Source organism: Allomesorhizobium aridi, from assembly GCF_043769475.1.
Classification (GTDB): domain Bacteria; phylum Pseudomonadota; class Alphaproteobacteria; order Rhizobiales; family Rhizobiaceae; genus Allomesorhizobium.
The window spans coordinates 630,434-685,144 of the sequence record NZ_CP171729.1; the positions used below are offsets into that span (position 1 = coordinate 630,434).

Here is a 54,711-nt window from a genome sequence, read left to right on the forward strand (position 1 = left end):
TCATCTCAAGGCGCTGCTCGATTCGGACCCCGACGATATGCGCGCCTACCTGGCGCTGGGCGGCGTCTACGCCTCCAAGGAGGATTATCGCTCGGCCGCGGAGGTTTACGATCGCGCGGTCGTGCGCCTCAAGGAGCCGACGAACGCCAACTGGAACATCTTCTACCAGCGCGGCATCGCCTATGAGCGGCTGAAGGAATGGCCCAAGGCCGAGCCGAACTTCCGCAAGGCGCTGGAGCTGTTCCCCGACCAGCCTCAGGTCATGAATTATCTCGGCTATTCCTGGGTCGACATGAACATGAACCTGGAGGAAGGCCTGGACCTGATCCGCAAGGCCGTCGATCTGCGGCCGAGCGACGGCTACATCGTCGATTCGCTCGGCTGGGCTTATTACCGTCTCGGCCGGTTCGAGGAAGCCGTCGTCGAACTCGAGCGCGCCGTGTCGCTGAAGCCCGACGATCCGGTGCTGAACGACCATCTCGGCGATGCCTACTGGCGGGTCGGGCGCAAGCTGGAAGCCACGTTCCAGTGGAGCCATGCGCGCGACATGAAACCCGAGCCCGACGTGCTGGCGAGCGTCCAGAAAAAACTCGCCGAGGGCATGGTGCCCGTGGAAAACAAGGCGACGGCGCAGACGCCCGTCAAGCCTGCTCCCGTGGAGGCAAAGCCTGCGCCGGTCGTCGACCCGGACAAGAAGAGCGAAGCGCCGGCGCCGGTCGAGGAAGCCGCCGCGACCCCGGCCTCCTACAAGGTGCTGCCGGGCCAATCGCTGTGGTCGATCGCCAATGACGTGCTCGGCAATGGCGGACGCTACCAGGAGATCCTCAACCTGAACCCGCAGCTCCAGGGCGATCCCGGCCGCATCGTGCCCGGGCAGGAACTGGTGCTGCCGGGACAATAGGGTCCTCCCTTCTCCCCTTGTGGGAGAAGGTGGATCGGCGCGTAGCGCCGAGACGGATGAGGGGTGTTGCGAGGATCGCCACCTCCTCATCCCCAACCTAAGCACTCCGTCCAACACGCCTCATCCGACCTCCCCTTCGACAAGCTCAGGGTCGGCCACCTTCTCCCACAAGGGGAGAAGGGAGGGACAGCCCTCGCCTTGACCCATCGCAACCGCCGCACTAGAGCCTTGGCGGTTCCGATCACAGAGGCCAGCCCGTGACCTTGCCCGCCCACATGCATCCCAGCCGCTCGTTCCAGGGGCTGATCCTGACGCTCCACAATTACTGGGCGGATTATGGCTGCGTGGTGCTGCAGCCCTACGACATGGAGGTCGGCGCGGGCACGTTCCACCCGGCCACCACGCTGCGCGCGCTCGGCCCCAAACCGTGGCGCGCCGCCTATGTGCAGCCGTCGCGCCGGCCCAAGGATGGACGCTACGGCGAGAACCCCAACCGGCTGCAGCATTATTACCAATACCAGGTGATCCTGAAGCCGAACCCGCCAGACCTGCAGGAACGCTATCTCGGCTCGCTGGCCGCAATCGGCATCGACCCGCTGCTGCACGACATCCGCTTCGTCGAGGACGATTGGGAAAGCCCGACGCTGGGCGCCTGGGGTCTCGGCTGGGAGTGCTGGTGTGACGGCATGGAGGTGTCGCAGTTCACTTATTTCCAGCAGGTCTGCGGCATCGAATGTGCGCCTGTCGCCGGCGAGCTCACCTACGGGCTGGAACGGCTGGCCATGTATGTGCAGGGCGTCGACAATGTCTACGACCTGAACTTCAACGGCCGCGAGGGCGCTGAAAAGGTCAGTTATGGCGACGTCTTCCTGCAGGCCGAGCGGGAATATTCCAGGCACAATTTCGAGCATGCCGACACGGCGATCCTGCTTCGGCATTTCGACGACGCCGAGGCGGAATGTATTGCGCTGTTGAAGGCGGGCGCGGCGACCGACACACAGACGGTGCACCGCATGGTCTTCCCCGCCTACGACCAGTGCATCAAGGCAAGCCACGTCTTCAACCTGCTCGACGCGCGCGGCGTGATCTCGGTGACCGAGCGGCAGAGCTACATTCTGAGGGTCCGCGATCTGGCCAAGGCCTGCGGGGTGGCGTTCCTGCAGACGGAGGCCGGCGGGCTGGTTGCCTGATTCAAGCGGCGGCTATCCCGGCCAGGTTCGTGCCGATCACTGTGAATTCCGGCAGGCTGGTCTGGCTGGCGGATCCCGCCATCGTCTGCAGCGCCTTGCGCACGCCGGGCATGCGAGCTTCATCCGAGCCGCCGAGACATGCCGCCAGGCAGGCGCTGAGCGCGAGAAGCTGGAGAAGGGATGACGCCGTTTTCATGTTCATTGTCCGAGACGTTCAGTGTTGATCGTTCTGTGTTCCGGGTCGGCGAAATGGTTCACACACAGGCCGCAGATTTCGCGGTCTGAGCGTTGGTCGCTTCAGCGCAGCATTCGGTTCATGGAAATCTGCCCCAAGGACGAACGGGCCCGCAGCGGCCCGACAGGCCGGCGGATGATTTTTGCTGAGTGCTGCGAAGGGTGACAGCGCGCGGCCGACTTGCTATGCCCGCGCGAACCTTTTCCTAGAGACCAGACGATGCCAGACCTGCTGTTAGAATTACGCTCGGAAGAAATCCCTGCCCCGCCGCGCGCCCGCAGCGCCGAAGGCGCGTGCAAACAAGAAACCGGCATGCGGCTGGAACGGAACTGATGCCCGATCTTTTGCTCGAACTACGATCCGAAGAGATTCCGGCCCGCATGCAGCGCAAGGCGGCCGGCGATCTCAGGAAGATGGTGACCGACGGTCTGGTCGAGGCCGGGCTGACCTATGACGCCGCCCGCGAATATTTTACGCCGCGCCGGCTGACGCTCGACGTGCGCGGCCTGACCGCGCGCTCGAAGGATGTGCGCGAGGAGAAGAAGGGCCCGAGCACCAAGGCGCCGGAGCAGGCGATCGCCGGCTTCCTGCGCTCGGCGGGGCTCGACGACATCAGCCAGGCGCATGTGCATTCCGAGCCGAAGAAGGGCGACTTCTACGTCGCCCATATCGTCAAGCCGGGCAGGGCGGCGGAGGAGATCATCGCCGAGCTGATCCCGGAAATCATCCGCGACTTCCCGTGGCCGAAATCGATGCGCTGGGGTGCTGCTTCGGCAAAGCCCGGCTCGCTGCGCTGGGTGCGGCCGCTGCAGTCGATCGTCTGCACCTTCGGCCCCGAAACCGAGGAGCCGGTGGTTGTCGATTTCGAGGTCGACGGCATCCGCGCCGGCAACGTCACCTACGGCCACCGTTTTCACGCGCCCGATGCGATCGTGGTGCGCCGCTTCGCGGATTATGCGGCCAAGCTCGAAGCGGCGAAGGTCGTGCTCGACGCCGACCGCCGCAAGGAGATCATCCTTTCCGACGCCAGGAACCTCGCCTTCGCCAACGGACTGGAGCTTGTCGAGGATGACGGGCTGCTGGAAGAGGTGGCCGGGCTGGTCGAATGGCCGGTGGTGCTGATGGGCGAGTTCGAGGCGGATTTCCTCGACATTCCGGCCGAGGTGATCCGACTGACGATCCGGGCGAACCAGAAGTGTTTTGTGGTGCGCAGTCTTTCCTCCCCCTTGCGGGGGAGGTGTCCGCGGAGCGGACGGAGGGGGGTGGTTCCGCTTTGCCGTCGGTTCATTCGTCACCACCCCCACCCGGCCTCCCGAGTGGAAATCGAGGGGCGGGCCACCCTCCCCGCAAGGGGGAGGGAGAGGGTGCCGCTGCACTCTCCAACCGCTTCATCCTCACCGCCAATATCGAGGCGAAGGACGGCGGGGCCGAGATCGCCTACGGCAACGGCAAGGTGGTGCGCGCCAGGCTGTCGGACGCGCTGTATTTCTGGAAGACCGACCAGTCGGACCTGCCCGACCTCGACCAGTTGAAAGGGTCGGTGGAAAAATTCGGACTCGACCTGGCAAAGCCGCTCGACCAGCGCATGGCGAGGCTCGATCATCTCGGTGTGACCTTCCACGCCAAGCTGGGTACGCAGGGCGAGCGGGTGGAGCGCATCGCCCGGCTGGCGGGAGAGATAGCGGATCATCTGTCTAGGCAGCCGAATTTCTTCAACGGCAAGCTATTGTCGGGCGACGATCTGACCGCGGAGCAATCGGCCTTTCGTGAACGGGCCGAACGCGCGGCCGTGTTAGCCAAGGCCGACCTGACGACCGAGGTGGTGGGTGAGTTTCCCGAGCTGCAGGGCGCGATGGGGCGGAAGTATGCGCTGCTGCAGGGCGAGCATGCGAGCGTCGCCGCGGCGATTGAGGAGCACTACAAGCCGCAGGGGCCGAGCGATTTCGTGCCGACCGACCTGGTCTCTGTGGCGGTGGCGCTGGCCGACAAGCTCGACACGCTGGTGGGTTTCTGGGCGAGCGACGAGAAGCCGACGGGGAGCAAGGATCCATATGCGTTGAGACGCGCGGCGCTGGGGGTGGTACGGATTCTGGTCGAGAATGGGGTGAAGTTGGGGCTTCACACGATCATCGCTAAGTCTCTCTGGCTAATGTTCGATCAAATCGATGCGCGAGAAGCCGTTTCGAGAGTGGAGCGTATTGGTGAGGCTGCCGAGGGCATTCCAATCACCGTGCGGGGCGAAGATCTTCTCCGGATGAAATATTCCGAGAGAACTGAACGAAATTGGCAGCGGAATAGTTTGGTTGCTGCCGACCTCCTCTCCTTCTTCCACGATCGCCTGAAGGTCTATCTCCGCGACCAGGGTGCGCGGCATGATCTGATCGATGCGGTGCTGGCGGGTGGCGCGGCCGGCCCCTCACCCTTACCCTCTCCCCGTGAAGAACGGGGAGAGGGAGTCGCCGACGCTGACGCCCCCTCTCCCCGTCCTTACGGGGAGAGGGTAAGGGTGAGGGGCAATCTTCCAACGACGACCTCCTCATGATCGTCCGCCGCGTCGAAGCGCTGTCCACCTTCCTCGAAACCGAGGACGGCAAGAACCTGCTCGCCGGAACCAAGCGCGCCGCGAATATACTGGCAGCGGAGGAGAAGAAGAAAACCATCATCGCCGATGCGGTCGATCCGGCGCTTTTCCGCGAGGAAGCGGAGAAATCGCTCTTCGCCGCGGTGAATCAAGCCGAGAGCCAGGCCGCCCAAGCGATTCAGAATGAAGACTTTTCCGCCGCCATGCGCGCGCTTAGCGCGTTGCGTGAACCGGTTGATTCATTCTTTGAACGCGTTCTCGTGAATGATGAGGATGTTGCCATCCGCGCCAACCGGCTGGCGCTGCTCGCCCGCATCCGCGCCGCCACAGGTCAGGTCGCGGATTTCTCCAAGATCGCGGGATGACCGGCTATTCCGGTTCGGGCAGCATCGCGCCGGGAGGCGGGGCGGCGGCCTGCCTGTCCTGCACGGGCGGCTGAAGGGTCTGATCGTCGCCTTCGGGGGCCTTGGCCTCCAGGGGCTTTGCCGGCTGGACAGCCGGTTCGGGGTTTGAGGGCGAAGGGAACGCTCCGCCGGCGATGCCGCCGCGCAGCACCATCGGCGCAAAGCCGCGCCGCGGCTTTGCCGGCTTCTCGCCGACCGAGGCGACGTTTTCATAGGCGACATTGGGCGGACCGAAGGCGAGGATGGAGCGGCTGACCATGCGGCGGTCCTCGGCTTCCTCGCTCGCCGGGGCCGCATCGGGAGCGCCGGCCACGATCATGGACGGGCCGAGCGGCTGGCCCATCGGCTCAAGCGCGATGATCGACGAGGCGTGCGCCGACCCTGCGCATGCCGTCGCGGCGGCAAGGACAAAAACTTCCAGAACGATCGCACCGGCATGCTCCATTGCATTTCCTCGCCGGTCCCTTATCAGTCCCGGGTTGATGCCGGCTTGAAGCGATGAATGGCATTTTAGCGATCGGGCATGTCTAAAGGATTGCGGGACGTGGCGGAAATTCGTGAGGCAGCCGAGGCGATGGAGCCGGCGCTGGCCCTGCTGAGGGCAGGCGAGATCGTCGCGATTCCGACCGAAACCGTCTATGGACTGGCCGGCGACGCGACCAATGGCGCGGCCGTGGCGAAGATATTCGAGGCCAAGGGACGCCCCCGCTTCAACCCGCTGATCGCCCATGTCGCGACGATGGCGATGGCCGAGGAGATCGCCGAATTCGATCCTCTGTCGCGAACGCTGGCGGAAAAATTCTGGCCCGGGCCGCTGACGCTTGTGCTGCCGTTGAAGGCCGGCAGCGCGATCCATCCACTGGTCACGGCCGGGCTCGACACGATAGCGCTCCGGATGCCGCGCGGTTTCGGCGCCAGGCTGATCGAGCGCCTCGGCCGGCCGCTCGCGGCGCCCAGCGCCAATTCGTCGGGCAGGATCAGCCCCACCACGGCCGAAGCGGTGGCGGACGACCTCGGCGACAGGATCCAGCTGGTGGTCGACGGCGGGGCGACGCCGGTCGGGCTGGAATCGACCATCGTCAAGGTCGAGGACGGAAGACTGCGGCTGCTGCGGCCGGGCGGCATAGCCGCCGGGGAATTGGAGGCGGCAGCGGGCGCGGCGCTGGTGCGCGGCGCGAAAAACGGCGTCGAGGCGCCGGGCATGCTGGCGTCGCACTATGCGCCGGGCGCCATGGTGCGGCTCGACGCGACTGAGGTGGAGGCCGGCGAGGCGCTGCTGGCCTTCGGGCCGCGCCGGGCGCGAAATGCGGGAGCGGCGGTGGCGATGCGCAATCTTTCGGAAGCAGGCGATATGCGCGAGGCTGCGAGCAACCTTTTCTCGCATCTCCAGGCGCTCGACCGCAGCGGCGCGAAAATGATCGTGGTGGAGCCGATACCGCATGACGGACTTGGTGAGGCGATAAACGACCGGCTGGCGCGCGCGGCAGCGCCGCGTGACAGCGGCGCTTCGTATAAGTAGGAAACGGCCATGGAAGCATCCGGGCAAGGCATAGACGCAGCGCTCCTCGACCGCTTTGCGGAAATCGTCGGGCAAGCCCATGCGCTGCGAAGCGAAGCCGACATCGCGCCCTACGTCAGCGAGCGGCGCGGCCTCTACCCCGGCCGGACCCCGCTGGTGCTGCGGCCGGGCAGCGTCGACGAGATCAGCCGCATCCTGCGGCTCGCTACCGAGACCGGGACACCAATCGTGCCGCAGGGCGGCAATACCGGCCTCGTCGGCGGGCAGATGCCCGACCATTCCGGCCGCGAGATCGTGCTGTCCCTGTCGCGGCTGAACCGCATCCGCGAGATCGACGTCCAGTCGAACACGGTGACCGCAGAGGCCGGTGTTGTGCTGCAGACGCTGCGCGATGCGGCGGATGCGGCCGACCGGCTGTTTCCTCTGTCGCTCGGGTCGCAGGGCTCGTGCCAGATCGGCGGCAATCTGTCGTCGAATGCCGGCGGCACCGGCGTGCTCGCCTATGGCAATGCGCGCGAGCTTTGCCTAGGCGTCGAGGTGGTGCTGTCGACCGGCGAGGTGTTCGACGACCTGCGCAAGCTGAAGAAGGACAATACCGGCTACGACCTGAAAAACCTGTTCATCGGCGCAGAGGGCACGCTCGGCATTATCACGGCGGCGGTGCTGAAGCTTTATCCCAAGCCGAAGGGCAGGGAGGTAGCATGGGTCGGGCTCGAGTCGCCGGAAGCGGCGCTGGCGCTGTTCGGCAAGGCGACCGACCGGGCAGGCAGCGGCCTGACCGCGTTCGAGCTGATCGCCGACAGGCCGCTGGAATTCGCCGTCCGGCATATATCGGGAACGGTGCGCCCGCTGGCGGGAGAATGGCCGTGGCACGTGCTGATGGAGGTCTCTTCGGGCCGCTCCGCCGAGGACGCGCGGCAACTCGTGGAGGACATATTGACCGCCGGGCTGGAGGAGGGGCTTGCCGGCGATGCAGTGATCGCCGCCAGCCTCGCGCAGTCCGACGCCTTCTGGCGCATCCGGGAGACGCTTTCCGACGGCCAGCGCCCGGAAGGCGCCTCGATCAAGCACGACATCTCGGTACCGGTCGCCTCGATACCGGAGTTCATCGAACGCGCCGTGATCGCCGTGGAGGCGGTCAGCCCCGGCGCCCGCGTGGTCTGCTTCGGCCACATGGGCGACGGCAATCTGCACTACAACATCTCGCAGCCGGTGGGTGCGGACGGGGCGGCGTTCCTCGGCCTCTACCGCACGATGAACAAGGCCGTGCACGACATAGTGCACGACCTCGGCGGCTCGTTCTCTGCCGAGCACGGCATCGGCCGGCTGAAGCGCGACGAACTGCTCGCCACCGCCCCGACGGTCGCGATCGACCTGATGCGCCGCATCAAGGCGGCGTTCGATCCCGCTGGGATCATGAATCCGGGCAAGGTGATTTAACTAGCCCGCAATCGTTGCGCTGCCCCTCACCTGCCTGCCGGCATCCTCTCCCCGTAAGGACGGGGAGAGGAGAGACGGCCGCGACGCTGGCGACCCCTCTCCCCGTTCTGACGGGGAGAGGGTAAGGGTGAGGGGCGGCGCAAGCGCCAAAGGCAGACGCGTCACATTCACCCCTTCTTCACATCCCTTTCCAACACCTTGCAGCCGGTCGCAAAGCGATAACCATGCTCCGGATCAGCAAAATTTAACCGACTTTCTTAAGCGCGGCGGTAAGGTCCGCGGCGTAGGCTTCTTCCCATAACGAGACCGGGAAAAACCGGTTCGGAGAGACCGGAAACCGGCTCTCAGGAGTAACAGGAAGAAGGCGCACTCAATGAGCATCGGACTGAAGCCAGTCTGGGCGGGACGCAACATGCGTCTCGACCCGTTTCGTCTGCCGCAAATGGTCAGCTACGCAACCCGCGACGCCTATGGCGATGTGACCTTCACCATCGATCATCGCGGCGCAGTGCTGCGGCGCATCCTCGAAATGAGCGGCCTGCCGGTGACGGTGGCGCTGCCGGCCAACGCGTTCCGCGGCGTCGCCGCACGGGCGCTGGAGGACGAGCACGGCACGGTGACCGTGACGCTGGAACTGCTGCACAACGATCCGATGCTATCGGTGCCGCTGCTGGTCGCCGACGATCTCGACGACGTCGCCGCCGACTGGCGCGCCTGGGCCGAAGCCTACCGCCTGCCAATGCTTTTGATCGAGGCCGACGGCATCGCTCGGACGCTGGAGGAATCGCTCGGCGCGGCAATCAAGGCGCTGCCGCCGCAGGAGCGCCGCAAGGGGCGCGTCACGCCGATGCGCCGGCCGCGCTTCCTCGCCAGGCGCAAGGCCGGCAATCTTGGTCTAAGGCTGGTTGTCGACGGCGCGGAGATCATCGCGCGCGACGATCTATAGAAGCGGCTTCAACGCCATCCAGGCGCCGCCGCCGACGAGCCCGAGGAAGATCAGCCAGCCAACCATCGTGTTCGACTTGAACAGTTTCAGGCACTGGTCGGAATTGTCGATGTCGAGCACGTAGATCTGGCGCGCCATATGCGCGCCGGCGGCGACGAGGCCGGCCAGCGCCGGCATCGGCGCTTCCGCCGCGGCGAAGGCGACAGCGAAGAACATCAGCGCGAAGCCGTAGAGGCCGGTAAGCCAGATCTTGGTGTTTTCGCCGAAAAGCCGCGCAGTGGAGTGCACGCCGACAATGGCGTCGTCCTCCTTGTCCTGATGCGCGTAGATAGTGTCGTAACCGATCACCCACAGGATCGAGCCGAGATAGAGCATGATGGCCGGGCCGTCGAGATCGCCGAACTCGACCGCCCAGCCCATCAGCGCGCCCCAGGAAAACGCAAGCCCAAGAACGAGTTGCGGCCAGTTGGTGATTTGCTTCATGAACGGATAGATGGCGACGACTGCGAGCGAGCAAAGGCCGAGTACGATGGCGAAGCCGTTGAACTGCAGCAGCACCGCGAGCCCGGCGAGCGCCTGGACAATGAGAAAAATCCAGGCCTGCCGGCGCGTGACCTGGCCGGAAGGCAGCGGACGCGAGCGGGTGCGCTCGACCTCCGCGTCGATCCGCTCGTCGACGATGTCGTTATAGGTGCAGCCGGCGCCGCGCATTGCGACCGCCCCGATGAGGAACAGGACGAGGGTGACCGGCGAGGGCAGCAGCGTCAGCAACGGGTCGCCCGGCCGGGCAAAGGCGGTCGCGGCCAGCGCCGTCGACCACCAGCATGGCCACAACAACAACCACCAGCCGATCGGCCGATCCCATCTGGCAAGCTGCGCATAGGGCCACATGCCGCGCGGCAGCGCACGGTAGACCCAATGCCCGCTCGGCGCGTCGGCGACGCGGCCCTGGCCGGTTCGCGATTGAATGGTTTCCATTGAGATGGAGTGGCAGGCAAGGGCGCAGGCGTCAAGCGATGGCATTGTCGCTGTTGGCGCGTCGCTCAGCCAACCGTTCGCGCCCAGTCGCAGATTTGTCTGGCGCTTTGCTCCGCCGGAACAAGTGTGGTGTCCAGCCGCAGCAGGAAATCAGCGCCCTCCGCGATCATTCTCTGCCCCGCAGACTCCATCCCTTCGGATCGTTGAGCTTGCCAAGGTAACGGCGTTCGGGAGATGCGATCCGTTTAGCCTGTTCGGCCTCCTCGCAGGACAGGACGACTGCGAGGAGGCGCCGGTTGCTTCGCCGCGCCAATGCCTTGATGGCGTTCCAGTTCTCCTCTCCCCAGTCGCTCTTACTGACGGCGTTGGTCATGATGATCGGCACATGCGGGGGGACGGAGGAGGCGCAGTCGAAGGCCGCGTCCCGAACAATCCGCGCCGCAGCGTAGAATTCCGGCGAACGAAATTCCGTTAGTGCGAAGGCAACGTTGAAAACGGTGTGATTGTCGAGCAACCGTGCGCCCAGACTATCGCGCAGCAGCCTTGCAATCGTCAGTTTGCCCACGCCGGGCCAACCGTTCAAATGAATGATGACAGACGCCATTGTTCTTACCGGCACCCGGAGTGCACGAAATATCGAAGCGGTGGCGGCTTGACCTAATAAGCGGCCAAAGTCTAGCGAAGATTGTCGATCGCAAAACTGGAGTCAGTCCATGAATGTCCTTCTCATCGGCTCGGGCGGGCGCGAGCACGCGCTGGCCTGGAAACTGGCCGCCTCGCCGATGCTGACGAAGCTCTATGCCGCCCCCGCCAACCCCGGCATTGCTAAGGCGGCCGAACTCGTGGCGCTGGATATTGCCGACCATGCGGCCATCGCGAGTTTCTGCCGCGAGCAGGCGATCGATCTCGTCGTTGTCGGGCCGGAGGGGCCGCTGGTGGCGGGGTTGGGCGACGACCTGCGCGCCGCCGGCATTCGCGTCTTCGGCCCGTCGAAAGTCGCCGCGCAGCTCGAGGGCTCGAAAGGTTTCACTAAGGATCTCTGCGCAAGATACGGCATCCCCACCGCCGCCTATGGCCGCTTCGGCAGCGCCGCCGACGCCAAGGCCTACGTCCGCAAGATGGGCGCGCCGATCGTGGTCAAGGCCGACGGCCTGGCGGCGGGCAAGGGCGTCACCGTCGCGATGACGCTGGACGAGGCGCTGGAAGCGGTCGATTCCTGCTTCGACGGCGCGTTCGGCGGTGCCGGCGCGGAGGTCGTCGTCGAGGAATTTTTGACCGGCGAGGAGGCGAGCTTCTTCTGCCTGTGCGACGGCGCGACCGCGCTGCCCTTCGGCACGGCGCAGGATCACAAGCGCGTCGGCGAGGGCGACACGGGCCCCAACACCGGCGGCATGGGCGCGTATTCGCCGGCGCCGGTGATGACGCCCGAACTGGTCGAGCGGACGATGCGCGAGATCGTCGAGCCGACCATGCGCGGCATGGCCGAGATGGGCGCGCCGTTTTCCGGCGTGCTGTTCGTCGGCCTGATGATCACTGCCGACGGGCCGAAACTGATCGAATACAATGTCCGCTTCGGCGACCCCGAAACCCAGGTGCTGATGATGCGGCTGAAGGACGACCTGCTGGTGCTGCTCAGCGCGGCCGCCGACGCGCAGCTGGCGCATATGTCGGTGCGCTGGCGCGACGAGGCCGCGCTGACCGTGGTGATGGCCGCCGAAGGTTATCCCGGCACGCCGAAAAAGGGCTCGGTCATTCGCGGGCTGGAGAGAGCAGGCGAGGGCGCCGAGATATTCCATGCCGGCACGGCCGAGCGGGACGGCGAGATCATCGCCAATGGCGGGCGCGTGCTGAACGTGACGGCGACGGGCGCGACGGTCACTGAAGCGCAGCAGAAGGCCTATGCCGCGGTCGACCTGATCGACTGGCCGGAGGGATTTTGCCGGCGTGATATCGGGTTCAGGGCGGTGGAGAGGGAAGGCGGTCTATTGTCGCGCGACTGGCGCCAGCACTGAGCCGGGATTCTGCTCAGGGTGGAAAGCTGCCGTATTACATTCCTGGACCCCGGACCAGAGAGCCGCTGCGGGCGTGACCCCGCAGTCGGCGTCTCGCTCATACGTTTCCCGACCGAAGCAGCCCGGTGCGCCCCGGGTATTGCGCCTTGGGGTTCTGCCGCCACCAAAACTCTACCGTGACAGGTATGCGCCACTTTTTGGCGAGACGGTCCACTTCCTTCCACACGTCAGACGCCGACTGGCCCTGCACCGAAATGCCAAGTTTAGCGTGATATTTGAACCCGTCTTCCTCGTACTGCTCTGGCTTCGCAGGGACGTGCAGTTCGCGGACCAGTTTGTCACCCTCGTATCCCTTGGCTTTAATCTGCGCAATCATTGTCAACAGGATTTTAGACCAGCGGGGGCTCTGGATGGCCTTGCCGTTCACGGAGGCAGAGAGTGGTTTAGTGAATGTGAGTCCCGGCGCGGTATCAAACTCCATTGCGCCATCGCTTGTCACGGTCACAGCCTCCTGCGGCTCTTCATCACGCTCCATACCGAGCTCATCCATTGCATCCCGCACCATCCTATCGATAGTTTCACTAGGTGTTTTAGTGCCGAACCAAGTCGCGATGGACTTCAGGTCGGCAAAGGTGGCGTCGTTGATCCTAATTACTGGCATCATGGTTTCTCCCCTCGATTGCACGGCAGGATATGTAACATATTATAAATATCCGCGAAAGAAGGATATGTTACATAAATGGCTAGCGATCGGATCATTGAAGTGAACTCGGCTGATAGCGAGCGAACCTCAACTTCGCGGTCGGAAGTAGGTTTTCCACCCAGGGCACCAGTCAGATTCAACGCTAACGCGGTCGAGCCATCATCCCGCGCTGATGTCCGCCAGCACCTCCCCGATCACCCGCCGCGCCCATGGTCCAAGCGGTTCGGCGTCGCGGTGCTCGGCGTAGGTGATCAGCGCCTTCCACAGCGTCCAGCCGCGGCCGCGCGCCCAGGTCGCCTCGTCGGCGGGCATTGCGGCGCGGAACGCCTCGCGGCTTTCCCCTTCGAGAAACGTCCAGGCAATGTAGAGGTCGCAGGCGGGATCGCCGACGGCCGACGAGCCGAAGTCGATGACGGCGCTCAGCCGTCCGTCCCTGACCAGCAGGTTGCCGACCGCCACGTCTCCGTGCACCCACACCGGCTCGCCGCACCAAGTCGCGGCAAGCGCGGTTTCCCAGATCTCCGTCGCCGCACCGGTGTCGATCGCGCCGTCGAGTGCTGCGATCGCGCGCCGGGTTTCGCCGTCATAGACGGTCAGCGATCCTCCGCGAAAGAAATTGTGCTTGCCGGGCGTCGGCCCGCCGGTGGCGCCGGCCCGCTGCAGGGCGACGAGGAATTCGGCCAGCGCGGTCGCGAACCGCGTCATGTCGTCGATGCGTGCGACCGAAGCGGTCTCGCCGTCGAGCCACCGGTAGACCGACCACGGCCAGGGGTAGAAGTCGGTCGGCTCGCCCTTCGCCAGCGGCGTGGGGATCGGAAGCGGCAGGAGCGGCGCGAGCTTCGGCAGCCAGCGCTGTTCCTTCTCCACTTGTGCCGCATAGGAGGCGGCGCTCGGCAGCCGCACCGTCATGCTGTCGCCGAGATGGAAAGTCCGGTTGTCCCAGCCGCCGAACTCGACCGGCCTGACCGGCAGGCCGGCCCATTTGGGGAATTGCTCAGCGATCAGCCGGCTGACGAGCGCTGCGTCGATATCTTTCCGGTCGATCGTCATGCTGGCGGGAAAGGCTCTCTGCTGCGGTCGCCTTCCAATAACGCCATCCGCCGCTGATCTCTAGTTCCGCGATTCCGGAACCGTGGCGGTGACGATCGGGTCGATGCCGGCGGGCGGCGCGTCTCCGATGCCGGCCCAAGCGACCATGCCGTTCCTGATCGACGCCAAATAACTTGCGATCGCCTGGAGCCAGCCCGTTTCGTATCTGTCGGGATAGTGCTGGCCGCGCACCTGGAATGCGGAGGCTAGCGCGACGGCGGCGCTTGCCTGCTCGACCGGCGCGTAGGACAGCGCGACATGGCCGTCGAGCGCCTGCTGCCGCGCGACGGGCACTGGAACGCTGGCGATCATCTCGACGGGAACGTCGAGCAGGCCGCCGAACGGCCAGGCCTGGCGCAGTTTTTCCACGCTCATCGAGGCGACGTTGACGTCGATGTCGAGCGGCGTGCCGGGAACGCGGTAGGGGCACTGGCGCTCATTGCAGTTCGCCTGCGCCGAGAACTGCCAGAGCGTGTAGGTCGGCCAATTGCCTTTCGGGAAATGCATGCCGATTTCCGGCTTGTAGCGGGCGTACCAGAGCGGCAGGCGCGACAGCAGCGGGTACTTTTCGCGGTTGTCGGCGATGTGCTGCGCCGTCGTGCCGTTGGTGTAGAGGATCGGGAAGCGCCCGACGCGGCGATGGACGTGGCGCGCGAATTCCTCGGCGTCCTCCAGCGACATCCATTTTTCCGGGTCGTTCTCCTCGATATCGAGCGCCAGGAGATCGTCCGGGCTGGGTTCGGCGAAATCGATAAAATTGTTTGCCTGGTCGATCGGGTTGCCGGGGCGAGCGAGATGGTAGGCGCCCCATTCGAGGCCGAGCGCACGGGCGACGGTCCGGCGGGTGTGGAACAGTTCGCGCGTCACCGCATGGCGCTTGAACAGCGCCTTGCAGAGCGCGATTTCCGTCTCGTTGCCCGAGCAGGCATAGGGCGGCGGCAGGCCGTCGGAGGCCTTGCTGATGAAGCCGGCGATGCGCTTGTCGGTGGCGAGTTTTTCCCAGTCGATCGAATTGTATTCGTAGGCGTCGATCACCAGCGCGCGGTCGCTCTTCTTCCACGGCTCGGAAAACTCCGACGCGAGTGCGGCCGGCGCAAATTGCGTCGCCATTGCCGCGCCTAGCGTCAGCGAGATCAGAGAATGGCGAACCGTCTTGCCGAACAAGGCGCAGAATCCCCGCGGGTGAACGGTCATTCTTGCCTGTCGTGGTTAATGAAATGCTGCTGGCGTGCCGTCCCGAGCTTTTATCTGCCTGGAATGAAGGTGAAAGGATCGGGCGCCGGCCTGTCGGGCAGGCTGCCTTCCGCCTCGCGCTTGCGGAAATGGGCGAGCGAGCATTTCGGCGAGCAGAGAATGCCGCGGTCGCTCCAATAGGCGGGACCGTTGTCGATATCGCCGTGATAACACCAGAAGCCGGTGGCGCCATAGGGCAGGCTGCATTCGATGCAGCGGCGGGTTTCGGGTCTTGCCAGCATTTTTTGCCTGTTGTTTGCAGCATTTTTAACGCCAGCAATTCGATGCGCAATACGCACGCCATTTTTTGACGTTTACGTCAAAAGGAACTAGCCCTTGCGACCGACAATTGGCTAGTGTGGACGCTACGGCGGATAGCGGCCGCCTGCGAGTTGTCGATTGGACGCATGATCTTTCCCGAAAAGTCTGCAACTTTTCGGGATCACGCTTGAGGAGGAGGGGCAGGAATGTATCGCGCGCCGGTCGAAGAAATCGCCTTCACGCTGAAGCACGTCGCCGGCCTGAAGCCGGCGCTGGACAATGGCGCGCTCGGCGATCTCACCGAAGACCTGGTCGACGCCATCCTTTCCGAGGCGGGGCGCTTCGCCTCGGAAGAAATCGCGCCGCTGGCAAAAATCGGCGACGAGAAAGGCGCGGTGCTGAAGGACGCGGCTGTGACGACGCCGGCCGGCTGGAAGGAGCTTTACCGGCGCTGGGTTGAGGGCGGCTGGAACGGCCTGTCGGCGCCGGAAGAATATGGCGGGCAGGCGCTGCCCATGATGCTCGGCGTCGCGGCGCTCGAAATGTGGAATTCCGGCTCGATGGCGTTCGCCATCGGCCCGACGCTGACGATCGGCGCGATCGAAGCCATCGAGAAGCACGCTTCCGAGGATCTGAAGCGGAAATATCTCGAAAAGCTGGTGTCGGGCGAGTGGATGGGCACAATGAATTTGACGGAGCCGCAGGCCGGATCCGATCTCGCAGCCTTGCGCACGCGGGCCGAGCCGGCCGGCGACGGCGCTTACCGCATCTTCGGCAGCAAGATCTTCATCACCTACGGCGAGCACGATTTCACCGACAATATCGTGCATCTGGTGCTGGCCCGGCTGCCGGATGCGCCGGCCGGCACGCGCGGCATTTCGCTGTTCCTGGTGCCGAAATTCATCCCGAACAAGGACGGCTCGCTTGGCCGGCGCAACGACGTGTTCTGCGCCAGCATAGAGCACAAGCTCGGCATCCACGGCTCGCCGACCTGCACGATGATTTATGGCGACGGCTTTGCCGAAGGGATGGCGCCCGGCGCGGTCGGCTGGCTGATCGGCGAGGAGAATCGCGGCCTCGCCTGCATGTTCACCATGATGAACAATGCGCGGTTGGCGGTCGGCATGCAGGGCGTGGCGGTTGCGGAAGCGGCATTCCAGAAGGCGCTGGCCTACGCCAATGAGCGACGGCAGGGAAAGGCCTCAAGCTATGCCGGCGAGGGCATGGCGCCGATCGTCCACCACCCCGACGTGCAGCGCAATCTCCTGACCATGAAGGCGCTGACGCAGGCTGCCCGCGCCATCGCCTATTGTTGCGCCCATGCGACCGACATGGCGCGCGGCAGCGAGGCGGGCGACAGGCCGCACTGGCAGGATCGGGCAAATCTGCTGACGCCGATCGCCAAGGCGTTCTCGACCGATATCGGCGTGGAGGTGGCTTCGCTCGGCGTGCAGGTGCATGGCGGCATGGGCTTCATCGAGGAGACGGGTGCTGCCGCACTCTATCGTGACGCGCGCATCGCGCCGATCTACGAAGGCACCAACGGCATTCAGGCGATCGACCTCGTGGTGCGCAAGCTCCCGCTCGGCGGCGGCGAGCATGTGTTCGGCTATATCGGCGAACTCGACGAGATCGCAAACGCGGTCGCGGCATCGAACCGCGACGGCTTCGGGCGAACCGCACTACTTCTTGAGCAGGCGCTCGACAGCCTGACCAGTGCGACGCGCCATCTCCAGAGCCGCCTTGCCGACGGAAGAACGGACGACGCGCTTGCGGGTGCCACGCCCTATCTCAGGTTGTTCGCGCTGACGGCGGGCGCCGCCTATCTCGCGCGCGGAGCCGTGGCCGGGAGCAGCGGGGAGCGGACGGCGCTCTGCCGCTTCTTCGCCGAGAACCTGCTTGGCGAGACCAAGGCTCTCAAGGACAGGGTGGTCGGCGGAGCCGAAAGCCTGGCCGCCGCCGCGAAAACACTGATCCATGGCTGACCGCCGCGAAAGGATTCACCGGCAATGAGCGAGCACATCATCATCGAGCGGCGGGGGGCGATCCAGATCATCCGGATGAACCGGCCGGACAAGAAGAACGCCATCACGCGGAAAATGTATGCCGAGATGGCGGGTGCACTTGCGGCGGGCGATGCCGATCCTGCGGTCCGTGTGCATGTGTTCTTCGGCGTGCCGGGCGCGTTTTCGTCGGGCAACGACCTGGCCGACTTCATGGCCGTCGCCATGGGCGGCGAGGGCGGCACGGAAGTCTGGGATTTTTTGCTCGCGCTGGCGACGGCGCAGAAGCCGGTCGTCTCCGGCGTCGACGGCATCGCCGTCGGCATAGGCACGACCATCAACCTGCATTGCGACCTGACCTTCGCAACGCCGCGCACCCTGTTCAGGACGCCTTTCGTCGATCTGGGGCTGGTGCCGGAAGCCGGGTCCAGCCTGCTGGCGCCGGCGGTGCTCGGCCGCCAGAACGCCTTCGCGCTGCTAGGCCTCGGCGAAGGATTTTCGGCCGAGCGGGCGAAGGACGCCGGGCTGATCTACGCGGTCGTCGAAGAAGACAAGCTAGAAGCCGATACGCTCGCCGCAGCCGCGGCGATAGCCGCCAAGCCGCCCGAGGCGCTGAAGATCGCCCGCGACCTGATGCGCGGCTCGCGCGAGGACGTCGTCGCCCGTATCAAGGAAGAAGGCGCGCACTTCCAGGAGCGGCTGAAATCCAACGAGGCCAAGACGGCTTTCGTCGCCTTCATGGAGCGAAAGAAGGCGGGATGAAATTCTGCTGCGGGGCATTGCGCCGGCGTCGCCAGACGCCGATATTGCAGGGGCTGCCGGCGGGGTAGCAATCCGATGTCGCTTCCGAGGGAGGCCAGACCGTGATGTCCACGACGCGCCGCAAGCTGACCACCATCTTCTCGGCTGACGTGCAGGGCTATTCCCGCCTGATGGCCGCCGACGAGGAGGGAACACTCGCCATCCTCAAGCGCTACCGGGACGCCATGGCGCGGCTGATCGAGGCCCATTCCGGCCGCGTCGTCAACACTTGGGGCGACGGGCTGATCGCCGAGTTCCCGAGCGTGGTGGAATCGGTGCGCGCCGCGGTCGACGTCCAGAACGAACTGGCCGAGTTCAACTCCGGCCTGCCTACTGACACGCGCATGCTGTTCCGGATCGGCATCAACCTCGGCGACGTGATCGTCGAAGGCGACGACTTCTATGGCGACGGCGTCAACATCGCCGCGCGCCTGCAGGCGTCGGCCGCGCCGGGCGGCATCGTGATCTCGAACACCGTCTATGATCAGGTCCGCAACAAGATGACGGTCGGCTTCGAGTTCCTGGGCGAACTTTCCGTCAAGAACATCGACGAGGCGGTGCCGAGCTACGCCGTCAGGATCGGCGGCACTCCCGCCGCCGAGCCGGAGCCGAAGGAGCCTCAGACCGAATGGGGACGGCAGCCGGTCCAGTCCGCGCCGCCGGCGCGCGGTTCCGTCGCCCCGAACCTCGCCAGAAGCCCGGCGATCAGCCGGAAAATGGCGCTTTTTGGCCTCGTCGCCGCCATCCCGCTAGTCGTCAATCTGCTTTCATGGGAAGGCGAGTTCTGGGCGCGATGGCCGCTTTTTGGGTTCGCCATGCTGGCCGGGCTGGTCTGGGCGCGAACCACCAAACGGATCGACCCGGTATTAGCGGCGCTGGGCGTCGTCGGGCTCGGGGTGACGACGGTCAATCTTTTTTCCTGGAGCGGGGAATTCTGGGCGGCGTGGCCGCTACTCGTCATATCGGTCGCGGCGGGCGTACGTTGGATCACCGGGCCGGGGCGCAGACGACAGGCGCGGTGAGTAACTCAACCTGCCTTTTAACCGCGATGCTAGCGTAACGGCTTTTGGTGGCTTGCCATCGTCTGCCATCTTGATGGCAGAGCTGGTGCGCTATATTTCTACCCTGAAAGGAGTTCGACATGGCGGAACCGCAGCTTTCAGTACGAAGCGCCAAGGCGCGTGATCTTGCGCACCGCCTTGCCCGACGGGAGAATCGTTCGATAGCCGACGTGGTCGAGCGTGCTCTCGAGTCATATGAGGTTCGGGAAGCAGGTCGCGAACCGGCGCGCTCCTTCTACGCGCGCCTGAGGGCAAGCAGTGCTACCGATATCGACCTCGAAGAGGTCATCAAAGAAGGACGGCAAGGGCATAAGGGCATCGATCTTTGATATTTCTGGATGCCAACGTGATCTCGGAGACGCTTAAGAATAAGCCTGACGAAGCGGTTATCGCTTGGCTAACGCACCACGATGCCGAGCTTGCGTTGCCCACGATAACGATCGGCGAGATCGCCTACGGCATACACAAGATCCGACCCGACGAACGTGCCGACCGCCTAGAGAAAGGCCTTTCAGATTGGCGGCGGCGGTTTGCCGACCGCATTTTCGGTCTCACGGAGGAAGCGGCCTTAGCCTATGGCGAAATCATGGGTGCCGCCAGACGTCGGGGCAGGGAAATGTCCGCGCCGGACGGGATGATCGCCGCTATCACGCGCGTGAACGGTGGACGCCTGGCCACCCGCAACCAGAGGCATTTCCAAACAGCGGGTCTTGAGCTGATCTCGCCTTGGGAATTCTGAACGCGCAACGGCAGCAGAGCCCCGTCGACCGCCCCTTACGGATAAAGCCGCGTCTTCTCCCATACGCCGGCGTCCGTGCGGCTGAACATGACGCGGTCGTGCAGGCGGAACGGGCGGTCGTGCCAGAATTCGATCGTCTCCGGAACGATGCGGAAGCCCGACCAGTAGGGCGGACGCGGGATCTCTCCGATCGCATAGCGGGCGGTGTACTCGGCGACCGCCTTTTCCAGCGCGAAGCGGCTTTCGAGCGGACGCGACTGTTTCGAGGCCCATGCGCCGATGCGGCTGCCGCGCGGGCGGGTCGCGTAATAGGCGTCGGCCTCTGCGTCGCTGACGATCTCGACAGGCCCGCGTACCCGCACCTGGCGGCGCAGCGATTTCCAGTGGAAGCACATCGCCGCTTTCATGGAGGCGAGGATCTCGCGGCCCTTGATGCTTTCGAGGTTGGTGTAGAAAACAAAACCCTGCTCGTCGAAACCCTTGAGCAGCACCATCCGGACATTGGGCATGCCGGTCTCGTCGACCGTCGCCAGCGCGACGCCGTTGGGGTCGTTCGGCTCGCTCTTCACCGCATCGTCGAGCCATTCGGCAAACAGCCTGAAAGGCTCCGCCGCCTCGGTGAAGTCACCGCTTGTTAACTCTGTCTGGCTCATAGTTTCAGCTCTGTTTGGGTTGGTCCGGGGAGATTGCCGATTGTCGCGCGCCGCGCAAGCGTTTGGAGGTCGATTTCCATATGCGCGGAAGCGACTGAGCCTGAATGCGGCGCTGCTCGCGGCCGCCATGCTGCCACTCTGCGCCTGCGCCTCCGGCGGCTTCAGCCTCGAAAAGGCCGAGGTCGACAAGACAATCCTGACTGGCGATATTTCCGAACGCGGAGCCCCGATCGCCGATCCGGAGCGCCTGTCCGACGAGGTGACGATCCGCAATGCGGTGTCGTCGGCCGACATCGAGGGGCTGGCCGGCGCGCCGCTGCCATGGGCCAATGCCGGCACAGGCTCGCGCGGCGCAATCACCGCGCTAGCAGAGCACCAGGAAGACGGCGCGCTTTGCCGCCGCTTCACCACTTCGCGCGAGAGCTTCGACGGCGTCGGCCTCTACCGGGGCGAGATCTGCATGGCCGCGCCCGGGGCTTGGCGCATGGAGGCATTCAAGGCCTTGTAGGGTCGCCGCGGACTGGAATTTCTTCCTACGCAAGCGCATATAGAACGCGCAATCTGAATTTTAGGCAGGAAGAATGCGCGATCCCTACGAAGTTTTGGGCGTTGCCAAGGACGCATCGGCCAAGGACATAAAATCGGCGTTCCGGAAGCTCGCCAAGAAGCACCATCCGGACCAGAATCCCGATCCGAAGTCGAAGGATCAGTTCGCCGCCGCGAGCCAGGCCTATGAGATTCTCGGCGACGAGAAGAATCGGGCGGCTTACGATCGCGGCGAGATCGACGCTTCGGGCAAGCCGCGGTTCCAGGGTTTCGAAGGCCATCCCGGCGGAGCGGACCCGTTCGCCGGGTTCCGGCGCCAGCAGCAGGGGCCGGGCCGGACCCGGTTCGAGTTCCGCACCGGAGGCCCCGGCGACGATCCCTTCGCCGGCGCCGACATTTTCAGCGAGATTTTCGGACAAGGCTTTTCGCAGGCGGGCCCAAGGCCTGGAATGGGTGGCGGGCCACGGCCCCATGCCGGCGCTGACCTAAACGCCACGCTGGACATCACCATTGAAGAGGCCGCGACCGCGGCCAAGGTCAACGCGATGTTTCCGGATGGGCGCAAGCTCGCCGTCAAGCTGCCGCGCTATGTCGAGGACGGTCAGACGATCCGCCTCAAGGGGCAGGGCGAGCAGGGTCTTGGCGGCCCGGGCGACGCGCTCGTGAAGATCCGCTTCCGCCGCCATCCGCGCTACCGCGTCGAAGGCCGCGACCTGCATGCCGACCTGCCCGTCTCGCTGGCCGATGCGGTGCTGGGCGCCAAGGTGCGGGTCGAGACGCCGACCGGCCGGCTGGCGCTCAACGTTCCCGCCTGGTCGAGCTCCGATAAGGTGCTTCGCCTCAAGGGCCGCGGGCTGCCTGAAAAGATCGGCGGCAACGCCGATCTCTACGCGCATGTCCGCATCATGCTGCCGCAGCATTACGATGCCGAATTGGAAGCGCTGATGAAGAAGCGGGAGTAAGCGCGCTTCGGGCATTGGGGCATGAATTTCGGCTTCTGGCTTTATCCAGAAGTTCGCCCGCAGAGACTCGGGGCAAACCCTGACCTCTTCCAGACATTCATCCGAGATGCCGGAAGGGCGATAGAGGGTGTGGAAACGGTTACAAGCTCAGCCTTGGCCAGATATGTCGCGACCCGACGGCCCGATGCCGTCGAGCACGAGACGGCGGAACATCACGTCGACCTGAGACGGTGTCAGCCTGGGCCTTCGCTCAAGCAACCACGTCAGCACCGCGTGGAACGCGGCGACTACAAACTGGATACGGAGGTCTTGAGGGACCGTGTCGTTTTCAGAGACGACTGACAGCTCCTTCTTCACAATCTCGGAAAGAACTCGGCGAATCTCGTTGACCGCAATCACGCTGCCGCGCCCGCCGAGAAGCGCCTTGTAAATGTGCCTGTATTCGCAGGCATGTTCGAACATGGCGAGGCTGAATCCCAGAGGTTCGTCCTGCACCCCCCGGGTCTTTGAGCCAGCGGTAGCCTGTGCCTCCGCCAACTCCGCGCGTAACATCTGAAAGCCGCTGCGCAGCAGATCTTCCTTGCCGGTGTAGTGGGAATAGAAGGTGGAGCGGCCGACATCGGCTTCGTCGATGATGTCCTGGACCGTGATGGCCTCGTAGCCTTTGCGCACAATGAGCGACATCAGCGCGCCGTGAAGCGCCTTTTGCGTACGTGCCGCGCGGCGATCCATTACCTGTACCATTGGTCCAACCCACAATTTCCGGACAGGCGCCGTCGATTGTCCAATAACGAACATCGCCGTTCCATCGTCCATTGAAGATGCCGAACACCATGTTCAATATCATACGAACAATTCGGTTGTATATCACGACCCAACGCAGGCGATGAGGTCCAAAGATGCAATCCGTGACACTCCCTCAATCGTGGCGAAATCTCCTTTTGAGCGTCCATGTGGCGGCAAGTGTCAGCGTGCTGGGCGCGGATCTGGTGTTGCTGGTGCTGGGGATAGCGAGCGTCGGCGGCGCTGACCCGGTGACCATCTACCCGGCCGCCAGCTTGATCGGCACGTGGCTGCTCGCGCCGCTTGCCCTGACCGCGCTTGCCACCGGCCTGACACTCGGCCTGCTGACGCCGTGGGGCCTGTTCACATACTGGTGGGTCGCGATCAAGCTCGCGATCGTGGCAGTCTTGACCGGCGCGGTGCTGTTCGTGCTCGTGCCTGCGCTTGGCGCAACGGCCGATGCGGTGACCGGGCCGACGCCTCGGCTGTTGAGCGCCGGCGAACGCCTGCCGCTCCTGATCGCGCCGGCGTCGGCGAGCACGCTGCTGCTGGTTGCCCTGGTTCTCGCGATCTTCAAACCCGGCTGGCGGATATCGTGGCGGCCTGTAGCCGGCGGTCGGCCAATATGACGTGGCGGCGGTCCACAACTTCGAACCGGGAGGCGTCAGGCCGCGATGGCGAACTCGCTTACCAAACCCCGCGCCCTGGATACCGCCTCCTGCTCGGCCTCGGCGCCCATCGCCACACCCTCGATGCGGATGACTTCCACATCCGTCATGCCCATGAAGGCCAGTATCGACTTCATGTAGGGGACGGCGTGGTCGAGCGCTGCCGCCGGACCTTCCGAATAGACGCCGCCTGAAGCGACGACCAAATAGACTTTCTTGTTCTTGACCAGTCCTTCCGGACCGCTCTCGGTATAGCGGAAGGTGAGGCCGGAACGCGTCACATGATCCAGCCAGGACTTCAGCGTCGAGGAAACGTTGAAGTTGATAATGCCTGTGGCGATCACGATGATGTCGGCGGCCAGGACCTCGCCGGCGGCGGCGTCGGAAACCGCAATCGCGTGCTCCTGCTCGGCCGTCCGGCGCTCGGCCGGCGTCGAAATGCCTGCGGCGAAGTGCTGGTTGATGTGGGGCAGCTCGTCCCGAGCCAGATCACGTCTTACCAGGACGCTATCCGGGTGCGCCCTCCGCAATCTCTCCGTCAGTTCCATGGCGAGAAGCGTCGAGTGGGAGGCATCGCCTCGTGGGCTTGAGGTGACAAGCAATATCGTCATGGCTTCATCCTTTCCATTGCTCCGGCAAATCCCAGCCGGTGCGTTGCATGGACATGAATTTGGCGATGGACATTCTTCGTGAAAATAGGGAAAATGTCGCTTGAGCTCATCGATAGAATGGATAAGCGATGGAAGCCAATCCGACGCTCGATCAGTTGCAGGTCTTTCTCGCAGTTGCGGAGGAAGGCGGTTTCTCTGCCGCGTCACGCAAACTGAACCGCGCGCAATCGGTCATCAGCTATACGATCACGAATTTGGAAGCGCAGCTTGACGTGCGGCTTTTCGAGCGGACGGGTACAAGACAACCGCGGCTGACGGATGCAGGCAGCGCGCTCCTGGAGGATGCACGCCGCATGGTCGCTGGTCTGCATCTGTTGCGGGCACGGGCCCGCAGCCTCGGCCAGGGGCTCGAGGGACAAGTGGCGGTTGCGGTCGACGCGCTGGTGCCGATGCCGGTCCTCACGGCGGTTCTGAAGGCGTTTCGAAGCGAATTTCCCGCAGTCAGCGTACGCCTCTATACCGGCGCTTTGGGAGCCGTCGCGGATCTGGTGCTGAAACGCGAGGTGGACGCCGGCATTGCGGGTGGGGCCGCAATGGGGCCTGCCGACCTCGTCGGACGCAAAATCGGACAGAAGCAGAATATCCCGGTAGCAGCCCCGGCGCATCCGCTGGCTCAGGCGCGCGAGCCGGTTCCCGCCCCGATTGTCCGCGAGCATTTCCAGATCGTGATCACGGATCTAACGGAGCACACCAGCGGCCAGGATTTCCACGTCCATGCCTTCAACACCTGGCGCGTGACCGACGTCGCTACGAAGCACGCATTGATTTTGGCTGGCCTGGGATGGGGCGGGCTGCCGGCATGGCTGGTCGAGGACGACATCCTGAACGGTCGCCTGATCGAACTGTCGCTGGAACCGTATCCGCGCGCCGACTACTCACTCTATGCCGTGCGCAGGTCCGACGCGCCTTACGGTCCAGCAACCTCTTGGCTGGTCGACCGTTTCGAGCATGAGCTCGAGAATTTCGGGCAGTGAGTATCTGAATTGCACCGCCGCAACGAGCGGGCGCGCGTCGATGGGCGCGGATAGACGCAGACGCCAGTCCGGATGAAAGCTTGAAGGCGCAATGGCGCTATGCGATAGGGCTGTCCAAGAATTTTTCGCATGGTGGAGAGCAGCATGGCGGGTGGACAGGGCCTCATGGCCGGCAAGCGCGGCCTCATCCTGGGCGTGGCCAACAACCGGTCGATCGCCTGGGGCATAGCCAAGGCCTGCGCCGACCAGGGCGCCGAACTCGCGCTGACCTATCAGGGCGACGCCTTCAAGAAGCGGGTCGAGCCGTTGGCCCAGGAGCTTGGCGCGCATGTCGTCGGCCATTGCGATGTGACCGACGCGGCGAGCCTCGACGCGGTCTTCGACAATGTCGCGAAGCTCTGGGGCAAGCTCGATTTCGTGGTCCACGCCATTGCCTTCTCCGACAAGGAGGAACTCGACGGGCGTTATGTCGAGACCACGCGCGCCAACTTCCTGCGCACCATGGACATCTCCGTCTATTCGTTCACCGACATCGCCAAGCGCGCCGAAGTGCTGATGACCGACGGCGGGTCGCTTTTGACGCTGACCTACTACGGCGCGGAAAAAGTCATGCCGCATTACAATGTCATGGGCGTCGCCAAGGCCGCACTTGAGGCGAGCGTGCGCTATCTCGCCGTCGATCTCGGCGGCAAGAACATCCGCGTCAACGCCATCTCGGCCGGGCCGATCAAGACGCTGGCCGCGTCAGGCATCGGCGATTTCCGCTACATTTTGCGCTGGAATGAATACAACTCGCCGCTGAAGCGCACGGTCACGCCCGAGGAAGTCGGCGATTCAGGGCTCTATTTCCTGTCCGACCTGTCGCGCGCCGTCACCGGCGAGATCCACCACGTCGATTCCGGCTATCATGTCGTCGGCATGAAGGCGGTCGACGCGCCGGACATCTCCACCGTCAAGGAATGATTTCCGGGCCCGCCGGGCTCCTTCGCCGTCCAGAAGTCACATCCCAGGTAGCCCCCGCCGCGATGTCCCCGCTTGTCTATTTCATACGCCACGGCCAGACGGACTGGAACATAGAAGGGCGGCTGCAGGGGCAGGCCGACACCGACATCACCGAACGCGGGCGCTGGCAGGCCGACCGCAACGGCCGCAAGCTGGCCGAACTGATCGGCAGGGCGGAGGGGTTCGACTTCGTCGCCAGCCCGATGCGCCGCACCCGCGAGACCATGGAGCGCGTCCGCGCCGCCATGGGACTGCCGCCGGAAGACTACCGCACCGATGCGCGGCTGGTCGAGGTGCATTTCGGCGACTGGCAGGGGCACACATTCGTCGAACTCGAGGCGAGGCGGCCGGGGTCGACCGCGGCGCGGTCCAAGGACAAATGGGGCTTCGTGCCGCCCGGCGCTCAAGGCGAAAGCTACCAGATGCTGCTGGAGCGCGTGCGGCCGTGGTTCGAGGCGCTGGAACGCCCGACGGTCTGCGTGGCGCATGGCGGCGTCATCCGCACGGTGTTCAGGATGGTGGAGGACATGCCGCCGCGGCAGGCCGCCAGGCTCGAAGTTCCCCAGGACAAGGTGCTGAGGCTGGCGGACGGACAGCTCGACTGGCTTTGAAGGGCTACTCCGACAGTTCCATGTCGGTGATGAGGTTTTCGCCGCTGACCTCGTCATAGGCGAGCAGAACGTCCATGCCTTCCTTGAGCGCCGCGACGTCGAATTCGCCCGGCAGCTTGTAGGATTTTCCGTCGTCCAGCGTGATCGTCAGGCTTTCGGTGTCGATAGCCTGGATCTTGCCCTCGGCCTCGGCGGCGAAGGCGGCGGTGGAAATCATCAGGGAGGCGGCAATAAAGCCAATCAGGGTACGCATTCTCGTCCTCGTTTTTCTTGCGCTTCGCATCTTCAGCGCGCGAAGGCGGGGGCGGGTTTGAAGAGAGCAGCATCAACGAGAATATGTCAAAACTAAAACCGCTCCGATCACGGTTTGACCACGCAAAAAACGTAGCTGGAGCGCTGCGCATCCGTCCCGGACGCGCAAGGTGCTCCAGCCCTTCTACGTGCGCGTGATCCTGTCCGAAAAATGATTCCACTTTTTCGGGGTCATGCGTTAGAACGCAGGCGTGAAAACCGGCCCGCCGCCGGCGAGGCTATTTTGCGATGTCGCACAACACTTTCGGCCACCTGTTTCGTGTAACCACCTGGGGCGAGAGCCACGGTCCGGCCCTCGGCTGCGTGGTCGACGGCTGCCCGCCTGGCATCCGTTTTAACCTCGCCGACATCCAGGGCGAACTGGATCGGCGCAAGCCCGGGCAGTCACGCTTCGTCACCCAGCGCCGCGAGCCGGACGAGGTGAAGGTGCTGTCGGGCTTCGTCATGGATACGGACGGCGAGACGATGATCTCGACCGGCACGCCGATCTCGATGCTGATCGAGAACGTCGACCAGCGCTCCAAAGATTACGGCGAGATCGCCAGGCAGTACCGGCCCGGCCACGCCGACTACACCTACGACGCCAAATACGGCATCCGCGACCATCGCGGCGGCGGCCGCTCCTCGGCGCGCGAAACAGCGGCCCGCGTCGCCGCCGGAGCGATCGCGCGAAAGATCGTGCCGGGCATGACGGTCCGCGGCGCGCTGGTTTCGATGGGCGTCAAGGAGATCGACCGCTCGCGCTGGAACTGGAATTTCGTCCGCGACCCCGAAAATCCGTTCTTCACGCCCGACCCGGATTCGGTGAAGGTCTTTGCCGATTATCTCGACGGCATCCGCAAGGCCGGTTCCTCGGTCGGCGCGGTGATCGAGATCGTCGCCGAAGGCGTTCCCGCCGGGCTCGGCGCACCGGTCTACGGCAAGCTCGACCAGGACATCGCGTCGAACCTGATGTCGGTCAATGCAGTCAAGGGTGTCGAGATCGGCGACGGCTTCGCGGCCGCCCGCATCACCGGCGAGGAGAACGCCGACGAGATGCGCATGGGCAATGACGGCAAGCCGGTGTTCCTGTCCAATCATGCCGGCGGCATTCTGGGCGGCATCTCGAGCGGCCAGCCGATCGTCGCGCGCTTCGCGGTCAAGCCGACTTCCTCGATCCTCACCCCGCGCAAATCGATCGACACCGAAGGCAACGACGTCGAAATCGTCACCAAGGGCCGGCACGACCCCTGCGTCGGCATCCGCGCAGTGCCGATCGGCGAAGCGATGGTTGCCTGCGCCATCGCTGATCATTATCTGCGGCATCGGGGACAGACGGGAAATGAGTGAGTAGCGAATAGCGAGTAGTGATTTCCATACTCACTACTCACTCAAAAGCGAGCGAAGCGAGCATCATGCCTTACGACCAGAAGAAAATCGTCGAAGCCCTGCGGGCGTTCGAGCGCGGTGAGATCGTCGTTGTCATGGATGATGACGGCCGCGAGAACGAAGGCGATCTGATCGTCGCGGCGGTGCATTGCACGCCCGAGAAGATGGCCTTCATTGTGCGCCACACCTCGGGTATCGTCTGCGCGCCGATGACGCGCGAGGATGCGCGGCGGCTGAACCTCTCGCCGATGGTCGCCGACAATGATTCGGCCCACACCACCGCCTTCACTGTGAGCGTCGATTTCAAGCACGGCACCACCACCGGCATTTCGGCCGACGACCGCACTCTGACCGTGCGCAACCTTGCCAATGGCAATGTCGGGGCGTCCGATTTCGTGCGTCCCGGCCATATCTTTCCGCTGATCGCGCGCGAGGGCGGGGTGCTGATGCGCTCGGGCCATACCGAGGCCGCCGTCGACCTCTGCAAGCTCGCCGGCCTGCCGCTGGTCGGCGTGATCTCCGAACTGGTCAATGACGACGGCACGGTGATGCGCGGACCGCAGGTTTCGGCCTTTGCCGAACAGCATGGGCTGAAGCAGGTCTCGGTGGCCGATCTGATCGCCTATCGCCAGCGCCAGGAGACGCTGGTGCAGCGCGTCGAATGCTCTGACATCGACACGCCCGGCGGCAAGGCCAAGGCCTACACCTACATGCTGCCCTGGGACATGATGCACCATCTTGCGATCGTTTACGGCGATATTCGCGACGGAGAGGAAGTGCCGGTGCGGCTGCATTCGGAAGATGTGGTCACCGACGTCTTCGGAACGGGCATGACGCTCCACGAGATCATGAAGTCGATGGGCGAACGCAAGCGCGGCGTCATCGTCTATCTGCGCGAAGGCTCGGTCGGCGTCGCCCACCAGCAGCGGGCGCGGCCGCTGCCCGGCGAACGCGAGGACCATGAAGAGGCGCGGCGGCGCGAAAGCGAGTGGCGCGAAATCGGCCTCGGCGCGCAGATCCTCAAGGATCTCGGCATTTCGTCCATCAACCTGATCGCCTCGCGCGAGCGCCACTATGTCGGCCTCGAGGGGTTCGGGATCAGGATCGCGAAGACGGAAATTCTTTAGAAAGGCTGAGGGCTCCGATCGGTTCGACCGGAGCCCTCAACGAGACCGAGTTACTCGGCCGGCTGCGGCAAGGGAGCGGGCGAGGGGGCCCTGTAGCGCTCGCCGGCGAGCGTCTTCTGGCCCAAAAGCACGGTCAGCAGGGACACTGTTCCAGCCGCGACCGAGACCCAGAAGCCGTTCTGCGCGCCGAAATTGTCGACCACCCAGCCCGTTGCGAACGCTCCGAGCGCCATGCCGATGCCGATGCCGGTCATCACCCAGGTGATGCCCTCGGTCAGCATCGCTTCCGGAACCCGGCGCTCGATCAGGCCGAAGGCGGTGATGAAGGTCGGCGAGATCGCTACGCCGCTGACGAAGACGGCGAGCGCCAGCAGCGGCACCGTATTGGCGACCAGCAGCGGCAAGGTCGTCAGCGCGATGATGCCGACCGCGATGGCGAGTTGGCGCTGTAGCGGCATCGTCAGGTTCAGCGCGCCGACGATCAGCCCGACGACGAACGAGCCGACGGCATAGACGCCGATGACGAGGCTGGCCGCGCCCGGCTGACCGAGTTCCTTGGTGATCGCCACCGCGCTGACTTCCGCGGTCGCGAAGATCGCGCCGACGAAGATCAGGGCGAAGGTTATGATCTGCACGGGCCGCTGCCGGATCGCCGAGCCATGGCTGACGCCATGTTCCAACTGCCTCACGCGGGGCTCCGTCGCGCGCTGCGCGATGAATGCCGCCGAGCCGAGTGCGAGTGCCAGGGTGCTGGCCAGCATTCCCGCTTCAGGGAACAGCGCGACGCTGAGGCCCACCGACAGGGACGCTCCGGCGATATAGACAAGCTCGTCCGCCGCCGATTCGAAGGCGAAGGCCGTGTTGAGTTCGGGGCGGTCGCGGAAAATCTCGGACCAGCGGGCCCGCACCATGGCCGGAATGCTTGGCATCGCCGCGGCAAGAAATGCCGACACGAACAGCGTCCAGATCGGCCAGTCCTGATTGGCCGCGGCGATCAATACCGCAAAGGCCAATACCGAAATTACGGTCGATGGTACGACGACCCTGGTCTGGCCGAGGCGATCGACGAACCGCGAGATCTGCGGTGCGACGATCGCGTTGGTCAGCGCATAAGTTGCGGACACGGCGCCCGCCAACCAGTACTCGCCATAAGTTTGCGACAGCATGGCGACGATGCCGATCGGGGCCATGGCCATCGGCATGCGAGCGACGAAGCCGGCCGACGCGAAGCCCTTTGTTCCGGGAGCCTTGAATATTTCGCTGTAGGGATTAGCCATGATGGCCTCCTCGATTGAATGGAGCGCCACTCACATACGTGGCGTATGTCAATTGAGATAATTGCATACGCTGCGTATGTCAACTATTATACGTGGCGTATGTGAAAGGAAAGTGGAAAATGGCTCACAAGCCGCGCAAGGAAATGATCGCCGAAACCCGCGCCAAGCTGGTGAGCGCGGCTCGCCAGGCGTTTGGAGCGGTCGGCTACGCCGAGGCGTCGATGGACGACTTCACCGCCGCTGCAGGGCTTACGCGCGGCGCGCTTTACCATCATTTCGGCGACAAGAAGGGGCTGCTCGAAGCCGTCATCGCCGAGATCGACGCCGAGATGAACGAACGGCTGTGCGCCGTTTCGGCCAAGGCGCTCAACCGCTGGCAGGGTTTCGTCGACGAGTCGGTGACTTATATCGAGATGGCGGCTCGAGCCCGAGATCCAGCGCATCATGCTGCGCGACGGCCCGGCCGTGCTCGGCGATCCCTCGCAATGGCCCAACGCCAACGCCTGTATCTCGTCCATGACGAGGAACCTGACCCAACTCAAGGAGGAAGGCCGCATCGGCGATATCGATCCGGAAGCGGCCGCCCGCCTGGTCAGCGGCGCTTCGCTCTATGCGGCGCAGTGGATCGCCAATGCCGAGAACCCGGCGGCCACCTCGAAAAAAGCAGTGAAGGCGTTCAAGACGCTGCTCAACGGACTGCTCGTGGAGAATAAGTAGGCCCGGAGCAATCATCCTCTCGCCAGTATCCGCCTCATCTCCTCAACCGCCGCGTCGCGCTGCGGGTCGTTGCCAGCGGCATAGGGCAAGCTGAACGGGACCGGCAAATCGGGCTCGACGCCGCTGCCTTCCAGACGCGTATTCTCTTCGAGCACGGCATCCGATACCGCGATTTCGAGCAGGCTGTCGTCCGGCAGCAGATAGGCGCGGCCGGCAAGCAGCGCGCCCGCGGTGCGCTGGCCGACCAGCGGGATGCCGTTCACCTTCAGCGCGTAGGCGAAGACTTCCAGGCCGCTTCTCGAACCCTCGTCGATGATGGCGACGACCGGCCGCCGCCAGCGGACATTGGCAAGCACGTCCTCGCCCTTGCGCGGGATCAGACGGAAGGGCGGCGTGTCGCCGACGAAGAGTTCAGCCGCATCGGAGCTGCCGCCGCCCCAGCGCCCGCGCAAATCCAGCACCAGCCCGTCGGCATCCTTGAGCTTGCCTTCGGCGAGCGCCTCGGCGACCTCGCCCATCGAGTTGCGCGCGGCGAGCGTCCAGAGCCGGACATAGCCGATCTTGCGGCCGTCATGCGTCGTCACCGCCGCACTTTCCTCGATCGCCTTCTCGAAAGTGGACAGCGGCTTCAACCTCTCGACCGTGGCCTTGACGGTGATCGGCTCCGCCCCGGCCTGCCGCCGCAGCTTTATTTCGACCGGCTTGCCAACCTTGCCGCTGAAGGATTCGATCTCGTGATAGGGTTTGCCGTCCACCGACAGAACCTCGTCGCCGACGAGGATGCCGGCGCGGTCGGCCGGCGAGCCGTCATAGACATCGCTGACGAAACGGACGCCGTTCTGCGGCCGCGCGATCATGCCGACGCCGGGATAGCTGACCTCGCCTTCGGGCGGAAACAGCCGGCGCATGTCGTTGCGGATGGCATAGCGGAAAATGTCGGCCAATTCGAAATAGTCGATCGTGTCGGGCTGGAAACGTCCCACATGGGAAGCATCGAGGCTGGCCAGCACAGCGTCGATCGCTTCGTCGACGCGGTCCGGCGAGCTTGCCTTGGCCACGGGAGATTGCGGATCCTCGATCTCGCGCCGCACTGCCGCCGCGAAGCGGTCGATCGCCGATTCGTCATGGAAATTGTCGGTCACGAGTTCCACGGCGCGATCGAACACCGGATGCCCGGAGCGCGGCGGATCGGCGGCGGGTGCCTCCACGATCGCAAGAAAAAGCAGCGGCGCCGCCGCGAGAAAGCTGGTTCTTTTCATCTGGCTGGTCCGCATCCGTTTCGCTTCATCGTGATTATCGGCCCAAACGCGGCCGGATCGAGCCCTTCGGTTGACAATATTCCGTGACCGGCGATTCTGCGCCGAAGGTCCGGGTGGGGATTCGGGGCATGTGGGATTTCGAGATCGGCCGGACCTTGGGCATCGTCGCCAGGACGTGGCCCTTCGTGCTGTTTCGCATGGTGGTCTATTTCGGCATCACGATCGCCTATATCGCGGCAACCGGCATGGGCGCCGGCGTCGGCTACGGAACCGGCCACATACTCGGCGAAGGCGGAGGCCCGGTCACCTTCGCGCTCTGGGGCGGCATCATCGGCTTCGGGCTGGTCTCGGCCGCGGTCTACTGGATCCGTGAATACATCCTCTACATCGTCAAGGCCGGCCACATAGCGGTGATGGTTCACCTGATCGAGGGCCGCGAAGTGCCCGGCGGGCAAAGCCAGATCGCCTATGCGCGGCAGGTGGTCACCCAACGTTTCGCGGAAGCCAATATCCTGTTCGTGCTGGATCAACTCATCAAGGGCGTGCTCAGGGCCATCACCGGCCTTCTCGGCGGCATCGCCGCTTTCGTCCCGATCCCCGGGTTGAGCGGGCTGGTCAAGTTCTTCAACGCCGTCATCCGCATGTCGCTGACCTATGTCGACGAGATCATACTCGGCTACAACATCCGCACCGACAGCGCCGCGCCCTTCGACACGGCGAGGCAGGGCGTGGTGCTCTACGCGCAGAACGGCAAGACCATGCTGAAGAACGCGCTCTGGCTGTCCATTCTGATGTGGGGGCTGGCGCTGGTCGTCTTCCTGACGACGCTGGCTCCGGCGGCCGCCGTGCTCTACGCCATGCCGGGAGAGCTCGCCGGCTGGGGCTTCGTTCTCGCCATCGTCTTCACCTGGGCGTTCAGCGCCGCCTTCATCGAACCCTTCTGCATCGCCGCCCTGATGCAGGTCTATTTCACGGCGATCGAAGGCCAGACGCCTGATCCCGAGTGGGACCAGCGGTTGTCGGAAACCTCAAAACAGTTCCGCGAGCTGAAGGACAAGGCCTCGGCGCCGTTTGGCGGCTGGGCCGGTGCGCCCGCAAGCTGACCAGCGCAGCCATCATCGCCGCTCGGCTACGCGGTCCGGTCCACGATCTCCTTCAGCGCGGCTTCGCCCGCCCCGGAAAACGTCTCGCTCATGATCAGGTCGGACAGCTTGAGCCGCTTTGCCCAGCCACGCGCTTCGAGGTCGGGCCTTGGCGCGAACTCCGAAACCCGACCGACGCAGAGATAGGCGACGGGGACGGCATGCTCGGGTATCTGCAGCAACTCCCGCAGCGCCTGCGTTTCGAGGATCGAAACCCAGCCGACGCCGACGCCTTCCGCGCGCGCTGCCAGCCAGAAATTCTGGACCGCGCAGACCGTGCTGTAGAGGTCCATCTGCGGATTGTGCCAGCGGCCCAGCGGCGAATTTTCCGATCGCCGCCGGTCGCATGTGATGCACAGATTGAGCGCGCTTTCGCAGATGCCCTCGAGCTTGAGCTTGCGGTAGAGCGCCTGCCGCTCCTCCGCGATGTTGGGCAGTTCCTGCTCGCGCGCTGCAAGGAAAAGGTCGCGCACCTGCTGCCGCCGCAAGTTGTCGCGAATGACGATGAAATTCCACGGCTGCATGTAGCCGACCGACGGCGCATGGTGGGCGGCGATCAGCAGGCGCGCCAGGACGGCGTCGTCGAGCGGGTCGGGCAGGAAGTGGCTGCGGACGTCGCGGCGCGAGAAGATAGCGCGATAGACGGCGTCTCTGGCGGTCTGGTCGAAAGGTTCGCCGTCGCCGGCGGTCGGGTGTTCGGGCATCGCTTGTCCCCTTGCGATCGAAATCGGCCCGCCTGACCAAGCGGTCGACAATGTCTGCAAGGCCGGTCTTCTGGCTCGAGATCACCCCGCAAATCGGCGCCTTCCCGTTGCAAGCAACAGTGGCCACTAGGTCACGACCTAGCCGATGCAGTCCCTCTTACAGCGTTGGGCACGCCACGGATTTCAACCGTGTTCCCGATTCTCCCGCTTGGCAGCGGGCACCTGGCAGCATCGGCGACGATACGCGAAGGCGAGGCGAGATGCATCCTTCCGGTGCGACATTGGCGGGCACCGGTGCGATTTCCCCAGCCTTCGGGCATGTATGGCGTGGCCACCACCGCCATTGCTGATAGACTGAAGGGATGACGACACGCCTCTATTCGCACCCGATCTTTCTGGAACACCTGACGCCGCCCGGTCATCCGGAACGGCCGGACCGGCTTCGCGCTATCGCCCGCGCACTTGATGACGAGGCATTCGCCCATCTCGACCGCGTCGAGGCGCCGGAAGGCGACGAGGCGACGATCCTCTATGTCCATCCCGAGAGCTACGTCGAGCACATCCGCCGAGCGATCCCGGAGGAGGGCATTGTCAGCATCGACGCTGACACTTCGGTCAGCCCGAAAAGCTGGCAGGCGGCCCTGACCGGCGTGGGGGCGGCCAATGCTGCCGTCGACGACGTGTTTTCGGGCAAGGCCGACAATGTTTTTGTCGCCTCGCGCCCGCCTGGCCACCATGCGGAAAAGACCACGGCGATGGGCTTTTGCCTGTTCAACAATGTGGCGATCGCCGCGCGCCATGCGCAGAAGAAGCACGGGGCCGGGCGCGTCGCGATCGTCGATTGGGACGTGCATCACGGCAACGGCACCCAGGACATTTTCTGGGACGATCCGTCGGTGCTCTATTGCTCCACGCACCAGATGCCGCTCTATCCCGGCACCGGCGCTGAAAACGAGACGGGCGCGGGCAATATCGTCAACGCGCCGCTTGCGCCGCAGAGCGGCAGCGAGGCTTTTCGCGAAGCGTTCCGCTCGCGCGTGCTGCCGGCAGTCGATGGTTTTGCGCCTGATTTGATCATCATCTCCGCCGGTTTCGACGCGCATCACCGCGACCCGCTGGCCGAGATCAACCTGACCGAGGAAGACTTCGACTGGGCTACGGGACAATTGATGGACCGCGCCGCGCGCCATTGCGGCAACCGGCTGGTCAGCGTGCTGGAAGGCGGCTACGACCTGCAAGGATTGTCGTTTTCGGTCGCGGCCCATGTCGCGCGCATGATGAAAGGATGAATGATGGCGGATGAAGCCAACGAAGATATCAAGGCGATGAGCTTCGAGCAGGCGCTGGAGGCGCTGGAGCGCATCGTCGACGACCTGGAGCGCGGCGACGTGCCGCTCGACAAGTCGATCAAAATTTATGAGCGCGGCGAGGCGCTGAAAATCCACTGCGACCGGCTGCTGAAGGCCGCTGAGGACAAAGTCGAGAAGATCAGGCTGTCGCGTGACGGCAAGCCGGCCGGAACGGAGCCGCTGGACGCGGAGTAGGGCGGCTAACCGACAAGCATTCTGGATTTCATCGGATTGGGATCAGAATTCCAGGCAGTTGATCGCCAGGCGTGTCGGGCCCAGATAGAGGGAAACCAAAACCCGCAACGTTGAGTATCGGACAGACCGGGAGCAAGTCATGTGCCGAAACATAAGAACCCTGTTCAATTTCGATCCGCCCGCGACGGACGAGGAAATCCATGACGCCGCGCTCCAGTTCGTGCGCAAGCTGAGCGGATCGACCAAGCCTTCGAAGCGCAACGAGGCAGCCTTCGAGAAGGCGGTCAGTTCGATCGCGGCATGCGCCCGCGAACTCATCGATTCGCTGGAGACGACGCAGCCGCCGAAGAACCGCGAGGAAGAAGCCGCCAAGGCGCGCGCCAGGATGGTGATCCGGTACGCATGACTGGCGCGGTCAGGCCGCGGTGCGCAAGCCTGGAACCTGTTTATGGAAACCTGTTCGCATGCGAGACACGGTGCCCGTCTGTTCTGCATCGCTTTTGACTTCCGACAGGGCGAGGCGTGGATTCCCGACACTCTCCGCTCGCGCTTCGCACTCGCTCACGAGGCCGGGAATGACGTACTTCCTTTACCGCTTCGGCCAGTCGCCAGCGCTGAAGATTGCCGGAGATGAAATGAAAGCCGTCATTCCCGACCTCGTGAGCGAGCGAAGCGCAGCGGAGAGTGTCGGGAATCCATGCCTCAGCGCAGAGGACACCAGAATCTTCTCAGGTCCGGACATCCGGCGAAACATTCGGTTGCGCGCTTGGTGAAGCGGATCTTCACGAGCCGAAGCTGCGAAATGCAGTCTCGACGTCGGCGTCGCTGGCGAATTCACCGCGGCGAAGCTGGGCTAGGCTTTCCAGAATATCGGGAAGGTGCGTCGGCTCGGTCTGTTCCGGCGACTGGTCGCCTTCTGCAAGGCTCAGCATCAAACGCGCGATCTTTTCCTGGTCGTCCCGCGGCATCTGCCGCACCGCTTCCACGGCTTTTTCAAGAAGCTGGTTCATGTAGAAAGATATAGGCTATCTTCGAAAACGGGAAAAGAACCGAATTCGACGGCAGGTTGCGAGGTGTAAACCATGAGCTTCTTTCCGGGAAACGACCCTGTCGCCGGTGATGCCTTCGCCTGCGACCAGATCGAGCTGATGGTCATTCCCAATGCCCGTGACATAGGCGGCTTTCAGGTGCGCCGCGCCCTGCCGACGGCCAGACGCCGGCTGGTGGGGCCGTTCATCTTCTTCGACCGCATGGGGCCTGCGATCCTGCGCGCCGGGCAGGCGCTGGACGTGCGGCCACATCCGCACATAGGCCTGTCGACGGTGACATACCTGTTCGACGGCAAGATCAGGCACCGCGATTCGCTCGGCACCGAGATGGTGATCGCGCCGGGCGACGTTAATTTGATGACGGCTGGCCGCGGCATTGTCCATTCCGAGCGGACGCCGGAGGAACTGCGCGGCGCGCCGATGTCGGTGTCCGGGCTGCAGACCTGGCTGGCGCTGCCCGACGACAAGGAGGAAACCGCCCCGGTCTTCGAGAACACCGGCCGCGATCTGCTGCCGCGGTTCGAGTATGACGGAGCGTCGGGACGCTTGGTGATGGGCAGCCTTTCCGGCATTCGTTCGCCGGTGCGCACGGATACGGACACACTCTACGCCGACATAAGTCTTGCGCCCGGCGCGCGGATAAGCATTCCCGCCGACGCCGAGGAGCGGGCGATCTATGTGCTCGACGGCATGGTGACGATTTCCGGCGACGAATTTCCGTCCGACCGCCTGCTGGTGTTCAGGCCCGGCGACGAGATCGTGGTCTCATCGGAAGAGGGCGCGCATTTCATGCTGTTCGGCGGCGCCTCGCTCGGCTCCAAGCGTTATATCTGGTGGAACTTCGTCTCGTCCTCGAAGGAGCGCATCGAGCAGGCCAAGCACGAGTGGAAGACCGGCCGCTTCGATATTGTTCCGGGCGACGAAGAGGAATTCATTCCCTTGCCCGAGGGATGAAAGGGTTGCTCATGTCGACCTCGCCGTTAAAGCCTATCTCTTCCGCCACGGTGCCCTGGGTCGAGGTCTCCGACGTTCCACGCTTCGGCATACGCTATCGCCACCTGACGCTGGCCGCGGTTGGCGAAAGTTATCATGTCGGCGTGGCGATCGAGGAACTGGCGCCCGGTATGCGCAGCAACCCGGCGCATTATCACATCTTCGAGGAGGAGCATGTCTATGTCCTCGAAGGCTCGATGACGGTGCGCATCGGCGCTGGATCGTATGAGATGAAGGCGGGCGACTATGCCTGCTTTCCGGCCGGGCAGAAGGCAGGGCACGGCTTCGTCAACGAAAGCGGCGCGGTCTGTCGCTATGTGATCCTGGGGGAGAACAGGCCGGACGAGGTGGCCGTATACACCGACTCGAAAAAGGTGCTGGTGCGCTCGCTGGGGCGGCGCGCGATCTTCGACCTCGCGGCGTTGCGCGGCTATTGGGACGGCGAGGACACCGGCCTGCCGGGCGGGGACAACGCGCCGCCGGAGCCCTCGACCGACGCGCTCGACGGAGCGGCAAGTATCGCGCCGCCGATCGCGTCAGGCGACGTCAAGTGGACTGTCGAGGGCGAAAGCCCGCGCTTCGGCGGCAGGTCGAAACACCTGACCTATGCGGCCGTGGGCAAGGACTACCACGTCGGCGTGCTGATCGAATCGCCGGCGCCCGGCATGCGTCTGTGCCCCAGGCACTATCACATGCTGGAGGAGGAGCATGCCTTGATCCTCGAAGGCGAAGTGACCCTCCTGCTCGGTGACGAACGCCATGTGATGAAGCCCGCGACTATGTCTGCTTCCCTGCCGGCCAGAAAATCGGGCATTCCTTCCTGAACAGCGGCAGCGGTCCCTGCGCCTACCTGATGATCGGCGAGCAGAACCCGAACGACGTCTGCGTCTATCCCGACTCCAACAAGGTGATGGTGCGCGCCCTGCGAAGCGAGGACGACATTTTCGACATGGCGGCGATCCGCCGGTATTGGGACGGCGAAGAGCCGGCGTGAGCGGTCTGTAGGCAGCGTCACAGGCTTGAAAGGCTGGGGCGCTGCCCCTCACCCTACCCTCTCCCCGTAAGGACGGGGAGAGGGGGCGTCTTCGCTGATGCTAGTCTCTACGCCAGCGATTGGCAGCGACGTAGATGTCTCCCTCTCCCCGTCCTTACGGGGAGAGGGTAAGGGTGAGGGGCGGCGTCGGCGCTTCAAGCGATTGGCCGGCGCGCGTCTGATTGGCCGGCGCGCCACCGTCGCGCATTTACAAGGCGCGGTTTGAACCTTATGCCGTTCGGCTTGATCCTGCGTGCAGGCGAGAGACAATTGAGCAAGCCCCCGAAAACGCCGCTTCTGGACAAGGTCCGCATCCCATCGGACCTGCGCGCCCTGCCAGAGAACCAGTTGCCGCAACTGGCGGCGGAGCTGCGCGCCGAACTCATCGATGCGGTTTCGCACACCGGCGGCCATCTCGGGGCAGGGCTCGGCGTGGTCGAACTGACGGTGGCGCTGCATTACGTGTTCGACACACCTGGCGACCGACTGATCTGGGACGTCGGCCACCAGGCCTATCCGCACAAGATCCTTACCGGCCGGCGCGACCGCATCCGCACGCTGCGCGCCGAGGGCGGGCTGTCTGGTTTCACCAAGCGCCAGGAGAGCGAATACGACCCGTTCGGCGCCGCGCATTCGTCCACCTCGATCTCCGCCGGGCTCGGCATGGCGGTGGCGCGCGACTTGACCGGCAGGAAGAACAACGTCATCTCGGTGATCGGTGACGGCGCCATGTCGGCCGGCATGGCCTATGAGGCGATGAACAATGCCGGCGCGCTCGACGCCCGGCTGATCGTCATCCTCAACGACAATGACATGTCGATCGCGCCGCCCTCAGGCGCGATGAGCGCCTATCTGGCGCGGCTCGCCTCGGGCAGGGCCTATGCCGGTTTCCGCGAACTGGGCAAGAAGCTGACCTCCTATCTCGGCAAGCGCGCCGACCGCGCCATCACCCGTGCGGTGGAGCATGCGCGCGGCTACGTCACCGGCGGAACGCTGTTCGAGGAACTCGGCTTCTACCATATCGGCCCGATCGACGGGCACAATCTCGAGCATCTGGTGCCGGTGCTCCGGAATGTGCGCGACAATGGCGACGGCCCGGTGCTGATCCATGTCGTCACCCAGAAGGGCAAGGGCTACGCCCCGGCCGAAGCCGCGAGCGACAAATATCACGGCGTCAACAAGTTCGACGTGATCACCGGCGCGCAGGCCAAGGCGCCAGCCAATGCGCCGAGCTACACGAAAGTTTTTGCCGAAAGCCTGATCCAGGAGGCGCGCGAGGATGAAAAGATCATCGCTATCACGGCAGCCATGCCCTCCGGCACCGGCCTCGACCTATTTGGCGAGGCGTTTCCGTCGCGCACCTTTGACGTCGGCATCGCCGAGCAGCACGCCGTCACCTTCGCCGCCGGCCTCGCCACCGAGGGGCTAAGACCCTTCGTCGCGATCTATTCGACATTCCTGCAACGCGCTTACGACCAGGTCGTGCACGACGTGGCTATCCAGAAGCTGCCGGTGCGTTTTCCCATCGACCGCGCCGGCTTCGTCGGTGCCGACGGTCCGACCCATTGCGGCGCGTTCGACACCACCTATCTCGCCTCGCTGCCCGGCTTCGTGGTGATGGCGGCGGCCGACGAGGCCGAGCTTCGCCACATGGTGCGCACGGCGGCGGTCTACGATGACGGCCCGATCGCCTTCCGCTATCCGCGCGGCAACGGCGTCGGCGTTGACATGCCCGAACGCGGCACCGCGCTTGAGATCGGCAAGGGCCGGATCGTGCGCGAGGGGACGAAGGTCGCGCTGCTGTCGTTCGGCACGCGGCTGCAGGATTGCCTGCTCGCGGCCGAGGAACTCGCCGCCGCCGGCCTGTCGACCACGGTTGCCGATGCGCGTTTCGCCAAGCCGCTGGACGAGGACATGATCCGCCGGCTGGCGCGCGGCCACGAGGTGCTGGTGACTGTCGAGGAGGGTGCGATCGGCGGCTTCGCAAGCCATGTGCTTCAATTCCTGGCGCGCGACGGCCTGCTGGATTCCGGCCTCAAGGTGCGGCCGCTGGTGCTGCCGGACGCCTTCACCGATCACGCCAAGCCGGAAAAGATGTATGCCGATGCAGGCCTGGACAGCGCCGGCATCGTGCGCACGGTGTTTGCCGCGCTCGGCCGCACCGCGCACGCGGCGCGCGCCTGAATCTTTTTCTGAAGAACCTGAATCTCTTCCCGAACCGGCTGAATCGGCTTCGCAGGCAGTCGCGCTAACCGGCTGTTTACGCTGCCGTTTGGCGTTTCGGTTACCCTGTCTCTTGGCCGTTTCTTAGCGCCGCTTTGCTAGAACGGCGCAAGGCAGGGAGCATAAGAAAATGATCAGGCTACTGAGCGGCGCAGCCTTTTTGGCTGTCATGACCGCGTCGGCGGCGGCTGAGCCGCGCCATGACGTCAGGCTGGAACAGGCGGCGATGCGGATCGTCGCGCAAAAGGTCGGCGGCATACGCGGCGGCTTTTCGCATGAAGAGAAGCCGGTATTCATCCGGACTGTGTTGGCGCTCGAAAACGGCACCACGGATCCGATCGAGACCGGTACGGTCACTGCCGCCAAGGTCTATTCCGACCGGCGGATCATGACCCCTGACGACATCACAGCACTTCGCCAGCGCAGGGTATCGCGGGTTATCGTTTTCTGACACGCTTGCCTTCGGCGGCGGCATTCGCCAATGAAGGCCATGACTTCTAGGAAAAACGGCGACAGGCTCAGGCTCGACGAACTTCTCGTCGGGCGCGGCCTGTTTTCCAGCCGCTCGCGCGCCCGCGACGCGGTCGAGCGTGGCACGGTCACGGTCGACGGCGCGCGCGCGTCCAAGCCGGGGCAGAGCATACCGGCGGACGCCGTCGTCGAGGTGAACGATCCGGCGCAGCATTATGTCTCGCGCGCAGCGCTGAAGCTGCTCGCCGGCCTCGATCATTTCAGCCTCGATCCGGCGGGCGCTGAAGCGCTCGATATCGGCGCATCGACCGGCGGCTTCACGCAGGTGCTGCTCGAGCGCGGCGCGGCTCACGTTACGGCGATCGATGTCGGGCACGGGCAGATGCATCCAACGCTCAAATGCGATCCGCGCGTGACCTCAATCGAAGGGCTGAACGCGCGCGACCTCACCGCCGAGAGCCTTGGCGAGCGCCTGCCGGATTTCGTCGTCTCCGACGTGAGCTTCATTTCGCTGACGCTAGCCCTGCCGCCGACTCTCGACCTGGCGCGGCCTGACGCGGCTGGCCTGTTCCTGGTCAAGCCGCAATTCGAGGCTGGGCGCGAGGCGATCGGCAAGGGCGGTCTCCTGAAGCATCCGGAGGATGGACCGCTGGTCGCCGCGCGTCTGGCGGCCTGGCTCGGCTCAGCCCCCGGCTGGCGGGTGCTCGGCCTCACCGCCTCGCCGATCGAGGGCGGTGACGGCAACCGCGAATTCCTGCTCGCCGGGATCAAGGACCAATGACGGAGCGGTTCGAAATCGCACGCCTCGGCGCACAGGGCGACGGCATCGCCGAGACCGCAAGCGGGCCGGTCTTCGTCCCGTTCGCGCTTCCTGGCGAGACAGTAACGGCCGCCCGCGACAAGGATCGCGCCGCGCTCGTCTCGGTCGTAGAAGCGTCGCCGCTGCGCGTCGCCCCGCCCTGTCGCCACTTCACCGAATGTGGCGGCTGCGCGCTGCAGCATCTGGAACCCGCCGCCTACCTCGAATTCAAGCGCGGGAAGGTCGCTCAGGCGCTGCTGGGCAAGGGCATCGAGGCGTCGGTGGCCGCGACGATACCCTGCGCGCCGAACTCCCGCCGGCGGGCGGTGTTTTCGGCGCGGCGCGGCGATGGCGGGATGCTCTTCGGCTACCGCCGCGCGCTGTCGCACGAAATCATAGACATCACCGAATGCCCGATCTCCGTGCCTGAGATTGAAGCGGCGCTAGGCCCGCTGAAGGGGCTCTCTGACGTGATCTGCAAGGTGCAGACCCCGTTCCACATGATCGTGACCCAGACCGCGTCTGGGCTGGACATCGCCGCGGAGGAATCGGGCTCACTTTCGGAAAAAGCGCGCAAGGTCGCCTCGGATTTCGTCATCCGGCACGGCTTTGCCCGGCTGACCGTCGACGGCGAAATCATCATCGAGCCGAAAAAGCCGATGGTCTTCTTCGGCGAGATCTCGGTATTCCCGCCGCCCGGCGGCTTCCTGCAGGCCGTGGCGTCGGCCGAGGCGGCGATGGCCGACCTCGTGATGGGCCATCTGCGCCGCGCCAAAAAAGTGCTGGACCTGTTCGCCGGTTCGGGCGCTTTTGCCCTGCGCCTGGCCCGCAGCGCGGAAGTGCATGCGGTGGAGGGAGACGGCGCAGCCCTCGCCGCGCTCGACCGCGGCTTCCGTTTCGGTACCGGCCTGAAGCGGGTGACTGCGGAAAAGCGCGACCTGTTCCGCCGGCCGGTGACCTTCAAGGAACTCGCCGCATTCGACGGCCTCGTCTTCGACCCGCCGCGCGCCGGGGCCGAAGACCAGGCCAAGCAGATCGCCCGCTCGGAGGTGCCTTACGTCGCCGCCGTCTCGTGCAATCCCACCACGCTGGCGCGGGACCTGCGCATCCTGATCGACGGCGGCTATGCATTGAAAAGCGTCACGCCGATCGACCAGTTCCTGTGGTCGCCGCATGTCGAGGCCGTGGCCTTGCTGGAGAAGCCGAAGAGACGGCGGTAGGCACTCCATCGGCTATCCCGGATGGTTGACGGCCCGCTCGTGGCCTGTATCGATCGACGTAGTTGACCCTGTCGGAGATCGGTAATGACGAGAACGGCTTTGCTTTCTCTTGCACCAAGGGATCGGCACGAGACGCATCGCGTGGCCACCCCGCTGGAACTCTTTTTCGACTTGGCATCCGTCATAGCGATTGCCTCTGCCGCCTCGGGGCTTCACCACGCGCTATCGGCAGGTCATCCGGCGGAGGGTCTGGTCGGCTATGCCTTCGGCTTCTTCGCCATGTGGTGGGCATGGATGAACTACACATGGTTTGCATCCGCCTACGGCAATGACGGCGTGCCGTTCCGGCTCGTTACGTTGCTCATCATTTTCGGATCGCTGGTGATGGCCGCCGACATGCCGGATATGTTCGGGCGCGAGCATTTTTACACGGTGCTTGCAGGCTATCTGATCATGCGGGTCGGCATGATCTCGCTCTGGCTCATGGCTGCTTATGGCGATCCGGCCCGACGCACCACCGCATTGCGCTATGCACTCGGTATTGCTCTGGCTCAGATCTACTGGTCAGTCATCATTATCTTCGCGCAGCCGGGAAATTTCTTCTTCGTCGCTCTTTTCGGGCTTGGCGCTGTGTTCGAGTTGTCCGTTCCGGCGCTGGCCGAGCGGGCGAGTCAGACGACTTGGCATCGCCACCACATTATGGAGCGCTACGGCTTGTTGAACATTATCGTTCTCGGGGAGGGCCTGCTTGCCTCCGTGCTTGCCATTCGCGCCGCGGAAGAAAGCTTCTCGCTGGCCAGTCCGCTGGTGCATGCCGCAATCGCGGCGGCGGTCGTCTTCTTCTGCTTCTGGTCGCTCTATTTCACCGCCGAAGAGCACCTTTCGCGCGAGACAACCCACCGCGCTCTGGTCTGGGGTTATGGCCATGTCGCCATCTTCGCGGCTGGGGCCGCATGCGGCGCGGGCTTTGGCGTTCTGGTCGACATTCTGACCGGCCATGCATCGGTGTCGTTGCGCACCGGCGACATCGCCGTCGGTGTGCCGATCGCGATCTATCTTCTCGGCCTGTGGTTCGTTCGCGACCGGTATTACATGCGCGGGGCATGGAAATGGCTGTTGCCTGCCGCGGCGGCGTTGGTCCTGGCGATTGCCTTGGCGGCTCCGGCCGCCCTCGAGTTGATGACGATCGCGCTCGTTCTGTGCACGGCCATTCGCCGCTATGCGTCATCGCATGGCGGCGTGCACGGAACCGAGAGCCAGCACGGCCACTGAGCGGTTCGTCCACGAATGCCGGCACGCCTTGATAAGGCGCACCCCCGGTTTTGCTGCCGATAGCTGACCTTCGCTCCTACTTGGTCAGTACGACATGCGTGGCTTTTTGCGAGGGAATGTGCTCGGTGCACCGGTAGCCGAGAGCGGCCGTATCGATATCGGCGAAGAGGTGTTCGCCGGAGCCGAGGAGTATCGGCGATATCGCAAGGTGCATCTCGTCGATGAGCCCGGCGCGCAGATATTGCCGTACAGTCGCCACGCCCCCGCCGATCAGCACATCCTTGCGGTCGGCTGCCTGGACGGCGCGCTCCAGCGCCGCCTCGATTCCGTCGGTCACGAAGTGAAAAATCGTGCCGCCCGCCATCGTGACGGGCGCGCGTTCATGGTGCGTCAGCACGAAGACGGGGCAGTGGTAGGGCGGATTGTCTCCCCACCAGCCCTTCCAATTTTCGTCAGGCCAGGGTCCGCGAACCGGCCCGAACATGTTTCGGCCCATGATCCACGCGCCGATATTCGTGAAAGCGCGCGCCGCGAACTCGTCGTCGACACCTGTCGTGCCATCTTTTCCCTGCATCCGCTGAAATGTGCGGGTCGGGATAAACCAATCGTGCAGCGCCTCGCCGCCTTCGCCCAGCGGATTCTCGAGGCTCTGGTTGAGGCCGGCGCCGAAGCCGTCGAGTGACAGGCTGAAACACCCAGTGCGAAGTTTGGACATGCCAGGTTCCTTCCCAATCCCAATTTCAAAACGCAACCAGTTATGCTATTGCATAACTGATCCTGTTTTGCAACCAGTTTTTCAGAAAGCTACTAGCCGCCGAATTTGTAACGCACTCCAAGCGAGATGATGTCGGCACTGCCTTCGGCCGTGCCGGCGTAACGGATACCTGCTGTCGTCTCGTCCACCGGCCCATCGTCTACAAACAGGTGCGAATAGCCGAAGTCGATCGAAAGCTGCTCGTTCCAATTGTAGCTCGCGCCAATGCTGGCCCAGATACGGTCGGCATCTGGCAGCCGCATGGAACGGTCCTCGTCCTGGGTCGGCGCAATCTCGTAGCCGACACCGGTCCGCAACGTCAGATTGGGATTGAACTTGTACTCCCCGCCAATCGAGAAGAACCATCCATCGTCGTAGTTGAGGGCCAGATCCGAGCCGGCCGGCGAGCCTTCGAAAGGCACGACCTGGATGCGGCTCCAATTGGTCCATTCCATGCCGCCCATGATCGTGAACGCGTCGTTGATCCGCTGACGCACGCCGACCGATACAGTTTCAGGCACCGTCAGGTCGGCGGTGATCGGATAGGCTCCCGCGGGAATCGTGCCTATCGGCGTCACAACCGGGATTTCGAAGGTCTGGCTGCCGCCCAGCGAATGCTCGATCGCCGATCGGTAGCCAATGCCGATGGTAGTGCCGTCGAACGGCGTCAACGTCACGCCGGCGACCAAACCGACATTGACGTCGTCGCCCTCGAGCCGTTGCCGGGGCGGCCCGGCAGTCGGCGCCAGCGCCGTTTCGATGTCGACATCGAAATACTCGATCTGCATGCCGATGCCGACGCTGATCATGTCGTTGACCTTGAAGCCGAAGACCGGGGTCGCATTGATCGAGACCGCCTCCGCCTCGAGATGGCTGAACATCCCGACCCAGGGTTCGTCAGAAGTCGTGGCGAGGCCATAGGGCGCGGTGACGCTCATGCCGATATAGAACTCATCGGTGAGCGGCATCGCGAAATAGGTCGCGGGCACAATGCCGGTTTCGCCGACATCGCCGCCGCTGCTCGTGATGCCGAACGCCGCGAGCGTCGAACGCGACGGGTCCACGTCAAGCTCCGACTCTGGGAAGATAGCCGTCACGTTGCCCTCGACGGTCATTCCGGTCGCGATGGTCACCGCCGCCGGGTTCCAGAACATCGAGCTGATCAGATCGCCGGGCGCCGCCATGCCGGCAAAACTCGAGCCCTGGCCGTAGGCGGATTGCTCGCGGACCGCAAAGCCCCCGGCCTCCGCTGTCGCGACCCCTGCTACCAGCACCGCTATCGAAACAAAGGATATTGCACGGATCTTACTACGTCGGTTGCCATCGCCGCTTTGAGGCGACGATAGCGCCACCTCGGAAGAAGTTGAAAGATCGGATGCTGTTGTTGGCATCGACTGGAGCGGCCAGCGCTTCCAGGAAGTCAACGATGGGGTGAGAGCAAATCCAACTGCCCCGCTTGCTGAAACGACGCGGAGAACATGGCTCAGGCGCATTCAGAGATCCCCTCTGCATCAAGCCAAGCCCACCCTTGAGCGAAGGTGAATTATCATTGCCTGCCAATCAATTGCTTTTTGACCCGAACGACATTGCGTCTTGCTGTGTGACGCATAGGCCACAGTGTCGGCAGCTGAGGAAAACTCGCCGAAGTTCCGCAAGATGCCGCATTCGCCAAAGTCCCGCGCGAGGAATATCTCGGCAGCGGCCCATGGCTTTGTCCCGAAAGCTATCGGCGGCCTACACCTCGCTCCTGACATGACCCGGCGACGCCGTCCTGACTGTCAGATCTCGAAAGGAGGTTCAATTCGGAGCGAAGATGATCCGGGTCGGACAGCGCCGTTTCGATCGCCGCATGGAGATGCCGCCAGATCGGCGCCGCCTCGGCCAGAACCGCCCGGCCGGCCGGCGTCAGCCGCAGCAGTCGGGCGCGCCTGTCCGTCGGATCGGGCGCCGTCTCGACGAGGCCACGACGCTCCAGCGGCTTGAGATTGGCAGTCAAGGTCGTCCTGTCCATCGCCAGCAGCGCCGCCACGCTGCCGAGGTTCGGCGGTTTCGGCCGATTGAGCGACATGAGGAGGGAGAACTGCCCGCTGGTGATACCGGCGGGCTTCAGTGCGACATCGAAACGGCGTGCGAGCGCGCGCGCCGCCCTCTGCGTATGCAGGCACAGGCAGGTGTCACGCACCAGAAGGGTGGTTTCGAAGGCAAGGTCGGCAGGAGCGTGCATCTCAAGGGTTGACATCCATGGACTCCTTACGTTGATATCAACATAGATGCGGAAGGGTCAATCGACGACTGCCTTCCCAAGGATTTGACGTAGAAGGAAGCTGACCGTGTCCACGATGCAGCCATTCCTCATGTTCCAGGGCGGCCATGCCGAAAAGGCGATGAACTTCTATGTCTCGCTATTCGACGACGGCGAGGTTTTCGAGGTCACGCGCTGGCAGAAGGGCGAGCAGGGCGCGGAGGGCGGCATCAAGCTGGCCCGCTTCAGGGCCGCCGGGCAAAGCATGCTGGCCAACGATAGCCCGGTAAAGCACGCCTTCGACTTCACGCCATCGTTGTCCTTCTTCGTCGACTGCGCGTCGGACGAGGAGCAGAGGCGGCTTTTCGCCGAACTGTCGGATGGTGGCGCGGTAATGATGCCGCTGGACGATTACGGTTTCAGCAAGCGCTTCGCCTGGGTCGCCGACCGCTTCGGCGTGTCCTGGCAGCTCAATCTCCCCTGACGCGCGTCGAAACACCACTCAAGAAGGAGACGACAATGAAGATCGTGACCAGCCTGAGCTTCCAGGGCCAGTGCCGCGAGGCATTCGAGTTCTACGCCAAAGTACTGGGCGGAAAGATCACCGCCGCCATGCCCTATGGCGATGCGCCTCCCGGCATGCCGATCACCGATGAGAAGTACAAGACCTGGCTGATGCACTGCTGGCTCGAGGTCGGCGACCAGGCGCTGATGGGCGCCGACATGGACGTAGAATGGGCGCCCAACATCGGCAAGCCCAAGAACGGCTTCGACGTCACCCTGCATACCGAGGACAAGGCCGAAGCCCAACGCTGGTTCGATCGCCTGTCCGACGGCGGCAAGGCTGTCATGCCGTTCGGCGAGACCTTCTGGTCGCCCGGCTTCGGCTCCCTGATCGACAGGTTCGGCGTCCCGTGGATGGTCAACGTCATTCCATCGGCTGACTGGAGGCCGTCGCAGGGCTGATCCCGTGCCCAAAAAACACCGATAGAAGAATGCAACCGGATCTCGGCGCTGGCGGAGAGCGGCTGGCCGACGCCGGCCGGCCGTGGCCAAAGCGTCTGCAACTTATGAAGCAGACTTCCCGAACCGACGCAAATAGGCGGCAGCGACTTCGGCCGCCCAGGAGTCTAGGCTAGCATGCCTTCTGCCAGCGAGGACCGCCGCATGCCCCGCTTTCTTGCCGTCTACACCATGAAGCCCGAAGACCTCGCCCGCTTTCGCAGCCTGCCCAAGCCCGAGCAGAATGCGATTGATGCCGTCGGCTTACAGCAGTGGGCGGACTGGGAGGAGAGAAATGCTGCATTTTTCCCCGATCGCGGCGGCATGGTCGGCAGGACGACGCGCGTTACCAAGGACGGCATCGCCAACGCCGTGAACCCCTTCTGTGGCTACATTGTCGTCGAGGCCGATACCATCGATGCCGCCGCCCGCCTGTTCGAGAACCACCCGCACTTTACGGTCTTCCCGGGAGACGGCGTGGACATCATGCCCTTCCTCACCGGCCCTGCGGCGACTTGAACATCCGCTAATCGTTTGCTGATGCCAGAAGCCGTCTGTCGCTATCGGCCCCCTCCTGTCGGCAATGCGTCGGGGCTAGGCTTGGACGTTGCCTAACGTGGAAATCGTTGGAGCAAAAGTGGCGCAGTGGCCTACCGCCACCTCTCATCATTTAAGCGCGGCGAGTTCTGCTCCAGCAAAAACGGCGAGCGCAGCAGTCGCTGTATGCCGCGAGGGCGCTGTTGCCGTCTCCGGGTTGGGCCTTGCATATAGTTTGATATCATACTAACTAGTACGACATCGAACTAATGAGGTAGTGATGGAGCGTCGACGGTTTCTGACCCTGATGGGCGGTGGGGTTATCTTGGCAGCGGGCAGTGCAGCGGGGGCTTTTGCCGTTACCCGAACACCGACCCGGGCGCTGATGCCCTGGACGCAGACGACGTTTTACGACGAGCCTCGGCGCCGGGCCCTTTCCTTTGCCATCCTCGCACCCAATCCGCATAACCGTCAGCCCTGGCTTGTCGATCTCGCGACGCCCGGCGAGGTGCTGCTGCTGGTCGATACTGCCCGCATGCTGCCCCATACAGATCCGCAGAACCGACAGATCACTATCGGCCTGGGTTGTTTCCTCGAGCTCATGGTGACGGCGGCAGCCGCTGACGGGTATCGCGTGGATCTTGAGCTCTTCCCCCAGGGCGCCGACGCAGCGGGCCTGGATGCGCGGCCAGTGGCGCGTGCACGCTTCATCGAGGACGCGACGATCGTCATCGATCCCCTGTTTGAGCACGTCTTGGCGCGGCGATCGCTAAAGGAGCCTTGTGACTTAGGCAAGCCGGTGGCCACGTCGCTTCTCGCCAGCCTTGCCGCAAGTATCCGCCACGGTTCGACACCTGGACACACCAATGATCCCGACGTCGTGTCGGCCCTGCGGGACCTGACGCACCGCGCTCTCGACATCGAGATCGACACGCCCCGAACCTACAAGGAGAGCGTGGACCTGTTTCGGCTCGGCAAAGCCGAGATCGAGGCCAACCCCGATGGCATCGACTTTGGCGGCCCGCTGTTCGATACCTTGGTCCTGACCGGTCAATTCACCCGCACGATCGCCCTGGACAAGTCATCGATGGTCTTCGCACAGGGGCGGGACGCGGTGTTGGCCAATACCGATACGGCAATGGCCCATTTCTGGCTGGTCACCGGCAGCAATACCCGACAGGACCAGATCGCCGCGGGCAGAGACTGGGTGCGGGTCCACCTGGCTGCGACGGCGCTTGGGCTCGGCCTCCAGCCGTTGAGCCAGGCACTCCAGGAATTCCCTGAAATGGCCGAGTGCTACGCCCAGGCGCACCAGAAGCTTGCGTCGGCGGGCGGGACCGTTCAAATGCTGGCAAGGCTCGGCTATGCGACGCCCGTCGGACCCAGTCCGCGGTGGCCTTTGGACGCCAAGATCATTGCGGAGGGCTGATGGATAGGGACAAGGCTGGGGCGCAGATTTTCGGGTTCTTCAACGAGATCGGCATCGTATCCCAACTCAGCAGCGCACTGTTCATGCGCCTGATCCCGGGCGGCCTGCACTTGTCCCACTTCATCGTGCTCAATCATCTCGTGCGTGTCGGCGACTGCCGCACGCCCATGCAGATAGCGGCGGCCCTGCAGGTGACCAAGGCCACCATGACCCACACGCTGGGGGTTCTGGGCCGGCATGGCTTTGTCGAGGTCGGTCCCAACCCGGACGATGGTCGCTCCAAGCTTGTTCGCCTGACCCCAGCCGGACGGAGCTTCCGCGACGAAGCCATTGCCAGCCTGGCCCCAGCGTTCGGCTTCGTCGCCGAAGCGCTGACGCCGGCGGAAATTCAGGCAGCCCTGCCCGTGCTCGAAAAGGTGAGAAAACTGCTGGACGCCGAGCGCGACAGCCCCACGATCGGCTGAGCTGGTCAGTCCTTGGCCGTACCGGGCGCCTAGGTAGATCAACCCATACCGCGTACGTGCCGAAGGGCAAGGCCATGACCGACCTCGTGGACGGCGCTCGCGAGAGGATGGGCCGCGCTGTCTTCGAGAGTTGGGACCCCCACGACATTGCTGAACTGGTGCGGCTGATGCGGAAGTTCGCCGATGCCGTGAAGGACTGAGAGTTGAAGCCGCGCCACGTCTCGAAATCATCGACCCGGACGACCGCTTGCCGAAAACTCCCGCCTCCCGGCTATAGCTTCATTGACGGTTGCAGCCTGTCGCCTAGCTACTAGACGTCGCAACGAGGAGCGCACTATGGAAACCCAGGAACTCCATCGCGGTCGGCTGATCGATCATATTGGGCTCGTGGTTCGGGACATTGAGGCCAGCCGCCGTTTCTACAAGGCCATCTTCGCCGTGCTGGAGATACCGGTCGCCGGCGAAGCCGACGACTATTTCTGGGCGGATGAGCTTTTCGTCTCTACCGCCGACAGCCCGGCGGCGGCGGGAAAACTGACGGGACGCCATCATCTCGCCTTCCAGGCAAGGGATCGCGCGATGGTCGACGCTTTTTATGCAGCCGGCCTCGAGGGCGGCGGCGTGGACAATGGCAAGCCGGGGGAACGTCCCCGTTACCACCCGGGCTACTACGCAGCCTTTCTGCTCGATCCGGACGGCAACAACATAGAGGCCGTGTTCCACGGCGAGGCGAAGCGCAGCGCACCATCGGTGAAGATCACCTTTTGAAGCACATAGAGGCCGTTGCTGACCTCCAGAAATGATGGAAAGCCCGCCAAAGATGCATCTGCCGGAGAGGTGGAATGAAAGGCAAACGGCTCGCATTGTACACGTTCGGAGTTTTCCGGGCGCCTGCCAACGATGCTGTGAATCAGGGCTTCCATGATCGCAACGACCGCAACCTTATCGCTGTCGAATTGAGCGAAGGGTTCATCGCTCGATCGGGCTATGATGATGAACCTGGTCCCGAAAGCTGGGGTGAGCAGGTTTTTCCGCGCTTTTACGTCGAACGTGGAGACGGTTGGTCGCCATCGACCTTATCCTTGTGGAAGGACTTGGCCTCACCGATGGCATTCTCTTACGCTGGAATACATGCGGAAGCGTTAAGGCGCGGGAGAGAATGGTTTCTCAAACCTGCTTGGCCGCCATATGCCCTTTGGTGGGTTGAGTGGGACCATACACCCACTTGGACAGAGGCGGTGAAGAGGCAGGAATTTCTGCACGACCACAATGCCAGTCCCTTTGCCTTCGATTTCAAGACGGCTTTCGATGAAGAAGACCGGCCGACCATCATCGATCGCGACGCCGTTAAACGAAACACCCGCCTGAACGAGGAGCGGCAGCGCGGGTGAGTCAACTCACCGTTTGAAGGCCCTAAACCCGCGTCCCGCCTACCGTCATCTGGTTCATCCGGAGGTGCGGCTGGCCGACGCCGACGGGCACGCCCTGGCCGGCTTTGCCGCACATGCCGATGCCGGTGTCGAGCTTCATGTCGTTGCCGATCATGGTGACGCGGTGCATGGCGTCGGGGCCGTTGCCGATCAGCATCGCGCCCTTGACCGGCCGGGTCACCTTGCCGTCCTCGATCATGTAGGCCTCGGTGCAGCCGAACACGAACTTGCCCGACGTGATGTCGACCTGGCCGCCGCCGAAGGAGACGGCGTAGATGCCGTTCTTCACCGAAGCGATGATCTCGGCGGGATCCATGTCGCCCGCGGTCATGTAGGTGTTGGTCATGCGCGGCATGGGCTGGTGGGCGTAGGATTCGCGCCTGCCGTTGCCGGTGGCCTTCATGCCCATCAGGCGGGCATTCTGGCGGTCCTGCATGTAGCCGACCAGCTTGCCGTCTTCGATCAGCACGTTGCGGTTGGTCGGCGTGCCTTCGTCGTCGATCGTCAGCGAGCCGCGCCGCTCGGCAATGGTGCCGTCGTCGACCACGGTGACGCCCTTGGCCGCCACTTGACTGCCCATGAGGCCGGCAAAGGCCGAGGTCTTCTTGCGGTTGAAGTCGCCCTCCAGCCCGTGGCCCACTGCCTCGTGCAGCATGACGCCCGGCCAGCCGCTGGACAGCACGATGTCGAACGTGCCGGCGGGGGCGGGGGTCGCCTCGAGATTGACCAGCGCCTGGCGCAGGGCCTCTCCGGCCGCGCGCTTCCAGCTGTCCTCGACCAGGAACTCGCCGAACCCCTTGCGCCCGCCCATTCCGTGCGAGCCGGATTCCTGGCGGTCGCCTTCGCCGACAACGACCGACACGTTTATCCGCACCAGCGGCCGGATGTCGCGGACGATCTGCCCGTCGGCACGCAGGATCTCGACATGCTGCCAGGAAGAGGCGAGCGAGGCGGTGACTTGGCGCACGCGCAGATCGCTGCTGCGCAGCCACGCGTCGATTTCCTGGAGCAGCTTCGACTTTTCCTCGAAGCCTGGCGCCGCTATCGGGTTTTCGTCGCTGTAGAGATGGCGGTTGGTGCGCGGCGGCGCGGCGGCGAGAATGCCCGAATAGCCGCCCTTGACCGCCGACACCGCATCGGCGGCCCGGAGCAGGGCCGCTTCCGAAAGCTCGCTCGAATGCGCGTAGCCGCTGGCCTCTCCTGCCACCGCACGCAGCCCAAAACCCTGGTCGGTGCTGAAATTCGCGGTCTTGAGCCGGCCATTGTCGAACATCAGCGCTTCGCTTTCGCTGTATTCGAGAAAGAGCTCGCCATCGTCGGCGCCTTCGATCGTGTCGGTCACGATGCGGCGCAGTCTGTCTTCCGAAACGTCGAATT

The 54,711-nt window shown here is 64.2% G+C and carries 58 protein-coding genes, 3 pseudogenes and 1 riboswitch (2 of these 62 only partly in view); of the genes and pseudogenes, 41 read left to right on the top strand and 20 right to left on the bottom strand.

Annotated elements, in window-relative coordinates; translation table 11 throughout:
• Positions 1-901, top strand: the final stretch of a protein-coding gene (locus tag ACG873_RS05025) for a tetratricopeptide repeat protein (protein WP_394890724.1). The gene continues 1,097 nt to the left of window position 1, outside the view; only the last 901 of its 1,998 coding nucleotides appear in the window; its start codon lies off the left edge, out of view; its stop codon occupies positions 899-901.
• 275 nt (positions 902-1,176) lie between these two features.
• On the top strand, positions 1,177-2,091 hold the full coding sequence (locus tag ACG873_RS05030) for a glycine--tRNA ligase subunit alpha (RefSeq protein ID WP_394893358.1): 915 nt from the start codon (positions 1,177-1,179) through the stop codon (positions 2,089-2,091).
• 1 nt (position 2,092) lies between these two features.
• Here the strand turns inward: ACG873_RS05030 and ACG873_RS05035 are convergent, their stop codons facing one another.
• Positions 2,093-2,287, bottom strand: coding sequence for a hypothetical protein (locus ACG873_RS05035; protein ID WP_394890725.1), 195 nt, complete (start codon positions 2,285-2,287; stop codon positions 2,093-2,095).
• 371 nt (positions 2,288-2,658) lie between these two features.
• On the opposite strand from ACG873_RS05035, the pseudogene ACG873_RS05040 reads away from it, so the two are divergent.
• Positions 2,659-5,272: pseudogene (locus ACG873_RS05040) on the top strand (glycine--tRNA ligase subunit beta).
• Between the two features lie 4 nt (positions 5,273-5,276).
• On the opposite strand, the gene ACG873_RS05045 reads toward ACG873_RS05040, so the two are convergent.
• Positions 5,277-5,756 (bottom strand): hypothetical protein, encoded by a 480-nt coding sequence (locus ACG873_RS05045; protein WP_394890726.1) that lies wholly within the window; start codon positions 5,754-5,756, stop codon positions 5,277-5,279.
• Positions 5,757-5,855: 99 nt separating this feature from the next.
• On the opposite strand from ACG873_RS05045, the gene ACG873_RS05050 reads away from it, so the two are divergent.
• The 3 genes from ACG873_RS05050 (at position 5,856) to ACG873_RS05060 (ending at position 9,216) form a co-directional block, all read left to right on the top strand.
• Complete coding sequence (locus ACG873_RS05050) at positions 5,856-6,830, top strand: L-threonylcarbamoyladenylate synthase (protein WP_394890727.1); 975 nt, start codon at positions 5,856-5,858, stop codon at positions 6,828-6,830.
• A 9-nt stretch (positions 6,831-6,839) separates the two neighbouring features.
• A complete protein-coding gene (locus ACG873_RS05055; protein ID WP_394890728.1) occupies positions 6,840-8,270 on the top strand; it encodes an FAD-binding oxidoreductase in 1,431 nt (476 codons plus the stop codon).
• Between the two features lie 373 nt (positions 8,271-8,643).
• Positions 8,644-9,216: a DUF6101 family protein gene (locus ACG873_RS05060; protein WP_394890729.1), complete on the top strand. Its 573-nt coding sequence runs from the start codon at positions 8,644-8,646 to the stop codon at positions 9,214-9,216.
• Here the strand turns inward: ACG873_RS05060 and ubiA are convergent.
• Together ubiA and ACG873_RS05070 are read right to left on the bottom strand one after the other, a co-directional pair.
• Positions 9,211-10,194, bottom strand: a complete 984-nt coding sequence (gene ubiA, locus ACG873_RS05065; protein WP_394893360.1) for a 4-hydroxybenzoate octaprenyltransferase — start codon at positions 10,192-10,194, stop codon at positions 9,211-9,213. The genes ACG873_RS05060 and ubiA overlap by 6 nt on opposite strands.
• A gap of 166 nt (positions 10,195-10,360) precedes the next feature.
• A complete protein-coding gene (locus tag ACG873_RS05070) occupies positions 10,361-10,798 on the bottom strand; it encodes a nucleoside kinase (protein ID WP_394890730.1) in 438 nt (145 codons plus the stop codon).
• 109 nt (positions 10,799-10,907) lie between these two features.
• Between ACG873_RS05070 and purD the strand changes: the two genes are divergently transcribed.
• Complete coding sequence (gene purD, locus ACG873_RS05075) at positions 10,908-12,206, top strand: phosphoribosylamine--glycine ligase (protein WP_394890731.1); 1,299 nt, start codon at positions 10,908-10,910, stop codon at positions 12,204-12,206.
• A 97-nt stretch (positions 12,207-12,303) separates the two neighbouring features.
• Here the strand turns inward: purD and ACG873_RS05080 are convergent, their stop codons facing one another.
• The 4 genes from ACG873_RS05080 to ACG873_RS05095 form a co-directional block, all read right to left on the bottom strand.
• On the bottom strand, positions 12,304-12,870 hold the full coding sequence (locus tag ACG873_RS05080; protein WP_394890732.1) for a T4SS efffector SepA family protein: 567 nt from the start codon (positions 12,868-12,870) through the stop codon (positions 12,304-12,306).
• A gap of 198 nt (positions 12,871-13,068) precedes the next feature.
• Positions 13,069-13,959: an aminoglycoside phosphotransferase family protein gene (locus ACG873_RS05085; RefSeq protein ID WP_394890733.1), complete on the bottom strand. Its 891-nt coding sequence runs from the start codon at positions 13,957-13,959 to the stop codon at positions 13,069-13,071.
• 60 nt (positions 13,960-14,019) lie between these two features.
• Positions 14,020-15,192 carry a glycoside hydrolase family 25 protein gene (locus ACG873_RS05090; protein WP_394890734.1) on the bottom strand — a complete coding sequence of 391 codons (1,173 nt, stop codon included), beginning with the start codon at positions 15,190-15,192 and terminating at the stop codon, positions 14,020-14,022.
• A 50-nt stretch (positions 15,193-15,242) separates the two neighbouring features.
• The gene (locus ACG873_RS05095; protein WP_394890735.1) at positions 15,243-15,473 is read right to left on the bottom strand and encodes a hypothetical protein; all 231 of its coding nucleotides are present in this window, start codon (positions 15,471-15,473) and stop codon (positions 15,243-15,245) included.
• A 225-nt stretch (positions 15,474-15,698) separates the two neighbouring features.
• Between ACG873_RS05095 and ACG873_RS05100 the strand changes: the two genes are divergently transcribed.
• From ACG873_RS05100 to ACG873_RS05120, 5 genes are all read left to right on the top strand, one after another.
• The gene (locus ACG873_RS05100) at positions 15,699-17,477 is read left to right on the top strand and encodes an acyl-CoA dehydrogenase (RefSeq protein WP_394890736.1); all 1,779 of its coding nucleotides are present in this window, start codon (positions 15,699-15,701) and stop codon (positions 17,475-17,477) included.
• A gap of 24 nt (positions 17,478-17,501) precedes the next feature.
• Positions 17,502-18,257: a crotonase/enoyl-CoA hydratase family protein gene (locus tag ACG873_RS05105; RefSeq protein WP_394890737.1), complete on the top strand. Its 756-nt coding sequence runs from the start codon at positions 17,502-17,504 to the stop codon at positions 18,255-18,257.
• Positions 18,258-18,361: 104 nt separating this feature from the next.
• Positions 18,362-19,318, top strand: coding sequence for an adenylate/guanylate cyclase domain-containing protein (locus ACG873_RS05110; RefSeq protein WP_394890738.1), 957 nt, complete (start codon positions 18,362-18,364; stop codon positions 19,316-19,318).
• A 119-nt stretch (positions 19,319-19,437) separates the two neighbouring features.
• Positions 19,438-19,686: a type II toxin-antitoxin system VapB family antitoxin gene (locus ACG873_RS05115; protein WP_394890739.1), complete on the top strand. Its 249-nt coding sequence runs from the start codon at positions 19,438-19,440 to the stop codon at positions 19,684-19,686.
• Positions 19,683-20,096, top strand: a complete 414-nt coding sequence (locus tag ACG873_RS05120; protein WP_394890740.1) for a type II toxin-antitoxin system VapC family toxin — start codon at positions 19,683-19,685, stop codon at positions 20,094-20,096. Before ACG873_RS05115 ends, ACG873_RS05120 begins: the two co-directional genes overlap by 4 nt.
• A 35-nt stretch (positions 20,097-20,131) precedes the next feature.
• Here the strand turns inward: ACG873_RS05120 and pdxH are convergent, their stop codons facing one another.
• Entirely contained in the window at positions 20,132-20,749 is a 618-nt protein-coding gene (gene pdxH, locus ACG873_RS05125) for a pyridoxamine 5'-phosphate oxidase (RefSeq protein ID WP_394890741.1), read from the bottom strand.
• A 40-nt stretch (positions 20,750-20,789) separates the two neighbouring features.
• Between pdxH and ACG873_RS05130 the strand changes: the two genes are divergently transcribed.
• Both ACG873_RS05130 and ACG873_RS05135 read left to right on the top strand, forming a co-directional pair.
• Positions 20,790-21,257 (top strand): RT0821/Lpp0805 family surface protein, encoded by a 468-nt coding sequence (locus ACG873_RS05130; protein WP_394890742.1) that lies wholly within the window; start codon positions 20,790-20,792, stop codon positions 21,255-21,257.
• A 73-nt stretch (positions 21,258-21,330) separates the two neighbouring features.
• Positions 21,331-22,257 carry a DnaJ C-terminal domain-containing protein gene (locus ACG873_RS05135; protein WP_394890743.1) on the top strand — a complete coding sequence of 309 codons (927 nt, stop codon included), beginning with the start codon at positions 21,331-21,333 and terminating at the stop codon, positions 22,255-22,257.
• A 147-nt stretch (positions 22,258-22,404) separates the two neighbouring features.
• On the opposite strand, the gene ACG873_RS05140 is transcribed toward ACG873_RS05135, so the two are convergent.
• Positions 22,405-23,001: a TetR/AcrR family transcriptional regulator gene (locus ACG873_RS05140; protein WP_394890744.1), complete on the bottom strand. Its 597-nt coding sequence runs from the start codon at positions 22,999-23,001 to the stop codon at positions 22,405-22,407.
• A 197-nt stretch (positions 23,002-23,198) separates the two neighbouring features.
• Between ACG873_RS05140 and ACG873_RS05145 the strand changes: the two genes are divergently transcribed.
• Positions 23,199-23,669 (top strand): hypothetical protein, encoded by a 471-nt coding sequence (locus ACG873_RS05145; protein ID WP_394890745.1) that lies wholly within the window; start codon positions 23,199-23,201, stop codon positions 23,667-23,669.
• A 35-nt stretch (positions 23,670-23,704) separates the two neighbouring features.
• On the opposite strand, the gene ACG873_RS05150 is transcribed toward ACG873_RS05145, so the two are convergent.
• On the bottom strand, positions 23,705-24,319 hold the full coding sequence (locus ACG873_RS05150; protein ID WP_394890746.1) for an FMN-dependent NADH-azoreductase: 615 nt from the start codon (positions 24,317-24,319) through the stop codon (positions 23,705-23,707).
• A 128-nt stretch (positions 24,320-24,447) separates the two neighbouring features.
• Here ACG873_RS05150 and ACG873_RS05155 point away from each other — a divergent pair, with 128 nt between their 5' ends.
• The 3 genes from ACG873_RS05155 (at position 24,448) to ACG873_RS05165 (ending at position 26,966) form a co-directional block, all read left to right on the top strand.
• Positions 24,448-25,353 (top strand): LysR family transcriptional regulator, encoded by a 906-nt coding sequence (locus tag ACG873_RS05155; RefSeq protein ID WP_394890747.1) that lies wholly within the window; start codon positions 24,448-24,450, stop codon positions 25,351-25,353.
• 144 nt (positions 25,354-25,497) lie between these two features.
• On the top strand, positions 25,498-26,316 hold the full coding sequence (fabI, locus tag ACG873_RS05160; RefSeq protein WP_394890748.1) for an enoyl-ACP reductase FabI: 819 nt from the start codon (positions 25,498-25,500) through the stop codon (positions 26,314-26,316).
• A 62-nt stretch (positions 26,317-26,378) separates the two neighbouring features.
• Positions 26,379-26,966: a histidine phosphatase family protein gene (locus ACG873_RS05165; RefSeq protein WP_394890749.1), complete on the top strand. Its 588-nt coding sequence runs from the start codon at positions 26,379-26,381 to the stop codon at positions 26,964-26,966.
• Between the two features lie 4 nt (positions 26,967-26,970).
• On the opposite strand, the gene ACG873_RS05170 is transcribed toward ACG873_RS05165, so the two are convergent.
• A complete protein-coding gene (locus ACG873_RS05170) occupies positions 26,971-27,219 on the bottom strand; it encodes a DUF1344 domain-containing protein (RefSeq protein ID WP_394890750.1) in 249 nt (82 codons plus the stop codon).
• A gap of 287 nt (positions 27,220-27,506) precedes the next feature.
• Between ACG873_RS05170 and aroC the strand changes: the two genes are divergently transcribed.
• Both aroC and ribB read left to right on the top strand, forming a co-directional pair.
• A complete protein-coding gene (gene aroC, locus ACG873_RS05175; RefSeq protein WP_394890751.1) occupies positions 27,507-28,607 on the top strand; it encodes a chorismate synthase in 1,101 nt (366 codons plus the stop codon).
• A 65-nt stretch (positions 28,608-28,672) separates the two neighbouring features.
• Positions 28,673-29,773 (top strand): 3,4-dihydroxy-2-butanone-4-phosphate synthase, encoded by a 1,101-nt coding sequence (ribB, locus tag ACG873_RS05180; RefSeq protein ID WP_394890752.1) that lies wholly within the window; start codon positions 28,673-28,675, stop codon positions 29,771-29,773.
• A gap of 50 nt (positions 29,774-29,823) precedes the next feature.
• Here ribB and ACG873_RS05185 read toward each other — a convergent pair whose 3' ends face one another.
• Positions 29,824-31,050, bottom strand: coding sequence for an MFS transporter (locus ACG873_RS05185; protein WP_394890753.1), 1,227 nt, complete (start codon positions 31,048-31,050; stop codon positions 29,824-29,826).
• A gap of 119 nt (positions 31,051-31,169) precedes the next feature.
• Here ACG873_RS05185 and ACG873_RS05190 point away from each other — a divergent pair.
• A pseudogene (locus ACG873_RS05190) lies at positions 31,170-31,767 on the top strand (TetR/AcrR family transcriptional regulator).
• A gap of 11 nt (positions 31,768-31,778) precedes the next feature.
• Here ACG873_RS05190 and ACG873_RS05195 read toward each other — a convergent pair.
• Entirely contained in the window at positions 31,779-33,026 is a 1,248-nt protein-coding gene (locus ACG873_RS05195) for a S41 family peptidase (RefSeq protein ID WP_394890754.1), read from the bottom strand.
• 128 nt (positions 33,027-33,154) lie between these two features.
• Between ACG873_RS05195 and ACG873_RS05200 the strand changes: the two genes are divergently transcribed.
• Positions 33,155-34,129 (top strand): hypothetical protein, encoded by a 975-nt coding sequence (locus ACG873_RS05200; protein WP_394890755.1) that lies wholly within the window; start codon positions 33,155-33,157, stop codon positions 34,127-34,129.
• Positions 34,130-34,155: 26 nt separating this feature from the next.
• Here ACG873_RS05200 and bluB read toward each other — a convergent pair whose 3' ends face one another.
• A complete protein-coding gene (bluB, locus tag ACG873_RS05205) occupies positions 34,156-34,872 on the bottom strand; it encodes a 5,6-dimethylbenzimidazole synthase (protein WP_394890756.1) in 717 nt (238 codons plus the stop codon).
• A gap of 42 nt (positions 34,873-34,914) precedes the next feature.
• A riboswitch (cobalamin riboswitch) is annotated at positions 34,915-35,113 on the bottom strand.
• Between the two features lie 121 nt (positions 35,114-35,234).
• On the opposite strand from bluB, the gene ACG873_RS05210 reads away from it, so the two are divergent.
• The 3 genes from ACG873_RS05210 (at position 35,235) to ACG873_RS05220 (ending at position 36,822) form a co-directional block, all read left to right on the top strand.
• Positions 35,235-36,161 carry a histone deacetylase family protein gene (locus ACG873_RS05210; RefSeq protein WP_394890757.1) on the top strand — a complete coding sequence of 309 codons (927 nt, stop codon included), beginning with the start codon at positions 35,235-35,237 and terminating at the stop codon, positions 36,159-36,161.
• Positions 36,162-36,164: 3 nt separating this feature from the next.
• Entirely contained in the window at positions 36,165-36,416 is a 252-nt protein-coding gene (locus ACG873_RS05215; protein WP_008839323.1) for an exodeoxyribonuclease VII small subunit, read from the top strand.
• Positions 36,417-36,555: 139 nt separating this feature from the next.
• Complete coding sequence (locus tag ACG873_RS05220; RefSeq protein ID WP_008839324.1) at positions 36,556-36,822, top strand: DUF2277 domain-containing protein; 267 nt, start codon at positions 36,556-36,558, stop codon at positions 36,820-36,822.
• 376 nt (positions 36,823-37,198) lie between these two features.
• Here ACG873_RS05220 and ACG873_RS05225 read toward each other — a convergent pair whose 3' ends face one another.
• Entirely contained in the window at positions 37,199-37,402 is a 204-nt protein-coding gene (locus ACG873_RS05225) for a hypothetical protein (protein ID WP_394890758.1), read from the bottom strand.
• 96 nt (positions 37,403-37,498) lie between these two features.
• Between ACG873_RS05225 and ACG873_RS05230 the strand changes: the two genes are divergently transcribed.
• The 8 genes from ACG873_RS05230 to ACG873_RS05265 all read left to right on the top strand — a co-directional run bounded on the left by ACG873_RS05230 (position 37,499) and on the right by ACG873_RS05265 (position 45,476).
• Positions 37,499-38,419, top strand: a complete 921-nt coding sequence (locus tag ACG873_RS05230; protein WP_394890759.1) for a pirin family protein — start codon at positions 37,499-37,501, stop codon at positions 38,417-38,419.
• 11 nt (positions 38,420-38,430) lie between these two features.
• On the top strand, positions 38,431-39,282 hold the full coding sequence (locus tag ACG873_RS05235) for a cupin domain-containing protein (RefSeq protein ID WP_394890760.1): 852 nt from the start codon (positions 38,431-38,433) through the stop codon (positions 39,280-39,282).
• A 29-nt stretch (positions 39,283-39,311) separates the two neighbouring features.
• Positions 39,312-39,452, top strand: coding sequence for a hypothetical protein (locus ACG873_RS05240; RefSeq protein ID WP_394890761.1), 141 nt, complete (start codon positions 39,312-39,314; stop codon positions 39,450-39,452).
• Positions 39,453-39,722: 270 nt separating this feature from the next.
• Positions 39,723-41,675: a 1-deoxy-D-xylulose-5-phosphate synthase gene (gene dxs / locus ACG873_RS05245; RefSeq protein ID WP_394893362.1), complete on the top strand. Its 1,953-nt coding sequence runs from the start codon at positions 39,723-39,725 to the stop codon at positions 41,673-41,675.
• Between the two features lie 169 nt (positions 41,676-41,844).
• On the top strand, positions 41,845-42,165 hold the full coding sequence (locus ACG873_RS05250) for a hypothetical protein (RefSeq protein WP_394890762.1): 321 nt from the start codon (positions 41,845-41,847) through the stop codon (positions 42,163-42,165).
• Between the two features lie 30 nt (positions 42,166-42,195).
• Positions 42,196-42,966 carry a TlyA family RNA methyltransferase gene (locus ACG873_RS05255; protein ID WP_394890763.1) on the top strand — a complete coding sequence of 257 codons (771 nt, stop codon included), beginning with the start codon at positions 42,196-42,198 and terminating at the stop codon, positions 42,964-42,966.
• Positions 42,963-44,204 (top strand): class I SAM-dependent RNA methyltransferase, encoded by a 1,242-nt coding sequence (locus tag ACG873_RS05260; RefSeq protein ID WP_394890764.1) that lies wholly within the window; start codon positions 42,963-42,965, stop codon positions 44,202-44,204. Before ACG873_RS05255 ends, ACG873_RS05260 begins: the two co-directional genes overlap by 4 nt.
• Before the next feature lie 84 nt (positions 44,205-44,288).
• Positions 44,289-45,476, top strand: coding sequence for a low temperature requirement protein A (locus ACG873_RS05265; protein WP_394890765.1), 1,188 nt, complete (start codon positions 44,289-44,291; stop codon positions 45,474-45,476).
• Positions 45,477-45,552: 76 nt separating this feature from the next.
• Here ACG873_RS05265 and ACG873_RS05270 read toward each other — a convergent pair whose 3' ends face one another.
• From ACG873_RS05270 to ACG873_RS05280, 3 genes are all read right to left on the bottom strand, one after another.
• Positions 45,553-46,191 (bottom strand): dihydrofolate reductase family protein, encoded by a 639-nt coding sequence (locus ACG873_RS05270; protein WP_394890766.1) that lies wholly within the window; start codon positions 46,189-46,191, stop codon positions 45,553-45,555.
• A gap of 92 nt (positions 46,192-46,283) precedes the next feature.
• Positions 46,284-47,504 (bottom strand): OmpP1/FadL family transporter, encoded by a 1,221-nt coding sequence (locus ACG873_RS05275; RefSeq protein WP_394890767.1) that lies wholly within the window; start codon positions 47,502-47,504, stop codon positions 46,284-46,286.
• A gap of 449 nt (positions 47,505-47,953) precedes the next feature.
• Positions 47,954-48,454, bottom strand: a complete 501-nt coding sequence (locus ACG873_RS05280; protein ID WP_394893364.1) for a MarR family winged helix-turn-helix transcriptional regulator — start codon at positions 48,452-48,454, stop codon at positions 47,954-47,956.
• Between the two features lie 115 nt (positions 48,455-48,569).
• Here ACG873_RS05280 and ACG873_RS05285 point away from each other — a divergent pair, with 115 nt between their 5' ends.
• From ACG873_RS05285 to ACG873_RS05320, 8 genes and pseudogenes are all read left to right on the top strand, one after another.
• Entirely contained in the window at positions 48,570-48,956 is a 387-nt protein-coding gene (locus ACG873_RS05285; protein WP_394893366.1) for a VOC family protein, read from the top strand.
• A gap of 35 nt (positions 48,957-48,991) precedes the next feature.
• Positions 48,992-49,438: a VOC family protein gene (locus tag ACG873_RS05290; protein ID WP_394890768.1), complete on the top strand. Its 447-nt coding sequence runs from the start codon at positions 48,992-48,994 to the stop codon at positions 49,436-49,438.
• 201 nt (positions 49,439-49,639) lie between these two features.
• Positions 49,640-49,993 carry a hypothetical protein gene (locus ACG873_RS05295; protein ID WP_394893367.1) on the top strand — a complete coding sequence of 118 codons (354 nt, stop codon included), beginning with the start codon at positions 49,640-49,642 and terminating at the stop codon, positions 49,991-49,993.
• 298 nt (positions 49,994-50,291) lie between these two features.
• Positions 50,292-51,440, top strand: coding sequence for an Acg family FMN-binding oxidoreductase (locus tag ACG873_RS05300; RefSeq protein ID WP_394890769.1), 1,149 nt, complete (start codon positions 50,292-50,294; stop codon positions 51,438-51,440).
• Positions 51,440-51,904, top strand: coding sequence for a MarR family winged helix-turn-helix transcriptional regulator (locus ACG873_RS05305; RefSeq protein WP_394890770.1), 465 nt, complete (start codon positions 51,440-51,442; stop codon positions 51,902-51,904). The genes ACG873_RS05300 and ACG873_RS05305 overlap by 1 nt, the downstream gene beginning before the upstream one ends.
• Positions 51,905-51,963: 59 nt before the next feature.
• A pseudogene (locus ACG873_RS05310) lies at positions 51,964-52,104 on the top strand (MarR family transcriptional regulator); the annotation flags it as partial.
• A 136-nt stretch (positions 52,105-52,240) separates the two neighbouring features.
• Positions 52,241-52,672 carry a VOC family protein gene (locus tag ACG873_RS05315; RefSeq protein WP_394890771.1) on the top strand — a complete coding sequence of 144 codons (432 nt, stop codon included), beginning with the start codon at positions 52,241-52,243 and terminating at the stop codon, positions 52,670-52,672.
• Positions 52,673-52,746: 74 nt separating this feature from the next.
• Positions 52,747-53,295 (top strand): DUF3291 domain-containing protein, encoded by a 549-nt coding sequence (locus ACG873_RS05320; protein WP_394890772.1) that lies wholly within the window; start codon positions 52,747-52,749, stop codon positions 53,293-53,295.
• 22 nt (positions 53,296-53,317) lie between these two features.
• Here ACG873_RS05320 and tldD read toward each other — a convergent pair whose 3' ends face one another.
• Positions 53,318-54,711 carry the 3' portion of a metalloprotease TldD gene (gene tldD, locus ACG873_RS05325; RefSeq protein ID WP_394890773.1) on the bottom strand. 19 nt of this gene lie beyond the right edge of the window, so only the last 1,394 of its 1,413 coding nucleotides appear in the window; its start codon lies off the right edge, out of view; the stop codon is at positions 53,318-53,320.

Excerpts from the sequence above, each read along its gene's own strand:
- ACG873_RS05030 (WP_394893358.1), top strand. The coding sequence starts at position 1,177 with ATGCATCCCAGCCGCTCGTTCCAGGGGCTGATCCTGACGCTCCACAAT.
- ACG873_RS05035 (WP_394890725.1), bottom strand. The coding sequence starts at position 2,287 with ATGAAAACGGCGTCATCCCTTCTCCAGCTTCTCGCGCTCAGCGCCTGC.
- ACG873_RS05045 (WP_394890726.1), bottom strand. The coding sequence starts at position 5,756 with ATGGAGCATGCCGGTGCGATCGTTCTGGAAGTTTTTGTCCTTGCCGCC.
- ACG873_RS05055 (WP_394890728.1), top strand. The coding sequence starts at position 6,840 with ATGGAAGCATCCGGGCAAGGCATAGACGCAGCGCTCCTCGACCGCTTT.
- ACG873_RS05060 (WP_394890729.1), top strand. The coding sequence starts at position 8,644 with ATGAGCATCGGACTGAAGCCAGTCTGGGCGGGACGCAACATGCGTCTC.
- ubiA (WP_394893360.1), bottom strand. The coding sequence starts at position 10,194 with ATGGAAACCATTCAATCGCGAACCGGCCAGGGCCGCGTCGCCGACGCG.
- ACG873_RS05070 (WP_394890730.1), bottom strand. The coding sequence starts at position 10,798 with ATGGCGTCTGTCATCATTCATTTGAACGGTTGGCCCGGCGTGGGCAAA.
- purD (WP_394890731.1), top strand. The coding sequence starts at position 10,908 with ATGAATGTCCTTCTCATCGGCTCGGGCGGGCGCGAGCACGCGCTGGCC.
- ACG873_RS05080 (WP_394890732.1), bottom strand. The coding sequence starts at position 12,870 with ATGATGCCAGTAATTAGGATCAACGACGCCACCTTTGCCGACCTGAAG.
- ACG873_RS05085 (WP_394890733.1), bottom strand. The coding sequence starts at position 13,959 with ATGACGATCGACCGGAAAGATATCGACGCAGCGCTCGTCAGCCGGCTG.
- ACG873_RS05090 (WP_394890734.1), bottom strand. The coding sequence starts at position 15,192 with ATGACCGTTCACCCGCGGGGATTCTGCGCCTTGTTCGGCAAGACGGTT.
- ACG873_RS05095 (WP_394890735.1), bottom strand. The coding sequence starts at position 15,473 with ATGCTGGCAAGACCCGAAACCCGCCGCTGCATCGAATGCAGCCTGCCC.
- ACG873_RS05100 (WP_394890736.1), top strand. The coding sequence starts at position 15,699 with ATGTATCGCGCGCCGGTCGAAGAAATCGCCTTCACGCTGAAGCACGTC.
- ACG873_RS05105 (WP_394890737.1), top strand. The coding sequence starts at position 17,502 with ATGAGCGAGCACATCATCATCGAGCGGCGGGGGGCGATCCAGATCATC.
- ACG873_RS05110 (WP_394890738.1), top strand. The coding sequence starts at position 18,362 with ATGTCCACGACGCGCCGCAAGCTGACCACCATCTTCTCGGCTGACGTG.
- ACG873_RS05115 (WP_394890739.1), top strand. The coding sequence starts at position 19,438 with ATGGCGGAACCGCAGCTTTCAGTACGAAGCGCCAAGGCGCGTGATCTT.
- pdxH (WP_394890741.1), bottom strand. The coding sequence starts at position 20,749 with ATGAGCCAGACAGAGTTAACAAGCGGTGACTTCACCGAGGCGGCGGAG.
- ACG873_RS05135 (WP_394890743.1), top strand. The coding sequence starts at position 21,331 with ATGCGCGATCCCTACGAAGTTTTGGGCGTTGCCAAGGACGCATCGGCC.
- ACG873_RS05140 (WP_394890744.1), bottom strand. The coding sequence starts at position 23,001 with ATGGTACAGGTAATGGATCGCCGCGCGGCACGTACGCAAAAGGCGCTT.
- ACG873_RS05150 (WP_394890746.1), bottom strand. The coding sequence starts at position 24,319 with ATGACGATATTGCTTGTCACCTCAAGCCCACGAGGCGATGCCTCCCAC.
- ACG873_RS05155 (WP_394890747.1), top strand. The coding sequence starts at position 24,448 with ATGGAAGCCAATCCGACGCTCGATCAGTTGCAGGTCTTTCTCGCAGTT.
- fabI (WP_394890748.1), top strand. The coding sequence starts at position 25,498 with ATGGCGGGTGGACAGGGCCTCATGGCCGGCAAGCGCGGCCTCATCCTG.
- ACG873_RS05165 (WP_394890749.1), top strand. The coding sequence starts at position 26,379 with ATGTCCCCGCTTGTCTATTTCATACGCCACGGCCAGACGGACTGGAAC.
- ACG873_RS05170 (WP_394890750.1), bottom strand. The coding sequence starts at position 27,219 with ATGCGTACCCTGATTGGCTTTATTGCCGCCTCCCTGATGATTTCCACC.
- aroC (WP_394890751.1), top strand. The coding sequence starts at position 27,507 with ATGTCGCACAACACTTTCGGCCACCTGTTTCGTGTAACCACCTGGGGC.
- ribB (WP_394890752.1), top strand. The coding sequence starts at position 28,673 with ATGCCTTACGACCAGAAGAAAATCGTCGAAGCCCTGCGGGCGTTCGAG.
- ACG873_RS05185 (WP_394890753.1), bottom strand. The coding sequence starts at position 31,050 with ATGGCTAATCCCTACAGCGAAATATTCAAGGCTCCCGGAACAAAGGGC.
- ACG873_RS05195 (WP_394890754.1), bottom strand. The coding sequence starts at position 33,026 with ATGAAAAGAACCAGCTTTCTCGCGGCGGCGCCGCTGCTTTTTCTTGCG.
- ACG873_RS05200 (WP_394890755.1), top strand. The coding sequence starts at position 33,155 with ATGTGGGATTTCGAGATCGGCCGGACCTTGGGCATCGTCGCCAGGACG.
- bluB (WP_394890756.1), bottom strand. The coding sequence starts at position 34,872 with ATGCCCGAACACCCGACCGCCGGCGACGGCGAACCTTTCGACCAGACC.
- ACG873_RS05210 (WP_394890757.1), top strand. The coding sequence starts at position 35,235 with ATGACGACACGCCTCTATTCGCACCCGATCTTTCTGGAACACCTGACG.
- ACG873_RS05215 (WP_008839323.1), top strand. The coding sequence starts at position 36,165 with ATGGCGGATGAAGCCAACGAAGATATCAAGGCGATGAGCTTCGAGCAG.
- ACG873_RS05220 (WP_008839324.1), top strand. The coding sequence starts at position 36,556 with ATGTGCCGAAACATAAGAACCCTGTTCAATTTCGATCCGCCCGCGACG.
- ACG873_RS05230 (WP_394890759.1), top strand. The coding sequence starts at position 37,499 with ATGAGCTTCTTTCCGGGAAACGACCCTGTCGCCGGTGATGCCTTCGCC.
- ACG873_RS05235 (WP_394890760.1), top strand. The coding sequence starts at position 38,431 with ATGTCGACCTCGCCGTTAAAGCCTATCTCTTCCGCCACGGTGCCCTGG.
- ACG873_RS05240 (WP_394890761.1), top strand. The coding sequence starts at position 39,312 with ATGATCGGCGAGCAGAACCCGAACGACGTCTGCGTCTATCCCGACTCC.
- dxs (WP_394893362.1), top strand. The coding sequence starts at position 39,723 with ATGCCGTTCGGCTTGATCCTGCGTGCAGGCGAGAGACAATTGAGCAAG.
- ACG873_RS05250 (WP_394890762.1), top strand. The coding sequence starts at position 41,845 with ATGATCAGGCTACTGAGCGGCGCAGCCTTTTTGGCTGTCATGACCGCG.
- ACG873_RS05255 (WP_394890763.1), top strand. The coding sequence starts at position 42,196 with ATGAAGGCCATGACTTCTAGGAAAAACGGCGACAGGCTCAGGCTCGAC.
- ACG873_RS05260 (WP_394890764.1), top strand. The coding sequence starts at position 42,963 with ATGACGGAGCGGTTCGAAATCGCACGCCTCGGCGCACAGGGCGACGGC.
- ACG873_RS05265 (WP_394890765.1), top strand. The coding sequence starts at position 44,289 with ATGACGAGAACGGCTTTGCTTTCTCTTGCACCAAGGGATCGGCACGAG.
- ACG873_RS05270 (WP_394890766.1), bottom strand. The coding sequence starts at position 46,191 with ATGTCCAAACTTCGCACTGGGTGTTTCAGCCTGTCACTCGACGGCTTC.
- ACG873_RS05280 (WP_394893364.1), bottom strand. The coding sequence starts at position 48,454 with ATGCACGCTCCTGCCGACCTTGCCTTCGAAACCACCCTTCTGGTGCGT.
- ACG873_RS05285 (WP_394893366.1), top strand. The coding sequence starts at position 48,570 with ATGCAGCCATTCCTCATGTTCCAGGGCGGCCATGCCGAAAAGGCGATG.
- ACG873_RS05290 (WP_394890768.1), top strand. The coding sequence starts at position 48,992 with ATGAAGATCGTGACCAGCCTGAGCTTCCAGGGCCAGTGCCGCGAGGCA.
- ACG873_RS05295 (WP_394893367.1), top strand. The coding sequence starts at position 49,640 with ATGCCCCGCTTTCTTGCCGTCTACACCATGAAGCCCGAAGACCTCGCC.
- ACG873_RS05300 (WP_394890769.1), top strand. The coding sequence starts at position 50,292 with ATGGAGCGTCGACGGTTTCTGACCCTGATGGGCGGTGGGGTTATCTTG.
- ACG873_RS05305 (WP_394890770.1), top strand. The coding sequence starts at position 51,440 with ATGGATAGGGACAAGGCTGGGGCGCAGATTTTCGGGTTCTTCAACGAG.
- ACG873_RS05315 (WP_394890771.1), top strand. The coding sequence starts at position 52,241 with ATGGAAACCCAGGAACTCCATCGCGGTCGGCTGATCGATCATATTGGG.
- ACG873_RS05320 (WP_394890772.1), top strand. The coding sequence starts at position 52,747 with ATGAAAGGCAAACGGCTCGCATTGTACACGTTCGGAGTTTTCCGGGCG.